Origin of the sequence: Halorubrum halophilum (assembly GCF_000739595.1) — an archaeon.
Taxonomy (GTDB): domain Archaea; phylum Halobacteriota; class Halobacteria; order Halobacteriales; family Haloferacaceae; genus Halorubrum; species Halorubrum halophilum.
In genome coordinates, this window is record NZ_BBJP01000081.1 from 53,399 (window position 1) to 110,430 (window position 57,032).

The following is a 57,032-nucleotide window of genomic DNA, read 5'->3' on the forward strand; positions in this document are numbered from 1 at the left end:
GGGAAACACCGGGACGGCCGCGAGATCCCCCTGTCGATCTCCTTCGGGGAGTTCGAGGAGGACGGAGAGCGGCGGTTCGTCGGTATTCTCCGGGACGTGACGGAGCGGGAGCGTCACCGGGCGTTCGTGGAGCAGTCCAGCGACATCGTCACCGCGCTCGACGCGAACGGGACGTTTCAGTACGCGAGCCCCTCGGTCGAGCGGATCCTCGGCCACGACCCGACGGAGATGGTCGGCGAGGACGCGTTCTCGTACGTCCACCCGGAGGACCGCGAACGGGTCGTCGAAGTGTTCGCGCGGTCCGTCACCGGCGACGATCCGAATCCGGCGGTCGAGTACCGACTCCAGGACGCGGACGGGGGATACCTGTGGGTGGAGTCGGTCGGGAGCAACCGGCTCGACGACCACGGGGTCGGCGGGTTCGTGATCAACACTCGCGACATCTCGGACCGCAAGCGGCGCGAGGAGAAGCTGTCACGTCTGCGCGAGTGGACGCGGGACCTCAACTACACGCGGACCGTCGAGGAGACGACGCAGCTGGCGGTCGACGCCGCGGACGAGATCGTCGGTGCGGGACTGAGCGGTATCCACCTCGTGAACGAGGCGGGCGACGCGCTCGAACCCGCCGCTCTCGCGGAGTCGGTACCCGCGTTCTTCGACGAACAGCCCTCATACGACCGGGACGAGCCGCCCGGAACGCGTGCGGCCCTCGCGTGGGAGGCGTACCGCGGCGACGAGCCGCTCGACGTCGGCGATCTGTCGGCGTTCGACCGGCTCGACGAGGAGACGCCCGCCGAGAGCATCATCCTCCACCCGATCGGCGACCACGGGCTGTTCGTCATCTCCTCGTCGAAGCCGAACGCGTTCACCGAGACCGACGTGCTCATCGCGGAGATCCTCGCGAACCATCTCGAGACCGCCTTGGACCGCGTCGCCCGCGAGACCAGCTTGGAGCGCCTCCACGACGCGACCCGGGGCCTGATTCAGGCCGACTCCCCCGAGGGGATCGCCGAGCGCGTCGTCGAGGCGGCCGAGGAGGTGCTCGGGTTCTCCGTGGTCACCGTCCGGCTGTACGACGAGGACGCCGGGGGGCTCGTCCCCGTCGCGGTCTCGGCGGCGGTCAAGGAGGTGCTCCCGCCTCGCGGAGTGTTCACGTCCGACGGCGGGAGCCTCAACTGGGACGCGTTCGAGGCGGGCCAGCCCCGCGTGTACGACGACATCGAGACGGCCGGCGCGGTCGACACCGGAACCGGCCTCCGGAGCCTGATGATCCTCCCCGTCGGCGAGCACGGGACCATCTCCGTCGGCGAGACCGAGCCCGGCGTCTTCGACGGGACGGACGAGCACCTCGCGCGGATCCTCGCGACGGCGGCCGAGACGGCGCTCAACGCGGCGGCGCGGACCGGCCGCCTCCACGAGCGGAGCGAGGAGTTGGAGCGGCAGAACGACCGGCTCGAGGAGTTCGCCAGCGTCGTCTCCCACGACCTTCGGAACCCCCTGAACGTGGCGCAGGGACGGGTGCGACTGGCCCGCGACGAGTGCGACAGCGAGCACCTCGACGCGGCCGCGCGCGCTCACGAGCGGATGGACACGCTGATCGCCGACCTGCTCACGCTCGCCCGCGAGGGCGGGCGAGTGAGCGAGACGGAGCCGGTCCGGCTCTCCGTCGTCGTCGAGTCCTGCTGGGAGACCGTCGAGACCGCGGACGCGACGCTGACCGTCGAGGAAGACCTGTGGCTCCGGGCCGACGAGAGCCGGCTCAGGCAGCTCGTCGAGAACCTGGTGCGGAACAGCGTGGAACACGGCGGGGACGACGTGGCGATCACCGTGGGGGCGCTCGGCGGCGGGGGAGAGGACGCGGGCGACGACGAAGCAGGCGACGACGGAACGGGAGGCGAGGCGAGCGACGAGGTCGGGTTCTTCGTCGAGGACGACGGGCCGGGGATTCCGGAGGCGGAACGCGATCAGGTGTTCGACGCCGGCTACTCGACCTTGCAGGAGGGGACCGGATTCGGCCTGCGGATCGTCGAGCAGGTCGCGACGGCCCACGGCTGGTCGGTCCGAGTCACAGAGGGGCGCGAGGGAGGAGCCCGGTTCGAGGTGACCGGTGTGGAGCCGGCGGGCGAGTGACGAGATAAGCGATTGTCACGAACCGGCCCCTGATCGATAGCGGGAGTGAGTGTTGTAGATCTGAGTAGGTATTGTTTATAAGTGATCGAGTGGTGTTGCTGACGGCTGTTTATAAGGATACGGCGACACTGCGGTGAATACGTCCAAAGCCCCAGTCGCTGAGGACGACGCACGCTCGCTGCGGTCCTCGGTCACTCGCTTCGCTCGTTCCCTGTGGTCCTTACGTCGCCTGCGTCGTCCTCAGCGACTGCCCCTTTGAGTCCCACCCCGACCACACCGCACGGCCTCACGCCTCCCCAGCCTCGTCGCTGGCGCCGTCGGCGCCAGCGACTCCCTCGCGCGTGCTGACTCGCGGCCTGTCGGCCGCTCGCAGGCACGCGCCACCGCACCGTTTTTATAAACGATCGTCGCCATCCCCACGGCTATTTAAATACGGTCTTACCGCCAACGATCTTCACACTCACTCCTGCCATCGATCGCCGCGCTGTCTGTACTGACTGCGCCTTACGCTGGTCGCTTAACGAATACAGGTCACAGCAGTGCCAAAAATCCGAAACCGGAGAAGCGACCCGACTTACTCCCGAGTGATCAGTTCGACCTCGTGGCCGTCCTGGTCCTTCGTGAACGCGTAGTTGTGGTCGCAGGACTCGGGGTCGCGGTAGTCGGGCGCCTCCCGGGTCATCAGCTGCTCCCACGCGTCGTCGAGGTCGTCGACGCGGACCGCGACGTGGCCCCAGCCGTCGCCCATCGTGTACTCGCGGCCGTCGTAGTTGTAGGTGAGCTCCAGTCGCATCGCCTCCTTCGGGGCGTCCTCGGGGGCCATGAAGTAGTTCGAGAAGCTGTCGGCCTCCCAGCGGCCGGACGGCTGCTCCGCGTACTCGAACTTACGGGTCCAGTAGCCGAGCGCCTCGTCGGCGTCCTCGACGCGGATCATCGTGTGGTCGATGCTCCACTTGGCGCCGTAGTCGCGCTTGACGATCTCGATCTCGTGGCCGTCCGGGTCCTTCACGAACGCGTAGCGGTTTCCGCAGGACTCGGGGTCGCGGTAGTCCTCGACGCCTTCCTCCATCAGCTGGTCGTACGACTCCTGAAGCGCGTCTTCGGGAACGCGCACGGCGATGTGGCCCCACGCGTCGCCGATCTCGTAGGTGTGATCACCGTGGTTGTAGGTGAGCTCCAGGGTCGCGCCGTCCTCGTGCATCCCTTCAGGGCCGAGGAAGACGTTAGTGAAGGTGTCGGCCTCCCAGCGTCCCTTCTCCTCGTAGTTCAGGTGCGTCTGGTACCAGTCGAGACTCTCCTCTAAGTCCTCGACGCGGATCATCACGTGATCGAAGGTTCCGTCCATACGCGGTCCGTCGGGCGCTCGCCCCAAAAGCGTACTGAAGGGGTGCGAGGCTGGCCGCGATCCGACGGCGCGGACCGGGCGTCACGACAAACGGCGTCCGCGTTTTCTGCAGTTAGTATGGGATTAATAGATAGTCACGGGCTCTGACACATAATCGGCGGGGGCGCCGCGGACGGCGCGCTTGCCGATCGATGCAAGACACACGAGACCCGCCGTCGACCACGATCGACGGTATCGACGAGTCGTATCGCGCTGAACCAACTCTCGAGGCGGAGTCGACGCCCGGCCCGGGGAGCACCGATCCCGAAGCGGCGGTCGGAGCCAGAGCTCCGACCGGAGGGGCGGTCCGGACCGAGCCGACGCGGTCCACCGAACCGATCGCGACCGGAGCGACCGAACCGACCGATCCCACCGCGACGGAACCAACTGGACCGGCCGCGATCGGAGCGACCGAACCGGCCTCCGGGCTACTGCAGTCGCTCGTTGGGCTCGCCTCCGGCTCCCCGTTCGTGGCGGCGATCGCCGCGATCGAGACGGTCATCGCGACCGTCCTGCTCGGCGTGCCGCTCTCGCCCGCGCCGGCCGTGGTCGGGCTCGTCGCGTTCGCGGTGTACACCGTCGACCACGTCGCCGACGCGGCGGCGGACGCTCGGTCCACGCCCGAACGCGCGCGGATCGCGCGTCGGTACGGCGATCAGCTGATGGCCGCCGCCGCCGTCGCCTACGGGCTCGCCGCGGCGCTCGCGACCCTCGGCGGCCCGCTCGCGCTCGGCGTCGCGTTGCTCCCGGGAGCGTTCTGGATCGCGTACGCCTCCGACTGGCTCCCGAACGCCGGGCGGGCCGTCCGCTCGATCGCCCCGGACGGCGACCTCGGGACGGGGGTGCGCCTCCCGCGACTGAAGGAGGTGCCCGTGCTCAGTTCCGCCGTCGTCGCCGCGGGGTGGGGGATCGCGGTCACGCTCCTGCCGCTGGCGTTCGCCGACGCGGTGTCGCCCACCCCAGCCGTCGTGATCGCGTTCGAGTACTTCCTGCTGCGGTCGTTCGTCGACGCCGAGCTCCCGAACGTCCGGGACGTGGAGGCCGACGCCGCGGCGGGAGTCTCGACGCTCCCCATCGTGCTCGGCGTCGCCCGAACTCGCCGCGTGCTGTACGGAGTGGACCTCGTCACGGCGACGACGCTGGCCGCGGCGACGGCGACCGGGGTTCTCGCGCCGGGTATCGCTGCGGCGCTCGGCGTCGGGCTCGCGGCGTCGCTCGCGGTCACCGCGCTCGCCGGCCGGGTCGACGACGACGCGGTGTTGGGCGTCGCCCCCGACTGCAGCTACCTCGTCGTCGCGGCCGCGCTCGTCGTCGTCGCGGCGTGACGGACCGGCCGGACAGACAGATCTGACGCGCTGCGAGGTGATTGGGGGACGACCGGAGGTGACCCGGTCTCGCCGTCCCCGCTTCGCCTGCCGCGTTTCGTCCGCCGCTTTTTGCCTGCCGCGTTTTATCTCCCGCACTTCGCCTGTCGCGTTTCGCCCGCCGCGGACGGTCTTTCGCGTGGACGAGTAATGTCTGACCGCTGGAGCAAAATGATTTATATCTCGGTTGTCTGTAAATAACTGTGATCGGGCTGAGCCCGCTTTCGGTCGCGCTGCTATCCGCCGTCGTTACCGGTACGTCCGCGGCGATTCTCGCGTGGCGCGAGCGGCCGGAGGCGGGCGCGACGTGGCTGACGGTGCTGCTCGTCGGGCAGGTCTGGTGGACGACGTTCCTCGTCTTCGAGCTGGAGGCGCCCACGCTCGCGGCGAAGTCGCTCTGGTACGACGTGCAGTGGCTCGGGGTCGTGATCATTCCGGTGGGGTGGCTGCTGTTCGCGCTGGAGTACACGGGGCGAGAGCGGTACGTGACGCCGGGGGTTGTGGCGGCGCTTTCCGTCGCGCCCGTCGTTACGCTGATCGTCGTCGCAGCCGGCGACCCGTGGGGGCTCATCGTCGTCGACCGGGAGGTCGCGTCGACCGCGGTCGGCTCGTTCCTCCGCGTCGACACGGGGCCGTGGTACTACGTCATCGCCGGGTACACCTACCTGCTCGGGCTGTTCGGGTCGATCCCGATCCTCCAACTCGTCCGCGACGACGCGCGGCCCTTCCGGGGACAGAGCGCCGCGCTGATCGTGGGGACGGCGGCGCCGTGGGCCAGCAGCGTCTTCCACCTCACCGGATCGGTCCCGATCTCGGGACTGGATCCGACCCCGCTCGCGTTCGCGGTGTCGGGCGTGGCGTACCTCCTCGCGCTCACCCGGTTCCGGCTGCTCACGCTCGCACCGGCGCCGCGTCGTCGCGCGCGACAGCTGGTGTTCGAGCACCTCCACGACCCGGCGTTCGTGATCGGGACTGAGGGGTACGTGGTCGACTTGAACCAGAGCGCCGCGGACACGTTCGGAATCGACCGACGGGTCGCGATCGGAGAACCGGCGAGTGCGGTCGTCCCGCGGTACGACGACGTCTCGGTCGAGGAGTCGGACCGGTCCCCGCTCTCGATCGTGGGTTCGAGCGGCCGCCACCCGTACGAGGTCACCGTCAGGTGCATCGCCGACGGCCACGGCCGACCGACCGGCGAGGTGGTGGTGTTCCACGACGTGGGCGAGTACCTCGGCCAACAGCAGCGGCTGGACGTGCTCAACCGGGTGTTCAGACACGACGTGCGGACGGAGACGAACCTGATAACCGGGTACGCCGACCGGCTGCGCGCGGACCCGACCGACGAGCATGCGCTGAACGTGGTCAAGCGGAGCGCCTCGCGCATCCTCGATCTCAGCGAGCGCACCCGGACCGCGAGCGAGCTGTTCGATCCGATGGCGAAATCGTCGCCGCCGGTCGCGCTCGACGCGCTCGTCGAGGAGGTGGCCTCGGGGCTCCGGCACGAGTTCCCGGACGCGAACGTCTCCGTCGAGAGCGACGTGCCGCCGGTCCGGGTCCCGGCGGTGTTGCGTGTCGTCGCGGAGAGCCTGTGTTCGAACGCGGTCCGGCACAACGACAGCGAGCCCCCCTCCGTGTGGCTCAGCGCCGCGGCGGACGACGGCTGGGTCGACCTCTCCGTGGCCGACGACGGCCCCGGCATCGACGACGCGGAGCGCGAGGTGCTGAAACGCGGCACCGAGACGCCGCTGGAACACGGCAGCGGACTGGGACTGTGGATCGTGAAATGGGGGACCGATCAGGTCGGGGGGAGCGTCTCGTTCGAGGACCGGGAGCCGCGCGGGACGATCGTCACCGTTTCGGTGCCGATCAGGGACGACGCGGACGTGGACCCAGAAGGTGACGAGACCGCAGGCCGGTAGGCACTTGTCCGACGCCGGACAACCCTCCGTATGGACACGTATCTCCCGTACGCCCTGCTCGCGATGGGCGCGTACGCGTTGGTCTCACCGCTGATGCGCGTCGCGACGACCGGTCCCGACGCGATCCCGAGCGACGTGGCTGTCGTCGTCTCGAACTCGCTTCTCATCGTTATGGCCGTCGGTGTACTCGCGTACACCGGACAGGGGTTCACCGAACACCTCGCCTCGCCGAAGATCCTCCACGTGCTCGCGGCCGGGGTGTTCCTCGGCATCGGCATCCTGGCGCTGTACCGGTCGCTCGCGCTCGGTCCGGTGAGCGTCGTGACGCCCATCTTCGCGATGTTTCTCGTGTTCTCCTCCGTGATCGGGTTCCTCCTCTTGGGCGAGTCGTTCACCGCGCGGAAGGCGCTCGGGATCGTCTTCGCCGCCGCGTCGGTGTACCTCGTGTCGGGCGCCTGAAATTACGAGGCGTCCTCGCCCTGACATCGCGGCGTAATCACCCGATCCGGAAACGCCCGCCGCGTGACGAAATCCCTTTATCACCCACGGAGAAAGTGGCGTATCCGCAGTGGCCAGCCTTCCGAACCCCTTCCGCGCGCTAATCCTCTACATCGGCTTCGGCCTCGCGAGGGCGGGACTGATCGATCGTCACCGGGTGGTCCGGACCACGGACCTCGCGTGGCCGCGGATCGTTACGGGGATCGCCCGGATGTCGAAGAACGCGGTCGACGTGGCGATGGTCGGCGTCGCCGTGGGCACCAGCGCGGTCGCCGGCGTCGGCTTCGCCGGTCCCTACTGGGGGCTCGCGTTCGCGCTCGGCGGCGGCGTCGCCGGCGGCACCATCGCTCTCGTCTCCCAGCGCTTCGGCGCCGAGGCGTACGGGGAGTTGGGCGACGCCGTCCGCGCGAGCGTCCTCCTCGCGATCCTCATCACCATTCCCGTCTCGGCCGCCTTCTGGACGTTCTCGACGCGCTTTATCGACGTGCTCAGCAGCAACGAGGCCGCGATCGCGTTCGGCGCCGACTACCTCCGTATCGTGGGGCTCGGCGTCCCCTTCGCCGCGCTCAACCTCGTCGGCAGCCGGGTGCTCGTCGGCTGCGACGACGCCTACACCGCGATGCAGGTCCGGGCGGGCGGCGCGGTCGCAAACATCGTCCTGAGCGCCGCGTTCATCTTCGGGCTGGGGTGGGGCGTCGAGGGCGCCGCGCTCGGCACCGTCCTCTCGAACGTGCTCGCCGTCGCCGCGTTCACGATCGGGCTCGTGCGCGGCCGGGTCCCCGGAATCGGCGAGTTCCCGATCTCGATCAGCCCGTTCGGCTCCTACGTGAACCCGGACATGCTTCGCGACCTCGTCGAGATCGGGCTCCCGGTGGGTGCGCGCAACCTCGTGTGGACCGTCGCGGAGTTCCCGATGCTCGCCATCCTCGACGTGTTCGGCGAGAACACCGTCGCCGCGTTCGTCATCGCTCGCCGCATCTGGGGGATCATGAACGCCCCCGGCTGGGGCTTCGGGCTCGCCTCCTCCAGTCTGGTCGGGCAGGAGCTCGGCGGCGAGGACCCCGCGGAGGCGGAGGCGTACGCCCGCGACATCATCCGCTTCTCCGTGGCGACGTACGTGGTCTTCGCGGCGTTAACGGCGGTCTTCGCGACCGACATCGTCACCCTGTTCGCCGAGACGCCGGAGAGCCCCGAGATCCCGATCGCCGTGAACTTCGTGTACGCGGCGTGCATCGCCGTCGTCTTCCAGGGGATCTCCGGAGGTGCGGCGGGGCCGCTCGACGCGGCCGGCGACACGAAGATCCCCTTCGCGAGCCAGTTCCTCGGGATGTTCTGCGTCTCGATCCCGCTGGCGTACGTCGGGGCACGCGAGGCGACGCCGGCGATCGACGTGCCCGGGCTCGCCGTGACGATCCCGGAGATCGCGCTCCCCGCGATCGGGCTGTGGGGGGTGTACCTCGCGTTCCTCGCCGAGACGACGATCCCCGCCGCGATCAACTACTGGCGGTTCCGCTCCGGGAAGTGGAAGGCGATAAGCGAGGCGTATCGGCCGGACACGCCCGCCGACGATTAAAAAGAGATCGGCGAGAGATCGGGAGTAAACAGCGTCAAATATCTAGCCGCTCGCTTATAAATAGTTGAATTCGGATCGATAGTGGCAGCTTCCAAAGTTCCAGCCGCTTGTTTATAAGTGGCTGATTTCGGATCGGCGGCGAACACTTCCAAAGCCACAGTCGCTTATTTATAAATGGTTGACCGCGAATCGACGGTGAAGACCCCCAAAGCCCCAGCCGTGCTCGGCGAACCCCAGCGACGCAAGCACCGCAAGGAGCGAGTGAAACGAGCGACTGAGGAGCGCAGCGAGCTGTGGGAGCCGAGCACGGCTGCCCCTTTGAGTCCCACCCGACCGCACAGCACCGCCGGAAGACGGTCGCCTCGCTGCGCTCGGCGCTGCGACTTCCGTGCTCCCGCTCGCTCCCTTCGGTCGCTCACGGGACCGCAGCCTCACGCCTCCCCAGCCTCGTCGCGCGACGCTCCTCGCGGTCGCCGACGGCGACCGCTCGGAGGCGCGCGCCTCCGCACTAATCAGTGTGTGATCGATCGCTGCGCTCGCTCGGTGTCTTTTAAAAGGTCACCTCACCACGCCTCGCGCAACACGCCCTCGATCGCTTCAGGCGTCGCGTCGAGGTCGGCGGGGGCCTGTTCCATCGACCAGTCATCGGCGATGTACTCGGCGATCGCGGGGAAGTCGTCCTCCTCGACCGGGTCCAGTTCGCGGAGCCGCGAGGGGACCGAGAGGGAGTCGCGGACCGCGGCGACCTCGCCCACCACGTCCTCAGCGATGGCGGTGTCGTCGCGGCCCGCGGTCGCGACGCCGAGCCCGTTCGCGAGCGCTCGCCGGCTCGCGTCCACCTCGTCGAAGAGGTACGCGAGGACGTGCGGCGCGACCACCGCGTGGACGTTCCCCTGCTGCACGTCGTACCGGCGGGCGAAGCCGTGGCCGAACGCGTGAATCACCGATATCTTCCGGTCGAGCTGGACGAGCAGCGCGCCGACCACGGCGCGGTCGGTCGCCGCCGGATCGTCGGGACGGTCGCCGGCGACGTGCGGGAGCGCGTCCCGCAGGAGCCGGGTCCCGTGGACCGCGGTCGCGTCGCTCACGGGCGAGGCGTCGGCGGCGTACGGCGTCTCGATCCCCTTGTTGAACCCGTTCATCGCCGATCCCGCCAGCACCGACCGCGGGGTGGTCTCGAACAGCGCCGGGTCCGCGAGGTCGATCGCGGGCATCGCGCCGCCGCCGCTGACGGTCATCGGCTGGCCGGTGGGCGAGGCGTCGGCGGCGATCACCTCCAGCGAGCCGCCCGTGGAGACATCCGCGCCGGCGAACGTCGTCGGGATCACGACGAAGGGGATCGCGGGGTCGCTCCCGGGCGCGAGGTCGCCGAGCGCGTCCGTGCCGTCCTCCGCGTCAGCGCGGAGGTCGGCGATGTCCCGGCCGTCCACGTCGAGCAGGGTCGCCTGTCGGGCCACGTCGAGGCTGCTCCCGCCGCCGACCGCGACGAGGCAGTCCGCACCGACCTCGGCCCGCTTGTCGAGTAAGTCGAACGCCTCCTCGACGCGCTTGTCCGGGGTCGTCCCGTCGAAGACGCCGGCGAACCGGTCGCCGAGTCCCTCGCGTATCGGGTCCATCAGGTCGTCGTTGGCGCCGACGTTCGAGCCGCAGACGACGAGCGCGTCACCGAGGCCTCGCTCGTCGAGGGCGTCGCCGAGTTCGGCGACGCGCCCGCGGCCGTATCGGATCTGACAGCCCTGATAGTCGTGTTCGAAGGAGTCCGCGATCGGTAGCATCGAACGCCGATACGCCGGGCGGCGGCTTGTAGCTGTGGGAACGGGCGGCACACGCGGGCGGTATTCGGAACGCGCGTCCCCGCGGGCGAACACGAGCGACTCCCAAGAGCCAACCCGCTCCGGGACGCACCCTTCGACGACTCACCATCGTCCACTCATGCGCTCGTTCCCACCCCTCCCCAACGTTCGCGGCTCGCGGGCCTCCGACGATCTCCTCGCGGGCCACCTCTGGCTCCTCGAACTGATCGACGGGACGGGGCTCCGCTTCGGGATGGACGCATCCGGCCTCATCCGCTTCGGCGACCCCGAAACGACGTACGCGGACCCGGAGGCGGTCCCGGTCGCGCTCCGACCCGCCGTCAGGCGCGTCCGCGAGCGGTTCGACCGCGAGGCCCTCCGGGACGCGGTCGCCGACCCCGAGAGCGTGGTCTTCTTCGGCGTCGCGACCCACCACCGAGGAACCGACTACGACTGGGACCGGCTCCCGTCGTTCCTCGGGACCGACGTGTGGATCGGGAGGGCGACGGGACAAGAGGCGGAGTCGGGCGCGGAGTCGCGAGAGGGATCGTTCCGGCCCCCCGACGCCGCCGCGGCCATCTTCGAGGGAGTCGGTCTCGACCCGGTCAACGCGGTCGAGCGCGAGGTGAACGCTCGCGACTTCGACCCGGAGGGGTACGCGATTCCGGGGTCGGCGTGGCGCGACGGGCCAGCCGCCGGCGTCGTCGTGCGCAACAAGCGGGGTGGGCGGGGGAGAATTCTCGCGGACGAGAGGGCGACGGGCACGAGCGAGGACGCCCCGGACTTCGACGATCCCGAAGCGATCGCCGAGACGTACGCCACCGAAGACCGGTTCGAGCGCGTCGTCGCGGATCTCGATCGGCGGGGTGCGGCCGCGACCGTCGACGCGGTCGCCGACCGGGTCGTCGAGTCGATCGCGAGGGAAACGCCCGTTCGGTTCGGCGCCGGCGGCGGGAGCGCGGATCCGGGCCGGGTTCGCGCCGCGGTCACCGAGCGGGCGCGAGTCGCGCTCGCCGACCGATAGATTGCCGGGTTCGTCACTTACGATATGATTGCCGCTCACACGCCCGCGCGCGTGCGCCGGCTTTATAACCCGGCACGAACTAGCTCAGTTAAGTTCTATGTCAGAGCAGAGCGACTACGGAGCCGGCCAGATTCAGGTCCTCGAGGGCCTGCAGGCCGTCCGTAAACGTCCGGCGATGTATATCGGGTCCACGGACGGTCGAGGGCTCCACCATCTCGTCTACGAGGTCGTCGACAACTCCATCGACGAGGCGCTCGCGGGGTACTGCGACGAGGTCACGGTCACGATCCACGACGACGACTCCGTCAGCGTCAGCGACGACGGCCGCGGGATTCCGGTCGACACCCACGAGAAGTACGACCGACCGGCGCTCGAAGTGATCATGACCGTCCTCCACGCCGGCGGGAAGTTCGACTCCAAGTCCTATCAGGTCTCGGGGGGGCTCCACGGCGTCGGGGTCAGCGTCGTCAACGCCCTCTCCGAGCGGCTGGAGGTCGAGGTGAAACGCGACGGTGGCGTCTACCGCCACGAGTTCGCCCGCGGCGAGCCTGCAGAGGACGGGTTCGGGCGCGTCCGGGACATGGACGACGGCGAGGACACCGGGACGTACATCCGATTCTGGCCTGACGAGGAGATCTTCGAGACGACCGCCTTCGAGTTCTCGACGCTCGCCAATCGGCTGCGTGAGTTGGCGTTCCTCAACTCCGGCGTCGCCGTCTCGCTCGTCGACGAGCGAGACGAAGAGTCCGCCGCCGACGCGGGTGACGAGGAAACGTTCCGCTACGAGGGCGGCATTCGGGAGTTCGTCGGCTACCTCAACGAGACGCGGACGCCGATCCACGAGGACGTCATCTACTTCGAGGACGAGGCCGAGGACATCCACGTCGAGGTCGCGATGCAGGCGACCGAGGAGCTGCAGGGCTCCGTCCACGCGTTCGCGAACAACATCAACACCCGCGAGGGCGGCACGCACCTCACCGGCTTCAAGACCGCGCTGACGCGCACCGTCAACGACTACGCCAACGAGCACGGGCTCGTCGACGACCTCGACGCCAACCTCAAGGGCGAGGACGTCCGCGAGGGGCTCACCGCGGTCATCTCGGTGAAACACCCGGACCCGCAGTTCGAGGGGCAGACGAAGACGAAGCTCGGCAACAGCGAGGTCCGCGGTATCGTCGAGTCCGCGACCCACGAGAAGCTCGGGACCTTCTTCGAGGAGAACCCCGACACCGCCCGGAAGGTCGTCCACAAGGCCGCCGAGGCCGCCAGAGCGCGCAAGGCGGCGAAGAAGGCCGAGGAGCTGACCCGCCGGAAGTCCGCGCTGGAGTCGACGGCGCTGCCCGGCAAACTCGCCGACTGCCAGACCCGCGACCCCACCGAGGCGGAGCTGTTCGTCGTCGAGGGCGACTCGGCCGGCGGCTCGGCCAAGCAGGGCCGGAATCGGGAGAATCAGGCGATCCTCCCTCTTAAAGGCAAGATCCTCAACGTCGAGAAACACCGGCTCGACCGGATTCTGGAGAACGACGAGATCCGCGCGCTGATCACCGCGATCGGCGCGGGGATCGGCGAGGAGTTCGACATCGACGACGTGCGGTACAACAAGATCATCATCATGACGGACGCCGACGTCGACGGCGCCCACATCCGGACCCTCCTCCTCACGCTCCTCTACCGCCACATGAAGCCGCTCTTGGAGGCAGGTTACGTCTACGCGGCCCAGCCGCCCCTCTACCGCGTCCGCTACCGCGGCGAGACGTACGACGCGATGACGGAGGCGGAGCGCGACCGGATCGTCGCCGAGGAGTGCGACGGGGACCCGGATCAGGTCCAGCGGTTCAAGGGGCTCGGCGAGATGAACCCCGACCAGCTGTGGGACACGACGATGGACCCCGAGAACCGGCGGCTCAAGCGAATCAACGTCGACGACGCGGCCGCCGCCGACCGCATGTTCAACGTGCTGATGGGTGACGCGGTCGAGCCGCGCAAGCAGTTCATCAAGGAGCACGCGACCGAGGCGGAGTGGGTGGACATATGAGCTCCGACGTGCCCGACGTCGACCCCGACGACGTCCAAGCCGCGCAGGTGACGAACGCCCGCATCGAAGACGAGATGGAGCAGTCGTACATCGACTACGCGATGTCGGTGATCGCGGGCCGCGCGCTCCCCGACGTGCGCGACGGACTCAAACCCGTTCACCGGCGCATCCTCTTCGCGATGCACGAGGCGGGCGTCACCAGCAACTCCTCGCACCGCAAGTCCTCCTCCGTCGTCGGCGAGACGATGGGCGACTACCACCCGCACGGCGACAGCGCCATCTACGACACGCTCGCGCGGATGGCGCAGGACTTCTCGATGCGGTACCCGCTCGTCGACGGCCAGGGGAACTTCGGCTCCGTCGACGGCGACCCGCCGGCCGCGATGCGGTACACGGAGGCCCGGATGGCCCCCATCGCCGAGGAGCTGCTGGCCGACATCGAGCGCGACACGGTCGACTTCTCCTCGAACTACGACGACCGGCTCGAGGAGCCCGAGGTGTTGCCGTCGGCGTTCCCGAACCTGCTCGTCAACGGCTCCTCGGGGATCGCGGTCGGGATGTCGACGAACATCCCGCCGCACAACCTCGGTGAGGTGATCGACGCCACCGTCGAGCTGATCGAGCGGCCCGACTGCACCGTCGAGGACCTGATGGAGCACGTCAAGGGGCCGGACTTCCCGACCGGCGCGAACATCGTCGGGCGGAACGCGGTCCACAAGGCGTACAAGACCGGCCGGGGGCGGCTCCGCGTCCGCGCCGAGTTCGAGGTCGACGAGGAGGAGGGCCGGATCGTCATCTCGGAGCTCCCCTTCCAGCAGAACAAGTCCCGGCTCGTCGAGCGCATCGCCGAGGACGTCAACGAGGGCGCGATCGAGGGGATCCGTGACCTCCGGGACGAGTCCGACCGCGACGGGATCCGCGTCGTCGTGGATCTGAAGCGCGACGCGATGGCCGAAGTGGTGAAAAACCAGCTGTTGGAGAGCCACCTCGAACGCACCTTCGGCGTCATCAACCTCGCGTTGGTCGACGGCTCGCCGCAGGTGCTGGACCTGAAGGAGACGCTCGAACACTACGTCGAGCACCGCCGCGACGTGGTCCGGCGGCGCTCCGAACACGAGCTCGAAGAGCGCGAGGACCGCGCGCACATCCTCGAAGGGCGCCTGAAGGCGCTCGAACAGGTCGACGACGTGGTCGAGACGATCCAGGACTCCGACGACCGCGACGCCGCGAAGGCGGCGCTGGAGGCCGAGTACGAGTTCTCGGAGGCGCAGGCGGCCCACATCGTCCGGATGCAGCTCGGGTCGCTCACCTCGATGGAGACCCAGGAGATCGAGTCCGAGTACGAGGACGTGACCGCTCGGATCGAGCGGCTGGAGACGATCCTCGCCGACCCGGACGAGCTCGATCAGGTGATCATCACGGAGCTCCGCGAGATCAAAGAGGAGTACGACGACGAGCGCCGCACGAGCTTCATCGAGGACGTGGGCGACGTGACCCACGAGGACCTCATCCCGGAGGAGGAGTGCGTCGTCGTGATGAGCGAGGACGACTACATCAAGCGGATGTCGCTCGACACGTTCCGCGCGCAGAACCGCGGCGGGAAGGGGATCATCGGCACCGACCTGAAGGAGGGCGACCGGGTCTCCTCCGTGTTCGCCGCCAACTCCCACGACTACCTGCTCGTCTTCACCAACCGCGGACAGATCTACGAGCTGAAGACCTACGAGATCCCGGAGATGTCCCGGACCGCCCGCGGGAAGTCCGCGGTCAACCTCATCGATCTCGACGACGGCGAGGAGATCGAGGCGGTCGTCAACACCGAGGACTTAGACGACGACGAATTCCTCACGATGGTCACCCGCGACGGGTACATCAAGCGGACCGCCGTCGACCAGTTCGGTAACATCCGCACCACGGGGATCCGCGCGATCCGGCTGGAGGACGGCGATGAGCTCGTCGACGTGGAGGTGACCGACGGCGAGACGGACATCGTCATCGGGAGCCGGAACGGGATGGCGATCCGGTTCGACGAGTCGGAGGCCCGCGCGATGGGCCGTACGGCCCGCGGCGTGATCGGCATCGACCTGCGCGAGGGCGACGCCGTCGCCGGCGTCGCCGCCATCGACGAGGCGTACCACAACTGGGTTCTCACCGTGACCGAGAACGGCTACGGGAAACGCTCCGACCTCGACGAGTACCGCCTGCAGTCCCGCAACGGGAAGGGGCTGATCGACATCAAGACCGGCGACCGCAACGGCGAGGCGGTCGCCATCGAGGCGGTCACCCACGGCGACCACCTGCTCGCGATGAGCGACGACGGCCAGATCATGCGGACCCGCGTCGAGGAAATCTCGACGGTGAGCCGCAACACGAAGGGCGTCATCGTGATGAATCTCGATCCGGACGACACGGTCGCCTCCGTCGATATCGTTCCCGAATCGTCGTACGCCGACGAAGGGGTCGATGAGGAGGACAGCGAAGACGGAGAAACGGCCGACGGCGACGCCGAGTAAGCGCACCGATCGAGTCGTTCAGAATCGACATCCCCACGGCCCGTTCGCTTTTACCGCGATCCGGCTTCAGTGAGTCCTCTGTAAGCGATTCAGTCTTCTCGGGTGCAACCGATACAGAGACAGCGGCGATGGATAGCGGGAGTATGTGTCTCAATTCGGTTGATCGGTCGTTTATACGTAATCGAGTGGTGTTGCTGTCGACTGTTTATAAGTAGTAGACGGCTCTGCGGTGAACACCTCCAAAGCCCCAGCCGGCGAGGCGGGCGCACGCTCGCTGCGCTCCTCAGTCGTTCGCTCACTTCGTTCGCTCCCTCGTTGCGGTGCTTACGTCGTCATCAGAACGCAGAGCGTTCTGATTGGCTCACGAGAGCTCCGCTCTCGTGAACGCCTGCGCCCGCCTCGCCGGCTACCCCTTTGAGTCCCGCCCCGCACCGCAACCGCACCTCACACCTCCCCAGCCTCGTCGCTGGCGCCGACGGCGCCAGCGACTCCCTCGCGGGCTCCTCGCGGGCCGATAGCCCGCTCGGAGGCGCGCCACCGCCACGTTCATTTATAAGCGATCGCCGTCGCCGTCGCTCATTTCCATTTAAATACTGTATCGCCACTACCGATCTACAACACTCACTCCCGCTATCGATCAAGGGGCGATCGTCGGCGATCAACGGTTTCGACCGAGAAGTCCCTCATGGATGGAACACCGACGGCGTCCACGCTCCGCGTGGCGTTCGCAACGGCTTCGTGTGCGGGGTTGAAGTCCGAGAGCGACGAGTCACCGGCATGGACCGACGCGAACTTCTCACGGCGACGACCGCGACGGTGACAGCGGCGGCGACCGCCGGCTGTCTCGAACTGGGAGAGAACGACTCCGGGCGGCTCGATCTGACGGTCCGAAACGAGCGACGAACCGATAGACGTCGACGTGGTCGTACGCGGCGACGACGGGACGCTGTACTTGGAGGAGACCGACCGCGTCGACGTCGGTGTTGCCCGCGCGTTCGAGACGACGGTCGGCGAGACCGGCCGCCACGAGGTCGTCGTGACCGGCGGCGACTGGGAGGGACGACTCGCGTGGGACGCTGGGGTCTGCGCCCTGTACGACGGGCAGATCACGGTCGACGCCGAGACCGTTTCGGTCGCCGGCGAGTGCGTCGATCCGCGGTAGCCGAACGTTCAGGAAAATTACTTACGGTCACCGCGAAAACGGCCGGACGAGATGGACGAGTACGAGGGGATAGACGAGATCGTACACGAGCCGAGCGCGGCGTTCGCCGAGTCGACGAACGTCGCCGCGTTCATGCGCGAGTACGGGATCGACGACTACGAGGAGCTGATCGAACGCACCACCTCGGAGGTCGCCGGCGAGCCCGAATCCGGCGTCAACTGGTTCTGGGACGAGATCGTCGACTACCTCGACATCGACTTTTACACCGAGTACGAGACCGTTCGTGACGACACCGACGGCCCGCAGTTCACCGACTGGTACTCCGGCGGCGAGATCAACGTCGCGCATAACGTCGTCGACCGCCACGCCGCCCTCGACTCGCCGAACCGGAACCGCGTCGCGCTGATCTGGGAGGGCGAACCGGGTGACGTCCGGGAGGTCACCTTCCACGAACTCAAACGCGAGAGCGACCGCGTCGCCAACTATCTCGAATCCGTTGGGATCGAGACCGGCGACACGGTCGGGCTGTACATGCCGATGGTACCTGAGGTCGTCTCGATCCTCTACGGCTGCCTGAAGGTCGGCGCGATCGCGGTGCCGATCTTCTCCGGATTCGGCACCGAGGCGACGGCGACGCGGATCGCGGACGCGGAGCCGTCGGTCCTGTTCACGGGAGACGGGTTCTACCGCCGCGGGAGCGAGGTGCGACTGAAAGCGACCGCCGACGCGGCGATCGAAGCGGCCGGTCACGTCGAGCACACCGTGGTGTACGACCGGCTCGGCGCGACGCCCGGGAGTGGCGAAGACGCCGAGCGCGCCGCCGGCGACTCCGAAGACCCGGTCCCGTGGACTCCCGACCGCGACGCCACGTGGACCGAGGCGGTCGGGTCGCAGCCGGTCGGCTACGAGACGAAGCGGCTCCCCAGCGATCAGGAGTCCATGCTGCTGTACTCGTCAGGAACCACCGGCGAGCCGAAAGGGATCGTCCACACCCACGCGGGCGTCCTCACGCAGTGCGCGAAGGAGATCCACTTCGGCTTCGACCAGAAGCCCGCGGACCGGTTCTTCTGGGTCTCCGATATCGGCTGGATGATGGGCCCGTGGACGCTGATCGGTAACCACGCGTTCGGCGGGACGGTGGTGATGTATGAAGGGGCGCCCGATCACCCCGAGCCGGACCGGTTCTGGGAGCTGATCGACCGGCACGCGATCACGCAGTTCGGTATCTCGCCGACCGCGATCCGCGCGCTCCGCAAGCACGGCGATCAGTGGGTCGAAGGCCACGACCTCTCCTCGCTCCGCATCTTGGGCTCGACGGGCGAGCCGTGGGACCCCGAGTCATGGCGCTGGTTCTACGACGCGGTCGGCGGCGGCGAGTGCCCCATCGTCAACATCTCCGGCGGCACGGAGATCTGCGGCTGCTTCCTGATGCCGATGCCGAACCAGCCGCTGAAGCCCTGCACGCTCGGCGGACCGGGGCTCGGGATGGACATCGACATCGTCGACGAGACGGGGGAGTCCGTCAAAGAGTCGGGCGAGCGCGGGTTCCTCGTCGCGCGCGACTCCTGCCCCTCGATGACCAAGTCGCTGTGGTCGGGCGACGAGCGGTACATCGAGGAGTACTGGTCGACGTGGGACGACCTCTGGGACCACGGGGACTTCGCGCAGAAGGACGCGGACGGGTTCTGGTTCCTCCACGGCCGCGCCGACGACGCCCTGAACGTCGCCGGCCGGAAGGTCGGCCCGGCCGAGATCGAGGGCGTGCTCATCGACCACGACGCCGTCAATCAGGCGGCCGCGGTCGGCGTCCCCGACGACACCACCGGGACGGCGGTGGTCGCGTACGTCGTGCTCGAACCCGGCGTCGAACCGAGCGACGAGCTTCGGGAGGAGCTCCGGGCGCTCGTGGGTGAGGAGCACGGCAAGCCGTTCCGGCCGCGCGAGCTGCTGTTCGTCGACGCGTTCCCGAAGACGCAGTCCGGGAAGATCATCCGGCGCGCGATCGAGTCGGTGTATAACGGCGAGGACCCCGGCGACCTCTCGTCGATGGAGAACCCGGAGGCGCTGGAGGGACTTCGGGACCCGGTCTGACGGCCGGGAACCGGCAGTCGACGGAACACGCAGACGACAGCGAACGCGTTTTTAAGCGCGCGCCTCGTCGACCGCCGCTTCGAGGGCGTCGTAGTCGGGCTCCTGTCCGGAGTCGTCCGCGAGCCACCGGTACGTCACGACGCCGTCGCCGTCGATCACGAACACAGCGCGCTGTGCGACCGTGTCGACGCCGTAGTGCTCGAACGACTCGATCGCGTCGTACGCCTCGATTGCGCGGTGGGCGGGGTCGGCGACGAGCGCGAACGGGAGGTCGTACTGCGCCCGGTAGGCGGCCAGCGCGTGCGGGAGGTCGGTGCTCACGCCGAACAGCGTGCAGTCGTCGCGGTCGAACCCGTCGCGGAGCGCCTCCATCTCGTCCGTACAGGTGTTCGAGAAGGCGGCCGGGAAGAAGGCGAGCACGGCGGGCTCCCCGCCGAGATGGTCGGACAGGTCGAACGGCTCGATCTCGTCGGTCACGAGCGAGGCGGTGAACGTCGGGGCGTCGTCGCCGACATCAGTCATACCGGATCGGTCGTCGCGGTGCGGTATCACCGTTTCGCCGTCGGCAGCGATTCGGGCCGGTTCCGAGACGGATGGCATCGAACACGAGACAGCCGGGAACGGTAATTTCGTGAGGCCTCAGACGGTATCTACACCTCGTTCATCGAGGCAAAAAGACTATAGTCGCCAGAGATTTACGGTCGTATAGAGATGGCAAGTGCGATTCCACTGATCGGCGGCATCCCGGCGGGCCCGGAGCTCCTCATCATCCTGCTCGTGTTGGTCCTACTGTTCGGGGCGAACAAGATTCCGAAGCTCGCTCGGTCGACCGGCCAAGCGATGGGCGAGTTCAAGAAGGGGCGCGAACAGGTCGAGGACGAACTACAGCAGATGCAGGGCGACGACGAGGACACGGCGGTCGAGACGGACTCGACGGTTAACACCGGCTCCACGGTCAACTCCGACTCCACGATCGACGACGAGGACGACGAGTTCGAGACGGAGACCGAGAAAGAGACCCGCACGTAATCGGCTCCGCGACGCCGACCGATCCCCGCAGCGACGTTTTCTCCACTCTTTACTCGCCTCGGGCGCGTGGCCTAGCGGACAGGGCGAGAGGTTCCTAACCTCTCGATCGCGGGTTCGAATCCCGTCGCGCCCGCTCCTCACTTCGTTCGTCACGGGCGCGACTGGCTCCACGCTCGCTCACTCCGTTCGCTCGCGTGGATCCCGCCACGCCCGCTCTTACGTCAATTTTTAAACACTCCCGTTACTCACCCTCGCCCAGCCGACAGAACGATCGGTTCGCGAGCCACACCGCCCCGACGCCGATCGCGAGCGTCGCGCCCGCCAGCAGGGGACCGGGCTCGTACAGAAGCGGCGGGTGGTAGCCGACGCCGTAGTCGAGGGCGACGTTGACAACGACGAGCGTGAACGCGAGCGCCAGCGCGCCGCGAGTGGTCCGGCCGAACGCCGGAAACAGCAGGGCGAGGCCGACGAAACAGAGGTGCGTCCCGAGCACGCCCCAGTAGTAGATCCACGCGTCGGGGGCCGCGACGTACTCGCCGAACGCGAGGTTCAGGGAGACGATCGGCCAGAGCCCGAACTGGACCAGCCAGACGAACGCGGCGGTCTGGAGGTACGCGAGCCCGAGTGAGGTCGGGGCGTCGGTCACGCTGTTGCCGCGGCGAACCGTGGGGACGAGGCTCAACAGGGCGATCCCGCCGAGCGCGACCGCGACCGCCGAGTCCGCGTAGAGCGGCCACAGCGGGACCGGGACCTCGCCGGCGGTCGGCGCGTAGTACCCGATTCCGACTGCTAGCATGAACGCGGTGAACCCGAGCACGACGGCGAGGCTCCGCGGCGTGCCGAGCAGTTCCTCGGCGATCGCGTCCCGGACGCGTCGACGGACCGGCGCGTGGCGGAGTCGACCGAGCGACCGGAGCCCCCCGGAGGCGTCGGAGCGTGTCACACCGCCCGTTTCGACCGTGCCGACCTAAAAAGACGCCCTCTGCGCTCGATCGGCTCACTCCCGTTTCGGGTCCAAGTTCTTCGCGGTCGGGAGGTTCCAGCCGTACGCGACCGCGGCCAGCCGGCTCCCCGCCGTCACGACCGCGCACGCCGCGGCGGCGGTTCCGGAAGATGCTCCCAGCGCTCCCACCGCCCAGTACGCGCTCCCTCCGAGGACCGCACAGCTCGCGTAGAAGTCCTCGAAGAGGATGAACGGGGCCCGGTCGAGGAGGATGTCCGCGAACGCGCCGCCGCCGACGGCGTTGATCGTCGCGATCGCCACGACGCCGAACGCCGATACGCCGGCCTCGGTCGCGACGATCGCACCGGCCGTCGCGAAGGCCGCCAGTCCGACGGCGTCCGAGACGAGCGTGACTGGATGCGTCTCCGGGGCGGACAGCACGACGTTCAACCCGATCGCCAGGGCGACGCCGAGGAGCCCCAGCCAGATCTCGATCGGGGACTGCAGCGCGAGCGGCACGCGGGCCACGAGGAGGTCCCGGGTCGCGCCGCCGGCGAACGCCATCGCTAACCCGACGATGACGATCCCGAGCAGGTCGAACTCCTCGCGGATGGCCTTCGACGCCCCGACGAGCGCGAACGCGACCAAGCCGATCGTGTTCATCGCGGCGAACGGGTCGCCGAACAGCACCGCAACGAGGCTCTGAGTCACTGTCGCCGGCTACGAGCGCGAGGATCTTGAGCGTGCCGCAGTCACCGCGGAGCGCATCGAAAGCCGTGTCGGACGCAGTCGCCGAACCCCGCGCGATGTCGCGGCTCGTCCCGTTCGTCGCCGGCCTGTCCGAGATCGCGTGGCCGTCAGGCCCAAGTACTCCCCCTCGTCTCCGACGGCCACTGAGACCCCGCGATCATCCGCCGGCGGGCCACGCGAACCCTGCTCCGCTCCGACCCCGACCTATATATAAACGGCTGACATTTAGTAAGCGCCAAAACCGTCGTAAATACGCATCACAGGCTCCGATATCGGGATTATCAGTTGTGGTGTTTTGCGAGGCACCTTTTTCAACGGGCGAACCGTGGACGCACGTATGACAACCGAGGACGCCGAGCGTTCGCCCCTCTCGCCCGACGAGACGGCGGGATCGCCGGCGTCCGATCGCCCGGCTTCAGACCGCCCCGACCGCCCAGATCGCCCGGTTTCGGTGGGTCGCTGCTCGTGGCGATCGTTCCTCCGTGACCGCGGCCGCGGCGGCGACGCGACCGATCTGTACGCCGACATCGGCGAGGAGCCGATCCTCCCGGCGACCGCCGTCGACGCCCACTTCGAGGAGGGCGTCGACCGGGTGGTCCGCGCCGCCGGCGTCGACGAGCCGTACGAGGCCGACGGCGACACGGCCGTTCCGGGACACGGGACGCCCGAGGCGGGCACCCTCGTGATCGGTCCCGACCACGTCGTTCTCAGCGGTGCGGCCGTCGTGCCGGCCGGGAATTCAACTGCGGCGGCGACTCTCGAACCCGAGGCGGAGTCGGGTGACGGATCGGAAGCCGACGACGAGCGAGACGGCAGTGAGGAAGGCGTCGGCGAGGGCGATGACGAGTCGTCCGGCGAATCTCCCAGCGAACCGACCGACGAACCGGCTGGCGAACCGACAGCGAGCGAGCCTGCGGAACCGGACGAGCCGGAAGCTCGTCCCGGCATCGCGGTTGACAGCCCGGGCGTCTCCGGTGTCGTGGTCGCCGCGAGCGCCGACGTGGAGTCGGTGCCGCGCCGCGCGCCGACCGACGAGGAGTGGGACCGGATCGGCGTCGATCCGAGCGAGTTCCTCGGCTTCGACCCCTTGGAGACCGAGTACCGCGTCGGGGCGGCCGCGGCGGTCGGAGACGTTCTCTGGGACCTGTGTGCGGCCCGGTACGACCCCTACTCGGTCCCGGTGCTCAAGGGGTACTACACGTGGGACGACTACCGGGACGAGTACTTCCTCGACGAGGAGGGGAACCCGCCGACCGAGGAGAACGAGGAGGGGGAAGCGGCGCCGCTGGAGTTCACCCACGAAGACAAGACGGAGGCGCTGGGATTCGACCCCGACCAAACCGAGGGCCTGCTGGGGGCGGGCGGGAGCGCCGCGGCCGACCTCGCGGAGCTGGTCGACGAGCGCACGGTCGACGTGAACCCGGAGGTCGACGAGGACGCCTTCTTCTCGACGGACGAGGGCGACACCACGCTCGCGAACCGGTACGACCTAGAGAAGGCGGTGCCGATGCCGAAGAAGCAGCACTTCCGCGAGATCGAGCGCTACTGGGTGAACAAGCCGTACGCGTTCGTGATCGTGTTCCGGTCGAGGAAGGAGAACGAGGTGAAGTACTACGCGGTTCAGCCGCACCGGACGGAGATCGAGACCGACCTGGTCGAGTTCCTCACCGGGAAACTCCGGACCTCGATCAAGTACGCCGACGAGTCGATCGCGGGCGGCGACGAGGCGTTCCGCGAGGGCGTGATCGTCGACGAGACGCTGACGCTGCTCGACCGGTACGACCTCTACGAGCGCGAGGACGACGACCGGGGGCCCATCGACGATCTCGTGGACGACCTCGTCGACCGGTTCGGCTTCGATCTCACCGAGGGCATCGCGCACCGGATCACCGAGTCGCTCGGATACGAGCCGCCGACCGGGTCGGACTCGGAGTCAGTGCCGGCGAAGGTACTCGCCCGTCCCGAGCCCGCGGTGATCGCGGAGGACCCGGAGACGCTCTCGGAGCATCAGGTCGAGAAGCTGCTGTACTACCTCAAGCGAGACTTCATCGGCTACGAGCGCATCGACCCGATCAAGTACGACATCAACGTCGAGGACATCTCCTGTGACGGGTACAACTCTCCCGTCTTCGTCTACCACTCCGACTACGAGCAGATCATCACCAACGTCTACCACGGGACCGACGAGCTCGACGACTTCGTCGTGAAGCTCGCGCAGCGCTCGGGAAAGGGGATCTCGAAGCGCCGCCCGCAGGTGGACGCCACCCTCCCGGACGGCTCCCGCGCCCAGCTCACGCTCGGCCGCGAGGTGTCCGACCACGGGACCAACTACACGATCCGGCAGTTCAACGACGTGCCGTTCACGCCGATCGACCTGATCAACTGGAAGACGTTCTCGCTCGACGAGATGGCCTTCCTCTGGCTCTCGATCGAGAACCACAAGAGCCTGATCTTCGCGGGCGGCACCGCCTCCGGGAAGACGACGAGCCTGAACGCGGTCTCCCTTTTTATTCCCTCGAACGCGAAGATCGTCTCCATCGAGGACACCCGCGAGGTGGAGCTTCCCCAACGCAACTGGATCGCCTCCGTCACGCGCCCCTCCTTCTCCGACGACGACAAGGGCGACATCGACGAGTTCGACTTACTGGAGGCCGCGCTCCGCCAGCGCCCGGACTACATCGTGATGGGCGAGATCCGCGGCGAGGAGGGACGGACGGCCTTCCAGGTGATGTCCACGGGTCACACCACCTACACCACGTTCCACGCCGACTCGGTCGGCGAGGTGCTCAAGCGGTTCACCACCGACCCGATCAACGTCTCGAAGACGATGTTCACCGCCCTCGACCTGGTCTCCGTCCAGACCTCCACGCGGGTGCAGGGCAAGAAGGTGCGCCGGAACAAGTCGCTGACAGAGATCAACCACTACGACGCCGAGAACGACGAGATCAACGTCCAAGACGTGTTCCAGTGGCAGGCGGAGACCGACGAGTTCCTCCAGATGGGCGACTCGAACACCTTGGAGGACATCATGTTCGACCGCGGGTGGAGCCGCGAGACGCTGAACGACGAGCTCCAGAAGCGCCGCGTCGTGTTGGCGTACCTCATCGACCGCGGACTCAACAGCTACGCGCAGGTGGCGGCGACGTTCCAGGCGTTTATCAACGACCCGGAGACGGTGCTCGCGCTGATGGCGAACGAGGAGTTAGAGCGGTCGCTGGAGGACCTCCGCGAGATGGAGTCGGTCCTGATCAACGTCGACCGCGACAAAGAGAAGATGGTGCCGCGACCGGACCCCGACGAGGACGGCCGCGAGGAGGTCGAGGAGATCCTGGCCGAGGCCGAGGACCTGTTCGCGGAGTACCGCGGCCGGATGCCCGACTCGGTCGCCGACGCCCTCCTCGACGTCGCGCCCGCTCGCGACGTGGAGGCGGAGCCCGGGGCCGACCGCGAGGCGCTCGCGCAGACGGCGGACGAGGCCGCGGCCCTCGACGCGGAAGTCCCGACCGAGTCGGAGTCGGGCGAGACTGACAGTGCCGCCGAGATCGACGGGATCGGCGGCGTCGACGATCCCGACGAGGTGGGGGTCGTCGCGGACGCGACACCGACCAACGGGGAGTTCGGAGCCGGTCCGGCGACGGCGGACGGGTTCTCCGACGGGGGCGACGCGGACGACGCCGGTGACGCGGGAGGCGTTGTGACTCCGGACGAGAGCGACACGGCGGCCGCGGACGAGAGAGGCGACACGGCCGACACGAACAACGCGGGCGGCGGTATCGACTTCGACGAGCCGTTCGACGAGGGGATCGACGTGCTCGACTCGGACCCGACTCCGGATTCGGAACCGGCAACGAGCTCGCGACGCGCCGATTCCGGCGCCAGGGCAGACGTCGACGGCGGAGAGATCGGAACCGAGGCCGGAGCGGAGGACGCGGCCGAGGGCGACGAGGCCGGTGACGGCTCTGCCGAGAGCGAGGCCGAAGACGCCGACGAAAGCGATACCGACGACACCGACGGCTGGGGCTTCGACTCCGTCGAATCCCGGGAGGACCGGTGATGGTCCGAACGAGGTGGGTCGCGTGAGCCTCGACACGGGCGTCGGCGACGGCTCCGTCGACGGGAACCTCCTCGCGGAGCTGTTCTACCCGGTCTTCGAGCTGCTCTTCGACGCCGACGGCGACTTCGTCGGCGACGTGGAACGCAAGCTCGCGGAGGCGCGCATGCCGGACCAGGTGGAGATGTACGTCTCCCGAGCGCTCGGGGTCGGCCTGCTCGTGGGCGGGACCCTCTGGGCGCTCGGAACCCTGACCGGCTACGGCGTGTTCTCGCTCGGGCTGATCGATCCCGACGCGCTCTCGCTCGGGATGCCCGCGCCCACGCCGGCAGTCCGGGAGTTCCTGCGGTCGCTCGTCGTGCCCGCCGCGGTCCTCGTCAGCGGGCTCGTGTTCGGCTCGCTCGGGTTCGCGATCGGCTTCGGGGGCGTGGTCGCGATCCCTTATTCGCGGGCGTCGGCGCGGGAACGCGAGATCAACCTCCTCCTCGCGGACTCGGTGTCGTTCATGTACGCGCTGTCGGTCGGCGGGCTCAACCAGCTTGAGATCCTGCGCTCGATGGCGACGGCGGAAGACACCTACGGCGAGGTGTCCCGCGAGTTCCAGAGCATCGTCAACGAGACGGAGTACTTCGGTACCGACTACCGGAACGCGATCCGCCAGCAGTCGATGGAGACCCCCTCCGACGAGCTCTCGCAGTTCCTCGCGGACATGCTCTCCATCGTCAACTCCGGCGGCGACATGGAGAGCTTCCTGAAGGACAAAAAGGAGAAACATCTCCGCACGTCGAAACAGGAGCGCGAGATGACGTTGGAGACGCTGGAGCTGTTCGGCGAGATGTACATGACGCTGTCGCTGTTCCCGCTCCTCCTCATCATCATCCTCGTCATCATGGGGATGATGGGCGAGTCCGACGAGCGTCTGCTGTACGCGACCGTCTACGCCCTCATCCCGCTGACCGGCGTCGGCTTCCTCGTGCTCGTCTCCACCGTCAAGCAGGACGAGCCCGGAGACGGCTACCTCCGTCCCGACGGCGGCAGCGATCGGCTCCGGCAGACGAGCAAAGAGGGGCTGCTTCACTTCGGGCTGATCGAGGCGTTCGTAGGTCGGTTCGGCGTCTTCGACCGGATCCGCGACCGCGAGGGGACGTACAAGACCAAGCAGATCGTCTCCGCGCCGCACCTGTTTCTCCGGGACAACCCGCTGTACACGCTCGCGTTGACCGTTCCGGCCGCGCTCGTCATCGTCGGCGTCGCGGTCGGCTCGGGGAACGCGCCGACGACCTTCGACGGGTGGGTTGACCGTCCGGTGTGGTCGACGTTCATCTGGGTGTACCTCCCCGCATACCTCGTGTTGACGCCGCTCGCGGTGTTCCACGAGTGGAGCCAGCGGTCCAAGCGGGCGATCACGGGAAAGCTCTCGGAGAGCCTGCGGAAGCTCTCCTCAGCGAACGACACCGGACAGACCCTGCTCGAATCGGTGGAGACGGTCTCGGAGACGTCGAGCGGGAAGCTCGCCGAGGAGTTCGAGGTGGTCCACGAGAAGGTGAACTATGGGATGAGCCTGCGGGACGCTTTGGTGGAGTTCAACAACAAGTACGCGGTCCCTCGGCTCGCTCGGACGGTGAAACTCATCTCGGAGGCGCAGGAGGCCTCCTCGCAGATCACGGACGTGTTGACAACGGCGGCGCAGGCCTCCGAGAACCAGGACGACATCGAGCGCAATCGGATCTCTCAGACCCGGATGCAGGTGGCGATCATCGTGATGACGTACGTCACCCTGCTCGGCGTGATGGCGATCCTTCAGACCCAGTTCATCGACGTGATGGGCGGGCTCTCCTCGCAGGCCGACGGCGGCGGTGCAGGGGGCGGCGCCGGCTTCGGGGGCGGCGGCGGCGTCGATCCAGAGGTGCTCTCGCTGCTGTTCTTCCACGCCGTGACGCTGCAGGCGGTCCTCTCCGGGTTCATCAGCGGGTACATCCGGAACGCCGACATCATCTCCGGCGTCAAGTTCGCCGTGGTCCTGATGACGCTCGCGCTGGGGGTGTGGATCTATGTGGGATGAGGAGTCCCGGGCGCAGACTCCGATCGACTTCGCGGTCGGCGCGGGCGTGTTCCTGTTGACGCTCGCGTTCGTGATCGCCTTCGTTCCGACGCTCTTCGACCCGTTCTCCGTGGCTGAGACGGCCTCGCCGCTGGTGAGCGACCGCGTCGCGGCCGGCGTCGCCGGCGATCTGCTCGCGGCGTCGCCCGCGGAACCGGGCGTGTTGTCGCCGGCCTGTACGGTCGCCTTCTTCGAATCGGACGCGGCGCTCGGGAGCGACGCCGACTGTCATCCCGCCGTCGCCGAGAGCCCGGCGACCCACTTCGGGATCGACGGCGACGTGCAGGTGGTGATCCACGCCCCCGACGAGCGAAACCCGAGCACGAGTGCGTCGAATCTCTCGATCACGACGCGTCACGGACAGTTCGACGTGGAGCCCAACCGAACTACCGCCGATCCCGCCGACGCGGCCGCCGAAGACGTCACCGTCTCACAGCGACTCGTCTCGATCGACGGGACGCAGTACCGGCTCACGGTGCGGGTGTGGTGACCATGAACTCGATCAACGACGGAAACGACCGCGCGCAGGCGCACACCCTTGAGGCGTTCGCGGCCGCGATCCTGCTCGTCGCGGGGCTCACGTTCGCTCTCCAGGCGACGGCCGTAACGCCGCTTTCGGCCAGCACGTCGAATCAGCACATCGAGAACCAACAGCGCGCGCTCGCGGGCGATCTGCTCGCGACGAGCGCCGAGAACGGCGACCTCGAGGCGGCGCTGCTCTACTGGGACCCCGACGGCGGAGACGGCAACGGGACGTTCGTCGGAACCGGAGCGTCCGGGGCATACACCGGGGGAGGACCACCGAACACCTTCGGTGAGACGTTGAACCAAACGTTTCTCGATCGGACGATCGCGTTCAACGTGGTGATCTATCACGGCGAGCGCAACGAGAACCGGACACGGATGGTCAACATGGGGTCGCCGAGCGACAACGCCGTGACAGCCACACGGTCGGTCGGGCTCCCAGACGGCGCGAACCTGACTGCCCCCGGCCATCGGGACACGACGCTCCGTCGGCTGGCGGACGACACCGATCCCGGCGCGTTCTACGTCGAAGACGACGTCGTCGCGGACACCGCGATGTACGACTACGTGGAGGTGAGGATCGTCGTATGGCGGATGTGAGTCCACCACCCCGTGACGGCGACGAGACGGGGACGACTGCGGAGCGCCCCCGCGACGAGCGCCGCCGTGATGCGGACCGCTTCCGCGACGCGGATCGGGGTCAGCTCCTGTTGGTCGCCGGGCTGGTCATGGCCGTCTCGCTGGTGACGCTCGTGGTCCTGTTGAACGCGAGCATCTACAGCGAGAACCTCGCGACGCGCGGCGTTGAGGCCGCCGACGGTGAGCCTCTTGAGTTCAGGGCGTCCGCTGTCGATGGAACCGGCGCCTTGATCGACGCGACGAACCGGCGACGGTTCGGTGACTACGACACGACATCGAACGAGGTCGAACGCGGTGTCGACGACCTCGATCGACGGCTCGGACGGTCGTCGGCGAGACGCGGCGGCGTCTCTCACCTCGACCTGACCGGAGATAAACTCCGAGAGGGCAGATACGTCACGGGGACGGTGAACGACTCGGCCGCGATCCATGACGTGGAGCGGATGCGAGCGTTCGATATCGCGATCGACGAGTCGTCGCTCTCGAATGCGAACGCGTCAACCGCTTCGGAGACGGCCGCCACTGTCGTCTTCAACCGAACCGGAGCGAACACGACCCACGAGGTGTACGTGTACGCACCGATTGACGGGTCCGCCGCCGCGATCGCGACCGCAACCAACGGAACGAACGCGACGGAGCGATGTCGACTGGACGCGGTCGACGGCGACCGCCTGCCGATCGGTCTCACTGCCGGAACGATAGGCGACAAGCCGTGTCCCGGGATCTGGCCGTCGGACCTACGCGGGGAGACAGACGCGTACGACATCGAGTTCGAGAACACCGACGGTACCGACACCGAGATGACCGCGACCGCGCTCACGACGATGGATCCGGTTGGTCCGCTGGCCGACGGGTCGACGCCGGCCGTGTACGACGCCACGCTTCGCCTTCGATACCGGACCGCAGATATCCGGTTCGACACGACCGTTCGGGTCGCGCCGGGTGAGCCGAATGAGTGACGCGGACGCCGCGGTCGACGACCGCCCCGTTTCGGACGGATCGTCGGAGGCCGGCGGTCGAGTACCGCTCGTCGCCGACGAGCGTGGCGTGAGCGTCACCGTCGGCTACGTGTTGACGCTCGCGATCGGCGCGCTGTTGCTCTCCGGAGTCGTCATCGCCGTCGGCGGCGTGATCGACGGACAGACGCAACGGACCGTCGAGAGCGAGCTGTCCGTTGCCGGCCAGATCGCCGTCGCGAACGTGGAAAGCGCCGATCGGTTCGCGCGCGCGGCAGAGGCCGACCGGCCGGAAAGCGAGGGAACGGTGAACGTCGTCGTCGAGGCTGACCTCCCGAGTCGGGTCGCGGGGAGGGGGTACCGAATCGAGATCGACTCTGAGACTGTCCTGGTCCGGACAGATCGTCCAGACGTACGGGTCGAGATTCCGCACGCCGCGACCAGGAACGTGACGGAGACGACCGTTCGCGGCGGGCCGATCCGGATCAGCTACACCCTCGCCGACGGGAATTCCGGACCGGGGACGATAGAGGTGACAGAGCGGTGAGCGACCGAGACAATCGAGACGACCGGTGCCCGACGATCGCGATCGCCGACGGTGACCTCGGTTCGATCGCTGCCGATGACCGCGGTGTGAGCAACGTCGTGGGGTACGTTCTCGTGTTCTCGCTCATCATCGTGACGATCGGAACGGTGTTTACGGTCGGACTCGCGGGGGTGGAGGACAGACAGGAGGCGGCGCGCGTCACGAACGTCGAGAGGGCGTTTGACGTGTTCGACGACAACATCCGCGACATCCAGCGGTACGGCGATCCCAGTCGATCGACGGAAGTCAGGCTGAACGGCGGGAGGCTCGTTGTCGCTGACCCGACGACAGTGCGGGTGGAAAACAGTAGCGGGGGAACGGTAACGGAGCCGATCACCACCAGCCCGCTCGAGTACACGAACGGGGACACGACAATCGCCTACGAGGCGGGCGCACTGTTCCGGAGCGACTCGGGGAGGTCGACGATGCTGTCTACACCCCGCTTCGTCGCCGCGGACGGCAGGACGGTGCTCCCGTTGGTTCGGCTGTTCCGGGACACTGAGGCCGCGTCTGCTGGCGGCACAAGCACCGTCCAGATTGAGGCGCAAACGCCGAACGACGGCAGCTTGGGCCGATTCAACGCCACGGACGATCCGCACAGGGTTTCGGTCGAGTCCCCCCGAGCGGCGGCATGGGGGAGATACTTCGAGCGCACCGACGGGTTCGACGAGGTCACCGCCAACGAGACCGTCGCGAGCGCGACGCTCACCGAGAATGAGACGGTATACGTCCGCCGGATCGCGATCGATATCACGTTGCGAGAGTGAGTTCCGGATCGGGCGTGCGTTCGCACGCGATCCCGCCGTTTATATACGATCCGCGGTTGGTTCAGCCATGAAGTTCTGCGACGAGTGCGGATCGATGATGAAGTCCGGCGAGGGCGAGGACCACTGGGTATGCGGCTCCTGCGGCTACGAGATCGGCCGCGAGGAGGAGGACGATCAGTGGACCACCGAGTCGCAGGTGGAGTCGGAGATCGTCGACGTGAGCGACGCGGAGGACAAGGGGCTCCCGAAGACGACGGCCCACTGTCCGGAGTGCGGGAACGACCGCGCGTACTGGTACATGCAGCAGATCCGCTCGGCCGACGAGTCGGAGACCCGCTTTTTCGTCTGCACCGAATGCGAGCACAAGTGGCGCGAAGACGACCACTGAGCGCACCGAGAGGCGCCACAGCCCGCTGATCGCCGTTTCCTTTTAATTGCCTCGACGGAGAAACGCCCTCCATGGACCCTCCCGTGGTCCCCTCCGAGCGCCTCGCCGGCTGGCGACGCGTCGACGAGACGACGGAGCGAGCGTTCGCCGCCGGCCCCGTCTCGGTCGACGCGAGCACGGTCCGGTACGAGCGCGACGCGGCGGCCCCTCCCCGCCCGTTCTGCTTCGCGAGTCGCCTGCGGATTCGCCCGACGACCGCGCCGAACCCGGCTCTCACCGCGCTCGTCGAGCGTCGGGCGCGCTCGGGGTTCGGCGACCGCCTCGCCGAGCGAGACATCGAAGAGATCGAACACTGCGGCGACCGGCAGATCGCGGTCGACGATTCGAACGCGTCTCGGGCGACCCTCTCGACGTTTCGCGGCGTCGCACGCGTCGACGCCGAGAAGCGGCGCGTGCCTGTCGAGGCGCTGCTCGCGGTCTGGGCGGCTGGAGAGTATCTGCTCGGTGGGGGGGCCTATCCCCTCGGCGAGGAGGCGTATCCTCCGGGAGAGAGCCCGGCGGACGCGCGCCGAGAGCTTCTCGGAATCGTGAGGGGGATCGAGTCGCCGGGCGACCGCGACGAGTCGAATTAGCAGGGCACCGTGCCCGCACTCGATTCGATCGGCGACCCGTCGTCCCGGTACTCCGAGTCGTCGATCGCCCCGTCGAACATCGGGAGCCGAAGCTCGTAGGCGTACAACACGTCGAACGCCGCGAACGGGTCCACGCCGTTCGCGATCGCCTCGCGCGCGGTCAGCCTGACGCCGGCGCCGAGCGTCACGATGGGGTCACCGGCGAGCGTCCCCGCCGCCTCCATCCCGAACTCGTTGCCGGCGGCCGGATCGGTCAACACGGAGAGGTGGACGAGCGCCTCGATCGCCGCTCCCTCGTCGCCGATGGAGATCGGGTACCCCTCGCCGGCGAAGCACTGCGTCGGGGGAGCGACGCGGTCGGCAGGGGCCTCGACGCCACCGTCGTTCGAGCCGCCCGTGGCACCATCGTCGCCCGTAACCGCGTCACTGCCGCCCGGTGCCGCCGCCGCGGCGCCGACGAACCCCCCGCTCGCGACGGTCGCCACGACGAGAAGCAGCGCGACCGTGATCGTGGCGCGGCCGGTTTCTCCCGAGCGAGAGCGGCGTGTCATCGAGTCGGACTACGCCTGGCCGGGTAAAAACGGCGCGCCCCCGGTTATCCGGTCTGATACTCGACGCGAGGACCCGTCGGGCTCACTCGCACGCGCCGAGCGCCGTCGCTCCCGGGATCACGCCTCCTCGAGGAGTCCCTCGACGAGCAGTTCCGCGGAGGCGACGTTCGTCGCGAGGGGAACGTCCTTCACGTCGCAGACGCGGAGGAGCGCGGAGATGTCGGGTTCGTGGGCCTGCGCGGTGAGGGGGTCCCGGAGGAAGACGACGCCGTCGATCGCCCCGTCAGCGATCTTCGCGCCGATCTGGAGGTCGCCGCCGAGCGGTCCGGAGGCCTGCCGATTCACCGCTAACCCGGTCTCGTCGGCGATGCGTTTCCCCGTCGTTCCGGTGGTGACGAGCTCGCAGTCGCCGAGGGCGTCGGCGTGGGCGGTGACGAACTCGACCATCTCGTCCTTCAGCTCGTCGTGGGCGATGAGTGCGATTCGCATACGGGACGTACTCGTCGGTGGTTCTTAAAAGGTCACGCGGACCCGGACGATCGGTCGGCGGGAAGCGACACCGTCACCACGGTCCCGTCCTCGGTCTCGGTGAACTCGAGAGAGCCGTCCACCTCGCGGATGATCCACGTCGCCAGCCAGAGGCCGACGCCGCTCGTGTGTTCGAGGGGCGTTTCGGTTCCCCGATCGATCGGTTTGATCTCGTGATCGGGGATCCCCGGACCGTTGTCGCGTATCCGGAGCCGCACGGTGTCGCTCTCGCTGGGCTCGTCGGTCATTATCGAGACCTGTACCTGCGGCCGCTCGGCGTCGTTGTGTTTGATCGAGTTGGTGAGGAGTTCGTCGAGCGCCGAGACGACGATCCCGCCGGTATCGACCCACGCGGGCGTGGTGCAGTCGAACGAGATTGTGACCTCCGGATGCCGGCGGCACTTCGTCGCGACCAGCTCTTCGAGCTCCGCCGTGAGGTTGATCGACTCGCGGTCGGACCCGCCCAGACGACCCGTCAGATGCGAGAACCGCTCGTTGCGCTCGATCATCGTCTCGACGGTCCGCTCGATCGTTTCGAGGCGTCGCAGCACGGCGGGGTCCGTGATGTCGTCTCGGAGGAGCGACGCGTTCCCCCGGATGGCGGTCGCGTCGTTTCGGAAGTTGTGACGCAACAACCGGTTCAGTACCTCCAGCTGCTGTTCTCTCTGTCGCTGATCGGTGACGTCTCGGAGGCTGATCAACCGCCCGGTCAGCGTTCCGAAGCCGCGCTGCAGGGGCGAGACGCGCACGTCGTAGTAGCGCACCGCGCTCTCTTCTCTCCGTTCGATCTCCGTCCGGAACGCTCCAGTACCGTCCGCGTCTCCCGCCTCGCTCCCGTCCACGTCTCCGTCACCTGTCTCGCTCCCGTTCGCGTTCTCGTCGATCGCGTCGGCGAGATCGGGGAACGCCTCCGCGAGCGGTCGTCCGATCACGTCGGTCATCTCTCGGTCTAACAGCCTCTCAGCCGCCGGGTTACCGTCGACGAGTCGGTTTCGGCGGTCCACGATGAGGACGGCGTCGGTCATGCTCTCGATCACCTTATCCCGGGCTACTTCACTGACCACCGGAACGATGTCGAGCAGCCGATGTCGGACGGTGATCACGGTCAGCACGACGCCCGTGATCGAGAAGCCGATGATCGTCGTGTCGAGCGCCGGCGGCGTGGCGCCGAGGAGGAACAGTCCGTTACCGATCCACGGGGAGCACACCGCGAGCAGCAGCCCGATCGCCTGGCTGCGGTACAGGTGATCGGAGCGAACCAGCAGCCGGATGATCAGGACCGCGCCGACGAACAGGAGGAGGTACGAGTACGCCGTGTGGACCCAGAACGCCGGCCCGGGGGTCGATATCAACCCCGTCAGCGACCCGTACGACAAGAGGTCCGTCGAGGTCCGGAACAGCCCGTGGCTTTCGTTCGTCCAGATCACGAACAGCGCGAGCAGCGGCTCGACGGCCAACAAGAGCGTGATGCGTCTGGTCTGCCACCTGTATTGGCCAGTGTACGTAAGCACGAAGAGCAGCCACATGGCGATGACGACGACGATCCCGGCGTACTGGGCGTTCGCCCAGAACAGGGTCGCCGGGAGTCCCGGGCTCGCGAGCTCAGCGATCTTTCCGACCGCCCAAAAGGTGACCGCCGAAAGCAGGACCCCCAGGGACAGCGCGCCAGCGATATCCCGGTTCCGGAGCGCGACGACGGAGAGAGACGCAGACAGCACCGCAGAGGCGCCGATCAAGAAGACGTATATGAGGTGAGTTGACATATATATCTCGAGTTTCGCGTGATCGTCGACGAGCGTCCTCCGGCGCCGGCGAGCACGGCGGCGACGCTGACCGACGGACCGTGCGTCGGTCTCGCTGACGCCTTCCGTCTGAGGACCGCCGCGGGGAGACCGATCGCATCCGGACGCGACGGGATCATGTAGTTACGCTCTCAAGATGGAAGAAAAAGGTCCGCGTTAAAATATCTCGGATGATATTTGGGTTGGATAACCTCCGGGGGTGGGCCGCTCGAGTTCAGAGACGATCTTGGGACATAGAACGACGGCCACCACCCGTCACACACCGGTTCGGCACTGTCGCGCTAGCAATAGCTCACGGTCGGATCGAAGCCGTCGTCGACTCTCTCAACTCACGTCACACTTAACGCGACCGCATTTGGAGGACCTGAGAACGATCCTGAAGCGCCGCGCGCAGATCGCTGAGCGACTGGTCGGTGCGGCCGGGCTCGTTCGATCGGTACCGCTCCGTTCTGTGGGGCCTTACTTGAACCGGAAGGTCTCCAAGTTCTTCGGCGCGAACGTCCGCATGTTGTAGTCGTGGTACAGCGCCGACGAGAGATCCTGTACGGAGCGCTCGTCGCCGTGGACGCACAGCACCTTCTCGGGGCGCGGATTCATCGTCTTCACGAAGTTCTCTAACCCCTGCCGGTCGGCGTGGCCGGAGAAGCCGTCGACGACCTCCGTTCCCATTTCCAGGGTGAGCGTGTCGCCGCGGCTCCCGCCGCCCCAGCCGTCGACCGGGATCTCGTCCCAGCCGTTCTGGATCCGGCGGCCGAGCGTCCCCTGCGCCTGATACCCGACGAAGACGAGGTTGGAGTCCGGATCCGGGCCGATGTGGCGGAGCCACGACATGATCGGCCCGCCCTCGATCATCCCGGAGGTGGAGATGACGATACACTCGTCGCCGTCGGCGACGTCCTGCCGCTCGTCCTCGCCCGCGTCGATGTGGTTGAACTGGTCGGCGAGGAACGGATTCTCGTCGTCGTGGAAGATCCGGTCGCGGAGGTCGTCCCGGAGGTACTCGGGGTAGGTGGTGTGGATCGCGGTCGCCTCCCAGATCATCCCGTCGAGGTGGACGGGCATCTCCGGGATCTCCCCCTCGCGCATCGCCTCCTCCAAGACGAGCATGATCTCCTGGGACCGCCCCACGGCGAACGCCGGGATGACGACCTTTCCGCCCTGCTCGTACGTCTCGTTGATGACCTCCTTGAGCGCCTCCTCGGAGTCGGCCTGATCGGTCTGGTAGTCGTCGCGACCGCCGTAGGTGGACTCCAGAACGAGCGTCTCGACGCGCGGGAAGTCGTTGACTGCGCCGTTGAACAGCCGCGTGTCCTCGTAGTGGATGTCGCCGGAGAAGGCGACGTTGTAGAGGCCGTCGCCGATATGGAAGTGGGTGACGGCGCTGCCGAGGATGTGGCCTGCGTTGTGGAAGGTGAGCTTCACGTCCGGCGCAATGTCGGTCACGTCGCCGTACTCCAGCGGGATCGTGTGTTTGATCGCCTCGCGGACCTGCGACGACTCGTACGGGGGCGTTCGCCCGTCCTTGGCGGCGACGTCGAGGTAGTCGAGGGTGAGCAGGCCCATGAGGTCGCGGGTCGGTTCCGTCGTGTAGATCGGGCCGTCGTAGCCGTATTTAAAGAGCAGCGGGACCAGCGCCGAGTGGTCGAGGTGGGCGTGCGTCAGGATGACGGCGTCGAGGGTCGCGGCGCCCGCCCCGAGCGCCTCGGGCACTTGGAGGTACGGCACCTCGCCCTCCGCGCCGGGCTTGTCGCCGCAGTCGATGAGGATCCGCGTCTCGGGCGTCGAGAGGATGAAGGCGGCGCGACCGACCTCGCGACAGCAGCCGAGCGTCGTGATTCGGACCCACTCGTCGTCCGACATCTCCTCGCGGTGGATCTGCCGACCGACGCGTTCGAGGATGTCGCGGCGCTCCTCGCGTTCGTTCTTCAGGAAGCCGCGCACGTTCGAGACGGTGGAGGACTCAATCGGGGGCGTCCGAACGACCTCGGGGGTCCAGCCGACCTCCTGGGTGATCTCTCGGAGCGTCGAGCCGCGGCGGCCGATCACCATCCCGGGCTTTTCAGCCTCGATGACGACCTCGCCGGTATCCTCGTGGAAGTCGAGATCGGTCACGCCGGCCTCTTCCGGAATCACCGACTGGACCTCCTCCTCGGCGCGTGCCGGGGGGGCGAGGGCGCTCGGGTCCGGGCGGACCGTGATCCGCTTCCGGAGCTTGGAGGCGAGCCGCCGGATCAGATCGCCGTCGCCGGCGAACTCCTTGGGGTCGCGCGTGTACACGACCAGCTCCGGTCCCTCGTATTTCACGTCGGTGACCGTGATGTCGTTCGGAATCTCCTGTTCGATCTCTGATTTCAGGGTATCGAGTTGCTTATCGACTTGACTCATATCTCACCGCGGGTCGTCGCGATCGCCGTCGCCGTCGAGTCGTCTCGCGTGTCTGCACGCGACTCGGCGCCGAAGGTCGACCGTGACGGGGTAGGCATAGTGGTAGTACTGTCCGTAGGTGGTTCCGTGCGGGAACAGCCAGCGAAAACCCGCTTAGCTGATGATTAGCCCGGTCGTTATAAAACCCTTCGCAAATGGCAAACCCCTCGGCCGCGAACGACGGCGCATGCGTATCACCCCCGAGACGGTCAGCGACGAGCACGCATGGATCCGCGAGCGCGCTCCGGTCGTCGTCCCCCTGATCAACGAGACCCGCGAGCGGCTGGGCCGGCTCTTCGAGACCGAGGTCGACCCCGTCACCGCCGAGACGTACCGGCACGAGGTCGACGCGGTGTTCGCGGACGGCGAGGTCGCGGTCAACGTCGCCGGCTGCGTCGCTCTGCTTCGCGACCTCGACGTGGCGGGCGACTACCCGGGATTCGTCGTCGACGAAGTGCTTGGCCGCGAACTGGCCGCGACGATCGCTGGCGGGCGTCCCCTCTCGCTGCTCGCGCAGGCGACGTTCCACCTCGTCGACGTACGGGTCACGGAAGACGCGACCGCCGACGGAGCGGGCGCGGCTGGCGCCGACGACCTCGACGCCGCGCTCGCCGCCGGCTTCCAGACGCGGCTCCCCGGCTGGGAGTGGCGGGAAGGGGAGAGTCCGTTCGCGGTGACGCGGACCGACGACTGAGGTCAGCTTGTGAACTTCCGGACGAACTCGTACCCCCGATCGAGCACCGCGTCGGGGAGGAACCGCGCGAGCACGCCGATCCGGGCGGCGGTGCCGGGCTGGACCCGCGCCGGCGGCTGCGTCGCGCTCGCGGCGTTGACGATCGCGGCGGCGACGACCTCGGGCTCTATCGCGCCGGGCCCGTCGCCCCCGATCAGCTGCGTGTCCTCGAACAGCTCGTAGAACTCCTCGTAGGCGCCGGACCGGTCGAGTCCGCCGTCGTCGGTCCCGGAGCCGTCGGTCTCTCCGGCGTCCGCCTCGCCGTCCGCGTTCCCGGCGCCCGCCTCCCGCTCCGCGCGCTTCGAGAAGTTCGTCTTGACGGGGCCCGGTTCGACGACGACCACGTCGATCCCGTACTCCGCAACCTCGTTGCGGAGGGCGTCCGACAGCGCCTCGATCGCGAACTTCGAGCCGCTGTACACCCCGCCGCCGGGGAACGACAGCCGCCCGGCGACGGAGGAGACGTTGACGATCGTCCCGTCGCGCTCGCGGCGCATCCCGGGGAGGACGGCCTTGATGAGCCGGTGCGGACCGTACACGTTCACGTCAAACTGCTCGTGGACCTTCGCCGTCGGCACGTCCTCGACCGGTCCGAACTGACCGTAGCCGGCGTTGTTGATCAGCGCGTCGATCGCCCCCTCCTCGTCGAGGATGCGGTCGACGACGCGGTCGATATCGGACTGGTCCGTGACGTCGAGCGTCGCCAGCTCGCAGCCCGCCTCGCCCAGCGTCTCGATGTCCGCGGGGTTCCGCGCGGTCGCGTACACGGTCCACCCCTCGTCGAGGAACGCGCGCGCCGAGGCCCGCCCGATACCCGAGGAACAGCCGGTGATGAGTACCGTCTTCTGCACGCGTCGTCGGTCGTCCCCCGGCGGCATAACTCTCCCGACCGGCGGCGGGACGGCGGAACGGAGAGGGGTCCGTTGAGATCCGCGGCAAGAGATATACTTTGGCCCAGCTGCGTTCAATACAGGGGACTCACAGACCAGAGTCAGTCTACATCTCTCCCACTTCTGTTAGGAACGCCTTGCGAGATACACAGGATGCAGTCAGCACGGAAACTACATTATTTCTCCATCTGAATCCGGAACCAACCGATAGAACGTGCCTGCGTGATGATTATCCGGGTTACTATGGGGTTTGATGCCGTTTCACATATATTGGATTTGTGAGTGAGCGTGGCTCACGTCGGCATCTCACTCATCATTAACAGTGGCACACAGCTATCGCACACACATACGTCGATCATGATTCAGTGACGTTGGCAGGGCGCACGTTACGTGTCTGGAATGGAAGTCGAGGCGCTCATACTCGGGGGAGTTGAGATCATGCGCAAGAAAGAACTCATTTCGATTCACGCCCTGCTTTTGGAAGTCGCACAGTATCTGATCGAGAATGAAAACATGCCAGCTCGGCGGATGTCCACGTATCACGCACTTGGTGTGACTCCATTGGGCATTCATAAGTCGAAACAGGACCATTACGAAGCAATTACTGTTCTCATCAAGACAATCGAAGAAGAGTTCGAACAGACACCAATGCCACCTATTTCCCCATAATTACACGAGATAGCCGCGAAGTTACGCGGAACAGAATCCCTGCTTCTGCATACTTAGCGATGCGATTCGATTTTGATCATTGGGTTTCCGCTCGTATCGGCAGTGATGGTAGCTGTCGTGGTATCTGCCTCAAACTGGAGCGTCATCTTGAGATTCCGTTCCTGAAAGAGTCCATCAAGTGCGTCCGTGTTAATGTCGTCACTGATGACCCACTTTTGAGCGATTACATCCTCGTCGTGAGCCTTCGCAATCGCCGTTACGACTGCTGTACTTAGCTGTTCGCCCTCATCTGGCTCGTAGTAAAATTCACGTGTGTTTCCCACCCATACAGATTAGATGTTAACAGAATAATACTTCCTATTATAAATCGTGACTTTAATCGTATTGAATAGTATGTTGCTTATTACCATGTGAGGAGATCTCGATTGTAGTTACATGAGAACGTCTTCAGAGGAACCCCTTGTGAGTATCACTGAGGCTGTTTCCGACGCGTTGAACACGCCAATGGAAAAGTTACCTCCACTCTCTCAGTCAATTGACCTTGATGGATTAGTGGAAATTGTTACGGAGAATCGATCCCATGATGTGACGGTAACATTTTCTTACGCTGGTCACAGAGTTCTCGTTCACTCAGACGACACCGTCTATGTTCGCCCGATTCAGAACGACAACATAGGCCGATTGAACACGGTGTATTTTGACAAGGAGCAACCACGCAAAGGACACAACTAATTACTTGTCACCACTGACCGACCACTCCCTCCCGTAGACTGTCCTCGGTTTGTGTCCATTCGCGCTCTGTATCTTGCACGGCTATCGCAACTTTTCTCTGAGCTGGTAACATTCTCGGTAGTCAATACGCACTCCTCAGCGATCAGCTGTTTCAGATGAGAACGTATCTGAAGAATATGAGTTCAACAAAGCCTCTGTGTTGATTTTTGACTGAGAGGAGACTGAGCACCCGTTTTCAGCTGAACACTCCGTCTATCTTTTCCGTGGAAAACTCGGGGTACGGCTCGCCGTTCGGCCCCCATAGGTTGATCTCCTCCCGTAGGTCGTCGAACCGCTCCGTCAGCGCGGTGTATTCCGAACTGGCTTCCATTTCCGGGAGGGTCATCATCGATTCGAGTGTCGCCATTTTCGAGACGGTGGCGACGATCTCTCGCATCGTCTCGTCGTATGACGCGCGGACGAGCATCCGAGAGACGGCGTCTCGAATGTCTTCGCGGGAGACCGGTTTGACGAGGTAATCGTCGAACGGGAGGTCAAGGATGTCCGTTCCGGGAGAGATCGCCGTCACCATAACGACCCGACAGTCGATCTCGCGTTCCCGGATCGTCGCTAACACGTCGTCACCGGACATCCCCGGCATGCGCCGATCGAGCAAGACGACGGCGACGTCCGAACTCAGCGTCTCCAGTGCTTCCGCTCCGGAGTACGCCGTCAAAACCGTGTAGTCTTCGGCTAAAAATTCCGAATACAGATCCACTTCGTCGGGCTGATCGTCGACGATTAGGACAGTCTGGCGTTCATGAGTATCTATCGATTCACCCATATTAGTACACTATCTCCGAGAGCGGATAAGTATTCCTAGAATATCCAATTAAATTTATTGTCTCGTTCTTTCAGTCGTTTCCGTACGCCTCACGACCCTCCTGACTGACAACGAGAAACCCACTGGACGACCGGTCCGTGGTCTCCTGGACCGACCGATCGTAGCCAAAGAACCGAAAAGCGACGGTCGGAGCGTGTCTCCGTCGACCGCCAGCCGTCGCGTTACTCCTCGCCGTCGGTCTCGTCGGCGTCCGCGTCGCCGGACTCGGCGTCGGCGCCCGCCTCGTCCTCCTCGTTCGGGAGCAGATCGCGGTCGGCGAGGATCGCCTCGATCTCGTCGGCCGATCGCTCCGTGTACTCCTCGTCGTCGACCGTGATTGTGGCGACGCCGACGCCGTCGGGCGTCAGCTCGCCGTCGTTCGACTGCGCGAGGGTGTCGAGCGCGAGCCCGACCGCCTCGTCGACCGAGAGGCCCTCCTCGTACTCCTCTTCGAGGTAGTCGCGGAGGTCGCTCCGGTCGGAGCCGATCGACAGCGCCTGCCACTCGTAGGGGGTGCCGGACGGGTCGGTCTCGAACAGGCGCGGCTCGCCGTCCTCGATGCCGCCGACGATCAGCGCGACGCCGAAGGGGCGCGCGCCGCCAACCTGCGTGTACTGCTGGATGTGGTCGGTGATGTTCTTGGTGAGCGTCTCGATGCCGATCGCCTCTCCGTAGCGCAGGCGGTTCACCTGCGCCTGTCGGCGCGCGAAGTCGATGAGCTGGCGGGCGTCGGCGACGTGGCCCGCGCTCGCGACGCCGACGTGGTCGTCGGCCTTGTGCAGCTTCTCGATGCTCTCCGGCTCCATCAGCGAGGACCGGGCGCGCTTGTCCGCCGCGAGGACGACGCCGTCCTCGGCGCGGACGCCGACGCTTGCGGTCCCGCGTTTCACCGCCTCCCGGGCGTACTCGACCTGGTAGAGCCTGCCGTCGGGAGAGAAGATAGTGATTCCTCGGTCGTACGCCTGCTGTTGGGATTGGCCCTGCATGATATCACTCGGTGTCGAACGCCGCCGCGCCGACGTACCCCGACTCGGTCCGCACGTCGCACGCGTCATCGCGCACGACTGCGGACCGCTCGGCGTCTTCGAACGCGACGTCTCGCTGTGTCGAAGTACCGCCCGCGCGACCCATATATCTTTCCTCACAGGCACGTACCGTCCCCGAAATCCCGCGAATGCGGATTCCGACGGGGTCGTCGTCGACCTCGCTCACACACCCGATCACCGCGCGCGCGTCGTCGACGTGGCCGTGGCGGGCGCGGACGATCGCTTCGCCCTCGCCGTCGTCGTGCGAAAAGGATAGCAGCGTGAGGTCGGCGTCGGCGCTGCCGGCGTCGCCGAGGAGGTTGCCCGCGGCGTACCACAGCGCGCGCTGGAACGCGCGCCGCCGGATCTCGGCGTCGGGCCACGTCTCGATCCCGACCGCGAGGTACCGCCAGCGCGGCCGGAGGTGTTTGGGGAGGTGTTTCATCGGACTGGATTATTCCTCGTCCGAATCGTCGTCGAGTCGCTCCGCGACGATCACCGCCACCTGATCGTGGACGCGCTCGACCGCGGTCACCGCGAACCCCTCGGCCGTGAACGCCTCGACGAGGGTGCCGACGGTCGCCGGATCGTCGACCTCGGGACCGTAGAAGGGAGCGTCGGGGTCCGGGTCCTCGAAGAAGGCCACGTCGCCGAGGACGATCCGGCGCGCGCCCGTGTCAGCCATCACCCGGATCGCCTCGCGCTTCTCGTCGTCCGAGAGATGGTGGAGCGCGAAGTTCGAGGTGACGACGTCGACCCGCTGATCGGGGGCGACCTCGGGGTCGCGGAACTCGCCATACGCGAACTCGACGTTGTCGAGCCCGCGCTCCTCGGCCTTGCGGCGTCCCTCGTCCATCATCCCCTCGCTGATGTCGCGGGCGAGCACGCGCTCGGCGTCAGGTGCGAGCGCCAGAGCGATGGCGCCGGTGCCGGCGCCCAGATCGAGGACAACGTCGTCGGCGTCCGGGACGGCGTAGTCGATCACGAGGCTCGCGCAGGCGTGGTACTCGTCGCTCTTCGAGTCGTCGTACTCGGCGGCCTTCTCGGAGAAGCGCGCGGCGTGCTCCTCAACCGTCTTCTTCATACCTGCCCAGTCGAACCCCCGGCTCTATGAAGGCCTCGGAGCGACGCTCGCGGTTGCGGGCCGCGATCTCGCCCCACGCGCGGAGCCCCTCTTCGACCCACTCGGCGTCGAACCCGACCGCCTCGGCGGCGGCGACGATCTCGCGCGGCGCGCGGAGTTCGAGGTGCGACCGCGGGTTCGCGCTGACGACGTGGGGCGCGTCGTAGTAGGTCACGATCTCCCGGAGCTTCCGGAGGTCCGCCAGCGCGCGGACCCGCTTCCCGCCGGTCGCGCGGAACAGCGGGCCGAGGTCGAACTCGACGTGGACCCCGTTGTCGCGGGCGGCCTTCGCGAGGACGTGGTTGAAGTCGCCCGACCCGGCCATGGGGCGGACCAGCACGTCGACGCGGGGCTCCTCAACCGCGAACCGGTTGAGGCCGTCGTCGCCGCCGGCGACGCAGACCACGGTGCGGTCGGACCGGTAGTTGCCCACCGCGCCAGACGCGCTGGTGGCGCCGTCGGCGTCGATCTCGACCGCGTCGACGACGTCGATCCCGTACTCGTCGCGGAGCGCGGCGGCCTCCGGGGACCGGTCGTCGACCGCGTCCGCGCCGACCGGATCGAGCGCCTCCCGCGTCCGGACGACGACCCCCTCGTAGCCGTACCGCGCCGCGGTGGCGGCGTGGCGGGCAGCGGTCGCGTCGCCGTCGGGGTGGGCGTGGACGGCCTCGTACATGGCCGCCCGTTTCGACTCCGGGGATATCGAGGTTGCGCTTCGCCGACGGCTTTTTGACCCGCACCCCGGAACGGCTCGCATGGCCGCGGATCTGGAGGAGAAGACGGACCGCTACGAGCGGATGCTCGCCGACGCGCTCGCGGTCGCGGAGCCGCGCCCGCCGGCCGACACCCCGCTCGGCGAGGGCGCCGCCGACGTGCTGGAGATGGCCGAATCGTACCTTGAGGACGGGCGGCACTTCCGCGACGACGGCGACCCCGTCAATGCGCTGGCGTCGTACTCGTACGGCTACGGCTGGCTCGACGCCGGCGTCCGGATGGGGCTGTTCGCCGTCCCCGACGACACCGAACTCTTCACGACCTGAGCGGGGCGGGGTCGCCGCGCGACCGCGGCGCGGCGGCCCGTCGCGATCGACTCCTTATAAACCCCGCGACGCCCCCCGTCGCTTCCGGGCGCGGGCGCCTTTTACGTCGAGCGCACCAACGTGGAGCCACGCATGACCGAAGCGCTATTCGTCGTAAGCGAGGAAGGGTACTGGGCCGAGGAGTGCATCGAGCCGCTGACCACGCTCGAATCGGAGGGCGTCGACGTGACGGTCGCGACCCCCTCGGGGTCGCCGCCGGTCGTCGACGAGCGATCGCTCGATCCCGAGGCTGCGGGCGGCGAGGAGCGAGTCGCGGAGCTCCGCGAGGTCGACGAGGAGCACCCGAAGCTCAACGATCCCGAACCGATCGCGACGGTCGACGCCGACGGCTACGACGCGGTCGTCTTCCCCGGCGGGCACGGCACCGTCTGGGACGTGAACCAGGACCGCCATGCGCGCCAGCTCCTCCTCGACGCGGTCGCGGGCGAGGAGGGCGTCGCCCTGGTCGTCTGCCACGCGGTCGGCATCCTCGCGTTCACCCGCGAGGCCGACGGGACGCCCCTCGTCGAGGGGCGCTCGGTCACCGGGTTCCCGAACGCGTGGGAGGAGGACATCGTCGACGACGACGACGTGATGCCGGACGGCCGGAAGCTCCCGTACTGGGTGGAAGACGAGGTCGTCCTCGCGGGCGCCGACTGGGACGCCGAGCTCGACGCCGACACGAGCGTCACGGTCGACGGCGACCTGATCACCGCACGCGGCCCGGGATCGTCGGCCGACGCGGCGGCGACGCTGCTTGCGGAGCTGTAGGCGGATCCTGAGCGGATTTATAAGCAGACGCGGAATCGGCTCGTCGACTTTTCCGGCTCTGTTGGATCATGCAGGAGTGGGTGTTGCAGAGCGACGGTAACGATTCAGTATGTAACCGATCGCGAGCATCAGCGACGATCGCTTATTTAAAAGAACGATGCGGTCGGCGCGCCGCCCTCACGGCCGGGGCTTTGGAGGTGTTCGCCGTCGAGTTCTCAGCAGCAATTTTTGAATGAGCGACTGGAGCTTCGAAGGCAATCTTCGTCGATCCAAAGTCGACCACTTATAAGCGATCGACAACTACGACCCTCCCGAACGCAACCCCGTCTGACACCACGTATCGGCCGAAGCTATTCGGGCGTCGCTCCCGAACACCGACCCGATGAAGATGGGGCTCATCTCGGATATCCACGCGAACCTGCCCGCGCTCGAAGCCGTCCTCGACGACATGCCCGCGGTCGACCGGATCGTCTGTGCCGGCGACGTGATCGGGTACAACCCGTGGCCGGCCGAGTGCGTCGAGCGCGTGCGCGATGTCGCCGCGAAAACGGTCAGAGGCAACCACGACCGCACCGTCGGCACGCCCGAGCGCTACCGGGCCAACCGCATGGCCGAGGCCGGGCTCGAACACGCGAAGGCGTCGCTCTCGGCCGACCAGCGCGCGTGGCTCGACGGGCTCCCCCGCGCCGAGATGTTCGCGGGCGACCGGTACCTGCTCGTCCACTCGCACCCCGCGGCGGAGCGCGAGGACGCCTACGTCTACCCGGAGGAGTTCCCCAACCTCGACCGGCACATGGGCGATCACGACGGGATCGTGCTCGGGCACACCCACGTCCAAGGGAAACGCTCGGTCGCGGGCGGAACCGTGGTCAATCCGGGGAGCGTCGGCCAGCCGCGCGACGGCGATCCGGACGCGGGGTACGCCGTGCTCGACACGCAGACGGGAGAGATCGATCTGCGACGCGTCGCGTACGACATCGACCGCGTGAGCGAGGCAGTCGCCGACGCCGGGCTCCCGGAGCGAACCGCCGCGCGTCTTTATAAAGGCGAGTGACGGGAGCGCGACGATCGGCGCCGGCACTGAACGACCGACCGAATCACGGCCAGACGCCCGCCACGAAGAGGACGTTCCGCACCGCGGTGGCGATCGAGAGGACGCCGACGCCGGCGCACATCAGCGTCGCGACGAGCCGACGGGTCCCGCCCGCGACCGCGACGGGGATCCCGATGAGGACCATTCCGGTGGCCTTGGTGAGCAGCATGCCGGGGAGGAGCCCGAACGTCCCGATGAACGCGGCGCCGACCGGCGACCCCTCGACGTACTGCCCGCCCGAGATGGCGACGTAGGTCGAAGCGATGTCGGCGACTGCCCCGACGAGGAGGAGGACGACGGCGGCGGCGAGTCGGGATGGCACTGCCACAGCGCACGCGATGGCGCGTAATAAGCTTCCGGGGACGCGCGGAACCGAGGGACCCGGACCGGGTACGCCGCGCCTAACGGGCTGGCCGCGACCCGCGCACAGCACGACTTCATTTAAACCGCCGCGCCGCGTACGCTCCGGTAATGAGTTCGTCCGACGACGAGTACGAGATCGCGGTTGTCGGCGGCGGGCCGGCCGGCCTGACGACCGCCCTGTACGGAGCCCGACTGGGCCACGAGACGGTGCTGATCGACCGCGGCGGCGGGCGCGCGGCGATGATGGCCGACACGCACAACGTGATCGGCGTTCCCGAGGAGACCTCCGGCAACGAGTTCCTCGCCACCGGCCGCGAGCAGGTGCAGTCGTACGGCGGCGCCTTCGAGCGCGGCTTCGTCACCGACGCGGAGCGCACCGACGACGACCGGTTCCGGCTGACGACGAATGACGCCGAGATCCGGGCCGACCGCGTCGTCCTCGCGACCGGCTTCTCCGACGAGCGCCCGGACCCGCCGCTCCCGCGGACGGGGCGGGGGCTCCACTACTGTCTCCACTGCGACGCCTACATGTTCGTCGACGAGCCGGTGTACGTGATGGGCCACGGCGAGGCCGCCGCCCACGTCGCGATGATCATGCTCAACGTGACCGACGACGTGGACCTGCTGACCCGCGGCGAGGAGCCGACGTGGAGCGACGAGACCGCGGCGCAGCTGGAGGCACACCCCGTGGAAGTCGTCCGCGAGGACGTGGCGGGCGTCGAGAACGACCCCGACTCCGGGTGGCTCGAGGCGCTGGAGTTCGAAGACGGCACCCGCCGCGAGTACCGCGGCGGCTTTCCGATGTACGGCTCCGACTACAACACCGCGCTCGCCGAGGGACTCGGCTGCGACCTCACCGACGGCGGCGAGATCGACGTCGACGACCACGGCCGCACCAGCGAGGACGGCGTGTTCGCGGTCGGCGACATCACGCCCGGCCACAACCAGGTACCCGTCGCGATGGGGCAGGGCGCGAAGGCCGGCCTCGCGATCCACAAGGAGATCCGCGAGTTCCCGCGCTCGACGGAGACGATCGAGGCGGACGGCCCGGTCGATCCCGACGAGGTGCCCGCCATCTCGCCGGAGCTCATGGCGACCGCAGTCGCCCACGAGGGGCACGCCGGCGGACCGCGTGAGGAGGGCGTTGAGGCCACGGAGGAGACGCCCGCGGCCGACGACGACTGAGCAGGGAGTTCGCCCACGTACTGGGCCGGCAGCTCCGCGAAACGACGCGAGAGCCGGCTTGAGGGGCCGTGAGACCGACCCTTTTTGATCCGCTGTCCCCGATCCTCCGTATGGGTAGCATCAACGCGGACTTTGCCGGCGAGACGGTCGTGGTCACGGGGGGATCGAGCGGGATCGGCCGCGCGGTCGCGACGGGATTCGGTGACGCGGGCGCGACCGTGATCAACGCCGACGTCCGGGCGGCGCCGAAAGACGTCGACGCGGAGACCCCCACCCACGAGGCCATCGAGGAGGACGGCGGAACCGCCGCGTTCGTCGAGACCGACGTCTCCGAGCCGAGTCAGATCGAGTCGGTGATCGAGGCGGCCCGCGAGTTCGGCGGGGTCGACGTGATGGTGAACAACGCGGGGGTCCACCGCAGCCGCGAGTTCCTCGACGTCACCCCGGAGGACTTCGATTTCGTCCACGGCGTCAACCTCAGAGGCGCCTTCTTCGGCACGCAACTGGCTGCCAAGGACATGATCGATCGCGGCGTCGAGGGAGCGATCGTGAACACGTCCTCGACCACGGCCGAACGCGCGGAGTGGGACCACTCCCACTACGCGGCGACCAAGGGCGGGATCCAGATGCTCACGCGGAGCGCGGCGCTCGAACTCGACGGGCACGGGATCCGGGTGAACGCGGTCGCTCCGGGACCGATCGCCACCGAGATCCGGGAGGGGTGGGCCGACGAGGCGAGAGACGCGATCGAGGAGTCCGACGGCCTCCCGTCCCGAGCCGGTATCCCCGCGGACCTGCGCGACGCGTACCTCTACCTCGCCTCCGAGGGCGCGAGCTACGTGACGGGCGAGACGGTGTGGGTCGACGGCGGGGGGAGTCTGTAAGGTGGCGACTGCAAGATGATCGAAGCGGTACGGCTGATGAGATCCAACTCCTTCTCAGCATTTTCCGAGTGAATCGAGGAAAATCGCCGGCCGGGACCCTCGCGAGCGAACAGCGTGAGCGAGCGAGGGTACGGCCGGCGCACGACCGTAGGGAGTGCGCCGGCCGGGATTTGAACCGGAATCAGACGTGCTCGCTCACGCTGTTCGCTGCGCGCGACTGATAGGGTTCAAACCCTCGGCGCATCTTCCCGCACGACTCACTCGTCGCTGTCGCTCCTCGTTCGTAGTGTGCGGGAAGATGCGCCGGCCGGGATTTGAACCCGGGCCATGAGCTTGGAAGGCTCAGGTCCTACCACTAGACCACCGGCGCGCAGTGCGTCCGTCGCTGAACGCGTCTACACGTAGGCCGAACAGTTCTGATAAACGTTCCGTGTTCTCGACGACTGCGGCGCATCCTCTCCGCCGACGATCGTCCACACCACTACTTAAAAAGCCACAATATGTCGGGCCGTTCCCGCGAACGTAGAACCGTTTTCAGAGGGTTAGAAGCGTTCTGGGTACATATGTCGGTAGCCATCCAACGTACACCCGTAAGGTGACGACAATGTCATACCAATCGAGCAATCCACTGGTCGACGAGGTCGAGTTCGCGCTGGACGGCCCATGGGCGGCGTACTGGATCGCCTTCCTGCGTGTCGTCACCGGATGGTGGTTCTTCCACGCCGGGATCACGAAGGTTATCGAGGACGGGTTCTCGTACACCTACGGGTCGGCGTACATGTCGGAGATGAGCGGGACCGCGCTCGGCGGCATCCCGGTCTGGATGGGGAACAACCTCGCGTGGCTCATCGAGCCGGGCGTCCCCCTGTTCGAGACGCTGATCGGGCTGGCGCTCATCGCGGGCGCGTTCACCCGGTTCGCCGCCTTCGGCGGGATCATCTTCATGGTCCTGTTCTGGATCGGCAACGCCGGGTTCGGCAACGGGCTCGTCAACGGCGACTTCATGGGCCTGCTGTTGTTCATGACCATGATCGTGCTCGCGGCCGGCCGGTACTACGGCCTCGACGCGGTCATCGAGAAGATGGACGTGGTCGAACAGCACCCGAAGCTCCGCTACCTGCTCGGTTAAGAGGTGACATCTAATGACAGACATCATCGACAAGGCGGCGATGGCGCTGAGCGCAGGACTGATGCTGCTCGGGATCGTCGGCATGGGGCTCTTAGAGCTCCTCGTCGGCCAACCGTACAGCCCGGTCCCGATGACGAACGAGGCGGGCGACGTGATCGCGACCCCGCTGTTCTCGCCGCAGCTCCGGACGGGGGTCGTGCTGGCCGGCATCGCGGTGCTCGGCCTGTACGCGGCCTACAAGGTCGTGACGCCGCTGGCCGAGGACGCACAGACCGGCCACGAGACGGTCGCCGACTGAGGCGGCTCGTGACTCGACCGCCGCGGTAGACGGCGCGGCTACTCTTCTGCGTTCCCGTCGGATGACCCGTCGAGCCTCGGGTCCGTCTCGTCCGTCTCGTCCGTCTCGTCCGTCTCGCGAGCGACGCCGCCGTCGGCGCTCACCGACGAGTCGGGGCCGTCCGTCTCTTCCGCGCCGAACGTGAACGAGGTATCCTCCGACTCCCGGTCGGCCTCGGGCTCGGACGCTCCGTCGTCGCCCTCCGAACTGTCGTCGCTTTCCGAACTGTCGTCGCCCTCCGAACTGTCGTCGCCCTCCGAATCGCTGTCGACCGTCACGCTTTCTGCGTCGTCGCTCCCCGCTGTTTCAGTCTCGGCGTCGCCGCTCGCTTCTGTTTCGGCCTCGACGTCGACTCCGCGTTCCGCTCCCGCATTGCCCACGTCGAACGCGTCGGTCATGCGGCGCAGGTCCCGTGCGCGCTCCGTCAGGTCGTGCGCCTGCTCGGAGACCTCCCGCAGCGTCACGGCCTGCTCCTCGGCGGTCGACGCGACGGTCGTCGCTTCCGCGGTCGTCTGCTGGCTCACGCCGGCGAGGTCGTCGACGGCGCCGGTGACCTCGCTGACGGACGACGCCTGCGCGTCCATCGCGCCGGAGATCTCCTGGACCCCGTCGTCGGCCTCGGTCACGCGCTCGGCGACCGCCTCCAGCGCGTCTTCGGCCTCTTCGACGGTGTCGACGCCGTCGCCGACGCCCTCGCGGATCGCGGCCATCTCGGCGACGCTCTCGTCGGTGCGCTCACGGAGACCGGAGATTAGCGTCTCGACCTCGGCGGCCGACTCCTGAGTCTCCTCCGCGAGCGACTTCACCTCCTCGGCGACGACCGCGAAGCCGGAGCCGGCCTCGCCCGCGCGGGCGGCCTCGATGGAGGCGTTCAACGCGAGCAGGTTCGTCTGGTCGGCGATCTCCGAGATCGTCTCGACGATCTCGTCGACCTCTTCCATCTCGGCCTCCAGCCGCTCGACGGTCTCCGCGGCCGACTCCGACCGGTCCTCGATCGCGTGAAGCTCGTCGACCGCGTCGCCGGTCGCCTCGCGCCCCCGGTCGGTGAGGTCGCTCGCCTGCTGTGACGTGGTCGCCACCTGCTCGGCGGAGGCGGCCACCTCCTCGACGGTCGCGGACATGTCCTCCATCTCGCCCGCGACGTCGGCGAGTTGGCGGCTCTGTCGCTCGGCGCCCGCCGAGATTTCGTCGACTGCGTCGCTCGTCTCGCGGCCCGCCTCGGCGACCTCGTCGGTCCCGTCCGTCACCGCCTCGCTCTTCTCCGCCACTTCGCCCGCGAACGCGTCCACTTCGGCGATCGTCGTCTCCAGCTCGTCCATCGCGTCGTTGAACCCGTCTGCGATCTCGTGAAGCGCCTCGGGATCGTCGGGCCGGGCGTCGAGCCGGGCGGTGAGGTCGCCGTCGGCGCATGCCTCCATCGTCGCCCCGAACGCCGCGGCGCGCTCCTCCAACGTCTGCGCGAACGCCTCGCTCTCGGCTTTCGCCGCCTCCGCGCGCTCCTTCTGGATCTCCGCGGACTCGATCTCCTCGCGCAGCGAGTCGCGCATCGTCGAGAACGAACCGTAGAGGTCGCCGAACTCGTCTCGCCGGCTCGTTTCCAAGTCCACGTCGAGGGTACCGGTCTCAAGTTCGCGCGCCCGGTCGCCGAGGCGGTTCAGCTCGACGACGGTCCCGCGGCCGAGCGTCGCGCCGAGCAGGCCCAGGCCGACGATCGCGACCCCGATGATCAGGAGGAGGTTCCGGCCGATCATCCCGGAGAGCGCGTACGCCTCGGAAAGGGGGACGTGGACCGCGATCGACCAATCCTCTGTCGGTACCGGTGCGTACGCGACGAAGTACTCGGTCCCCTCGGCGAAGCCGAACGTCGCGGACGCGACGTGTCCGATCGGGTTCTCCCCGTCGAAGAGGGCGGTCCGGACCCCGCCGTCGTACCGCTCACCGGCGACGCCCTCGCGGTCGCCGGCGACGATCGTCCCATCCGACTGCACGATCGTCGTGAACGCGCCGTCGGTCGGCTGCCGGAGGTCCGCGACGATCGGCGCGAGATTGACCTCCATGACGAGGTAGTCGCGCATCGGCGTCAGGGCGACGTACGCGACCCGCTGTTCGCCCTCGACCTCGTACGTCGGCGTGGTGAAGACCTGATCGCCGTACAACAGGTTGTCGTCGAACCACTCCTGCCCGGTGACGGCGGCGCCGGCGTCGGCGTCGTCTTGGCTCGATGCAAGCACGGTGCCCTGTTTGCGGTCGACGTGGTGGAGAGCGACCACCTCCTCGGCGGTCCGTGAGTGGTGCGAACTGAGATACCGGCTCGTCACGTCCGGATCGTTGGAGAACGCCTCGTTGTCCGCGATGTCGCTCGCCGTCGAACGGCGGGCGCTCGTCCAGCCGTCGAGCTCGATACCGCTCAGCTCTGCGACGGCGGTGTAGTCCTCCTGTGCGCTGGCTTCGAGCTGCTCGGTCGTCTCCGCGTAGGTGACCGCACCCACCGCGCCGATGGCGGCGACGACGACCAGCACGGCGACCGCGAACTTCGCGAGGTAGCTCCGAGTGACCGCGTCGGGGGTGATCCGACGCAGAAGCCGATCCAGCGGTGTAGAACTCATTACAACGACGCGGTCGTCACTGTCCCTTTAATCCACGCCCGTCGATATCGAACGCGATAATCAGCCGTCTAAAACGGTGACCGCCGCGTAGCAATTCCCGCTCGACACGCCCGCTTCGACCGTTTCGAGAGCGCTCTCCGCGAGATCGGTCTCGAACTCTTCGGGCGAGTAGATGTGATAGTACCGCGGCACCGTCTCGCCGCCCGGCAGCGTCCAGTCGACCGTCGTGTCGAACCCCGCTTCCCGGTCGAACCGGTCGTGGGCCGTGCTCCACGCGCTCACCAGCGCGGTCCCGCCCGGCGCGAGCACTCGCGCGAGCTCGTCGAGGCTCCGCACCCGCGCCTCGCGCGACGGGAGGTGGTGGAGGGCGGCGACGTAGACGGCGAGCCCGACCGCGTCGGTCGCGAGCGGCAGGGTTGCTGCATCGCCGTGGACGAACGACGCCGTCTGGTCGTACCCCCGCTTGCGGGCCCGAGTGACTGCCTCGCGGAGGAGCTCGCGGCTGAGATCGACACCGACGACCGCGTCCGCACGATCGGCGAGGAGCTCCGCGTGGCGCCCGTTGCCGCAGCCGAGGTCGAGCGCGCGCGTCGCGGTGCGGCCGTCGAGGAACGACTCTACCTCCGGCCACGCGTACTCTCGCGTCTTCGAGAAGTGCACCGCGATACGGTCGTACGTCGACTGGGGATCGACGGCGGAGTGGGGGTCCATACCTGGTAGTCGTTTCGCGCCGATTTAGGTCCGGTGACCGCGGCTTTCGGCGGCAGCGACGCCGGCTCCGAGGTCACCCGAGGGAGACTCACAACGTGTCGATGACGAGGAAGGTGGCGAGCGTCAACAGCAACAGGACGACGACGTGTTTCACGCCGTCTTTGACCGATCCCTCCCCGAGCTGCCCGGCGACGAGCCCGGAGCAGACCGCCTGTATCGCGGCGGCGTGGAAGAACAGCTGCTCGTAGGCGCCCGCTTCGATGTCGCCGAGCCCCTCCGTGATCCCCGAGGAGCCGCCCGGCGCACCGGGGAGGTCGCTGGCACCGGTTCCGGTACCCGAACTGGGGATCGCCGCCTCCTCGATCGCGGGGATGAACGACACCGACAGCGAGGCGATGATCCCCAAGAAGACGAGGAAGGAGATATAGATCACGATGAGGTACGTCAACATTACCTGCCGGCGCTCCCGGCGGAGCGACCACGTCGCGCGCGCCTCGTCGGCCGCGATCCGGAGCACGGGGCCGATGTCGCCGCTGGCGCGCATCGCGTTCGTGATGAGCGCGACCGCCCGCGAGGTCATCGGCGACCGGACGCGCCGCTCCAGTCGCCGGAGCGCGGTGCTCACGTCGGCCCCCCAGTCGATGTCGCGCCGAGTGCGCCGCAGGTCGTCCGTGAGCGCCTCCAAGTTCGAGTCCGCGACCCGCCGGACGCTCCCGACCACGGAGGTGCCCGCCTCGTTGACGCTGGCGAGCCGGTCGAGGAAGTCCGGGACCGCCGACTCGATCCGTCGAACCCGGCGCTTGCGCGCCTCGTAGACGACGGCGTAGCTCGCGAGGACGAGCGCGGTCGCGGCGACGACCGGCCGCTCGACCTGCGCGACCATCTCGGTCGGCGGGCCGAGGGTGATCGGGAAGGCGGTCACGAGCAGGCCGAGGACCGCGAGCGGCACGGACAAGAGGAACACAGTGCGTGGCGCGTCGAGCACGCTCTCGACGGGTGAGGTGACCCACCGCCGCAGCGATCGGATCCCGTCGTACGCCCGGAGGCGCTCGCGGCTCGTCGCCCAGCGGTCACGCTCGCGGTCGCGGTCGTCCACCGCCGCGCCGCCGTGAGCCTGCGTCCCGCCACCGTGAGCCTGCGCCCCGCCGTCAGCGGCGACCGCCCCGTCGGCGCCGGCAGCGCCGCCCGCCTCGGCCCCGTCTTCGATCGCCTCCGAGAGGTCGACGGTCTCGGTGCCGCCGACCCCCTGCGTGACGCTGTCGACGTAGACCACGAACCCGAAGGTCGCCAGCGGCACGCCGAGGTAGACCACGACGCGCAACAGGGGAAGCGTGTCCTCCAACACGAGCCCGATCACGACGAGGATGGTGATAAAGAAGAGCGGCCCGGCCACCAGCGCGGTGACGTACGCCTCCGCGAACGTGGAGAGCAGTTCCAGGTACTGCTGCTGTTTCGCCTCGGCCTCCTCCTGATACAGCTCGTACTGGTCGCTGAGGAACGCCGAGATGGGCTGTCCGGTGCCGAGCACGGACGCGAGGTTCTCCGCGAAGTCTGCCAGGTCGTCGCTCGGGGTGCGCCGGGAGGTGCGCTGGAGCGCGGTGAGCGCGTCGGTGCCGAAGGCGTTCATGTCGCGGACGGCGACCGACAGCTCCGTCGCCGCCTCGCCGTACACCGCCTCGTTCTCCGCGAGGGTGTCCATCACGCGGGGGAACGGCATCCCCGATCGCGAGAGCGCGTACATGAACGCGACGGTGCGCGGGAGGGTGGCGTCGATCTCCGCCCCCCGGGCGTGAGCGCGCTGGTCGAGCAGCTCCCACCGGCCGTAGTACATCCCGATCGCGAGCGCGGAGCCGAGCGTCGCCGACGCCAGCGTCAACAGCAGGAACAGCTGTGGGAGTCCGAGTTCCGTGAGCCGGGTCACCCCCGCGACGAATCCGAGCGACGCGGGGAGCGTCTCCCGCAGGGTCGCCTCGCTCACGTCGAGCGCCGAGAGGAGGCCGGCCGCGACGTACACGCCGACGACGCTGCCGGCGACGCCGAGCACGCCCGCGTACAGGAGCGTCTTGGCGGCGTACGTCCGGTGGGTCCCGGCGATGTGCGCGGCGCGCATCAGGTCGCGCTGTCGCCGTCTCCGGGGGCCGTCCTCGGCGACGTAGTCGCCGAAGATCAACAGCGCGATCCGAGTGACGACCAGGTCGGCCCCGTCGTCGACCGCGGGCAGGAGCAGCGCCAGACAGCACCCGACCGCGGCGAGCAGGGGGAGGTACGCGATCATCGGTCGCCGGCGTCCATCTCGGTGCGAGTGCCCGGCTCGCTCGGTTCGGCCTCACCCCCGCTCTGTTCGTCGTCCGCGCCGTCGCTCCGCGCTTCGAGCCGATCCATCACGCGCTCGGGATCGGCGTAGTACTCGTTGACGAGGCCGGTGAACGCCCGGTAGTCGGTGACGCCGAGCCCGCGGAGCAGTTCGAGGAAGCGCTCGCGGCGCCGGACCTCGCGGAGCAGCTCCGACCGCGACCAGCCGCGCTCGTCCGCGATCTCCTCCATGAGCGACGAGTCGTTCCGGGTGAACTCGTCGGTCTCGGCGTCCCACTCGAACGCGGAGGAGTAGTCGAGCTCTCCGGTCCGCTGGTCGATCCCGCCGATCTCGCCGATCGTCTTCGCGCGCCGGACGCGCTGGTCGCC

Annotated in this window: 51 protein-coding genes and 2 tRNA genes (2 of these 53 running past the window's edge); 31 read left to right on the forward strand and 22 right to left on the reverse strand. The window is 67.6% G+C overall.

Annotation, left to right across the window (positions count from 1 at the left end; genetic code table 11):
- On the forward strand, positions 1-2,130 hold the 3' portion of the coding sequence (locus tag ACP96_RS16240) for a hybrid sensor histidine kinase/response regulator (protein ID WP_050034110.1). Its footprint begins 663 nt before the window's first position; 2,130 of the gene's 2,793 nt are visible here — the last part of the coding sequence; its start codon lies beyond the left edge, outside the window; its stop codon occupies positions 2,128-2,130.
- Between the two features lie 574 nt (positions 2,131-2,704).
- Here the strand turns inward: ACP96_RS16240 and ACP96_RS16245 are convergent.
- Positions 2,705-3,475, reverse strand: coding sequence for a VOC family protein (locus tag ACP96_RS16245; protein ID WP_050023176.1), 771 nt, complete (start codon positions 3,473-3,475; stop codon positions 2,705-2,707).
- Between the two features lie 191 nt (positions 3,476-3,666).
- On the opposite strand from ACP96_RS16245, the gene ACP96_RS16250 reads away from it, so the two are divergent.
- The 4 genes from ACP96_RS16250 to ACP96_RS16265 all read left to right on the forward strand — a co-directional run bounded on the left by ACP96_RS16250 (position 3,667) and on the right by ACP96_RS16265 (position 8,868).
- A complete protein-coding gene (locus ACP96_RS16250; protein ID WP_202593980.1) occupies positions 3,667-4,839 on the forward strand; it encodes a UbiA family prenyltransferase in 1,173 nt (390 codons plus the stop codon).
- Positions 4,840-5,081: 242 nt separating this feature from the next.
- On the forward strand, positions 5,082-6,797 hold the full coding sequence (locus ACP96_RS16255; protein ID WP_050034111.1) for a histidine kinase N-terminal 7TM domain-containing protein: 1,716 nt from the start codon (positions 5,082-5,084) through the stop codon (positions 6,795-6,797).
- 30 nt (positions 6,798-6,827) lie between these two features.
- The gene (locus tag ACP96_RS16260) at positions 6,828-7,256 is read left to right on the forward strand and encodes an EamA family transporter (RefSeq protein WP_050023179.1); all 429 of its coding nucleotides are present in this window, start codon (positions 6,828-6,830) and stop codon (positions 7,254-7,256) included.
- Positions 7,257-7,365: 109 nt separating this feature from the next.
- Positions 7,366-8,868: an MATE family efflux transporter gene (locus ACP96_RS16265; RefSeq protein ID WP_202593981.1), complete on the forward strand. Its 1,503-nt coding sequence runs from the start codon at positions 7,366-7,368 to the stop codon at positions 8,866-8,868.
- 563 nt (positions 8,869-9,431) lie between these two features.
- Here the strand turns inward: ACP96_RS16265 and ACP96_RS16270 are convergent.
- Positions 9,432-10,643, reverse strand: coding sequence for an iron-containing alcohol dehydrogenase family protein (locus tag ACP96_RS16270; protein WP_050034113.1), 1,212 nt, complete (start codon positions 10,641-10,643; stop codon positions 9,432-9,434).
- A gap of 157 nt (positions 10,644-10,800) precedes the next feature.
- Between ACP96_RS16270 and ACP96_RS16275 the strand changes: the two genes are divergently transcribed.
- From ACP96_RS16275 to ACP96_RS16295, 5 genes are all read left to right on the forward strand, one after another.
- Entirely contained in the window at positions 10,801-11,685 is an 885-nt protein-coding gene (locus tag ACP96_RS16275; protein WP_050034114.1) for a hypothetical protein, read from the forward strand.
- A gap of 97 nt (positions 11,686-11,782) precedes the next feature.
- Positions 11,783-13,720 carry a DNA topoisomerase (ATP-hydrolyzing) subunit B gene (gene gyrB, locus ACP96_RS16280; protein WP_050023184.1) on the forward strand — a complete coding sequence of 646 codons (1,938 nt, stop codon included), beginning with the start codon at positions 11,783-11,785 and terminating at the stop codon, positions 13,718-13,720.
- Positions 13,717-16,233: a DNA gyrase subunit A gene (gene gyrA / locus ACP96_RS16285; protein ID WP_050034115.1), complete on the forward strand. Its 2,517-nt coding sequence runs from the start codon at positions 13,717-13,719 to the stop codon at positions 16,231-16,233. Before gyrB ends, gyrA begins: the two co-directional genes overlap by 4 nt.
- Before the next feature lie 919 nt (positions 16,234-17,152).
- Positions 17,153-17,395: a hypothetical protein gene (locus ACP96_RS19975; RefSeq protein WP_394296554.1), complete on the forward strand. Its 243-nt coding sequence runs from the start codon at positions 17,153-17,155 to the stop codon at positions 17,393-17,395.
- A 51-nt stretch (positions 17,396-17,446) separates the two neighbouring features.
- A complete protein-coding gene (locus ACP96_RS16295) occupies positions 17,447-19,486 on the forward strand; it encodes an AMP-binding protein (RefSeq protein ID WP_050034116.1) in 2,040 nt (679 codons plus the stop codon).
- A 51-nt stretch (positions 19,487-19,537) separates the two neighbouring features.
- Here ACP96_RS16295 and ACP96_RS16300 read toward each other — a convergent pair whose 3' ends face one another.
- Complete coding sequence (locus ACP96_RS16300) at positions 19,538-20,008, reverse strand: redoxin domain-containing protein (RefSeq protein ID WP_050034194.1); 471 nt, start codon at positions 20,006-20,008, stop codon at positions 19,538-19,540.
- Between the two features lie 189 nt (positions 20,009-20,197).
- Between ACP96_RS16300 and ACP96_RS16305 the strand changes: the two genes are divergently transcribed.
- Both ACP96_RS16305 and ACP96_RS16310 read left to right on the forward strand, forming a co-directional pair.
- Positions 20,198-20,515: a Sec-independent protein translocase subunit TatA/TatB gene (locus tag ACP96_RS16305; protein WP_050023194.1), complete on the forward strand. Its 318-nt coding sequence runs from the start codon at positions 20,198-20,200 to the stop codon at positions 20,513-20,515.
- A 60-nt stretch (positions 20,516-20,575) separates the two neighbouring features.
- Positions 20,576-20,648 (forward strand) — tRNA-Arg (locus tag ACP96_RS16310).
- A gap of 108 nt (positions 20,649-20,756) precedes the next feature.
- Here the strand turns inward: ACP96_RS16310 and ACP96_RS16315 are convergent.
- Both ACP96_RS16315 and ACP96_RS16320 read right to left on the reverse strand, forming a co-directional pair.
- Entirely contained in the window at positions 20,757-21,458 is a 702-nt protein-coding gene (locus ACP96_RS16315; RefSeq protein ID WP_050034117.1) for a DUF1405 domain-containing protein, read from the reverse strand.
- Positions 21,459-21,512: 54 nt separating this feature from the next.
- Positions 21,513-22,121: a trimeric intracellular cation channel family protein gene (locus ACP96_RS16320; RefSeq protein ID WP_394296555.1), complete on the reverse strand. Its 609-nt coding sequence runs from the start codon at positions 22,119-22,121 to the stop codon at positions 21,513-21,515.
- Between the two features lie 424 nt (positions 22,122-22,545).
- Between ACP96_RS16320 and ACP96_RS16325 the strand changes: the two genes are divergently transcribed.
- The 9 genes from ACP96_RS16325 (at position 22,546) to ACP96_RS16365 (ending at position 32,853) form a co-directional block, all read left to right on the forward strand.
- Positions 22,546-26,262, forward strand: coding sequence for an ATPase, T2SS/T4P/T4SS family (locus ACP96_RS16325; RefSeq protein ID WP_050034120.1), 3,717 nt, complete (start codon positions 22,546-22,548; stop codon positions 26,260-26,262).
- Between the two features lie 22 nt (positions 26,263-26,284).
- Positions 26,285-28,321: a type II secretion system F family protein gene (locus ACP96_RS16330; protein ID WP_050023227.1), complete on the forward strand. Its 2,037-nt coding sequence runs from the start codon at positions 26,285-26,287 to the stop codon at positions 28,319-28,321.
- Complete coding sequence (locus tag ACP96_RS16335; protein ID WP_050034121.1) at positions 28,311-28,850, forward strand: DUF7287 family protein; 540 nt, start codon at positions 28,311-28,313, stop codon at positions 28,848-28,850. Before ACP96_RS16330 ends, ACP96_RS16335 begins: the two co-directional genes overlap by 11 nt.
- Before the next feature lie 2 nt (positions 28,851-28,852).
- Positions 28,853-29,485, forward strand: a complete 633-nt coding sequence (locus ACP96_RS16340; protein ID WP_050034122.1) for a DUF7288 family protein — start codon at positions 28,853-28,855, stop codon at positions 29,483-29,485.
- Positions 29,473-30,483 carry a DUF7261 family protein gene (locus ACP96_RS16345; protein ID WP_050034123.1) on the forward strand — a complete coding sequence of 337 codons (1,011 nt, stop codon included), beginning with the start codon at positions 29,473-29,475 and terminating at the stop codon, positions 30,481-30,483. Before ACP96_RS16340 ends, ACP96_RS16345 begins: the two co-directional genes overlap by 13 nt.
- Positions 30,476-31,027, forward strand: coding sequence for a DUF7266 family protein (locus tag ACP96_RS16350; RefSeq protein ID WP_237561702.1), 552 nt, complete (start codon positions 30,476-30,478; stop codon positions 31,025-31,027). Before ACP96_RS16345 ends, ACP96_RS16350 begins: the two co-directional genes overlap by 8 nt.
- Positions 31,024-31,833: a DUF7289 family protein gene (locus ACP96_RS16355; RefSeq protein ID WP_050034124.1), complete on the forward strand. Its 810-nt coding sequence runs from the start codon at positions 31,024-31,026 to the stop codon at positions 31,831-31,833. The genes ACP96_RS16350 and ACP96_RS16355 overlap by 4 nt, the downstream gene beginning before the upstream one ends.
- 67 nt (positions 31,834-31,900) lie before the next feature.
- Entirely contained in the window at positions 31,901-32,221 is a 321-nt protein-coding gene (locus tag ACP96_RS16360; protein WP_050023206.1) for a transcription factor S, read from the forward strand.
- Positions 32,222-32,292: 71 nt separating this feature from the next.
- Complete coding sequence (locus ACP96_RS16365) at positions 32,293-32,853, forward strand: hypothetical protein (protein ID WP_050034125.1); 561 nt, start codon at positions 32,293-32,295, stop codon at positions 32,851-32,853.
- Here the strand turns inward: ACP96_RS16365 and ACP96_RS16370 are convergent.
- The 4 genes from ACP96_RS16370 to ACP96_RS16385 form a co-directional block, all read right to left on the reverse strand.
- A complete protein-coding gene (locus tag ACP96_RS16370) occupies positions 32,850-33,404 on the reverse strand; it encodes a DUF7332 family protein (protein ID WP_050034126.1) in 555 nt (184 codons plus the stop codon). The genes ACP96_RS16365 and ACP96_RS16370 overlap by 4 nt on opposite strands.
- A 117-nt stretch (positions 33,405-33,521) precedes the next feature.
- A complete protein-coding gene (locus ACP96_RS16375) occupies positions 33,522-33,893 on the reverse strand; it encodes a methylglyoxal synthase (protein WP_050034127.1) in 372 nt (123 codons plus the stop codon).
- Between the two features lie 32 nt (positions 33,894-33,925).
- Entirely contained in the window at positions 33,926-35,695 is a 1,770-nt protein-coding gene (locus tag ACP96_RS16380) for a histidine kinase N-terminal 7TM domain-containing protein (protein ID WP_082222606.1), read from the reverse strand.
- Between the two features lie 498 nt (positions 35,696-36,193).
- Positions 36,194-38,119 (reverse strand): beta-CASP ribonuclease aCPSF1, encoded by a 1,926-nt coding sequence (locus ACP96_RS16385; RefSeq protein ID WP_050034129.1) that lies wholly within the window; start codon positions 38,117-38,119, stop codon positions 36,194-36,196.
- Between the two features lie 226 nt (positions 38,120-38,345).
- Between ACP96_RS16385 and ACP96_RS16390 the strand changes: the two genes are divergently transcribed.
- The gene (locus ACP96_RS16390; RefSeq protein ID WP_050034130.1) at positions 38,346-38,852 is read left to right on the forward strand and encodes a hypothetical protein; all 507 of its coding nucleotides are present in this window, start codon (positions 38,346-38,348) and stop codon (positions 38,850-38,852) included.
- Positions 38,853-38,854: 2 nt separating this feature from the next.
- Here the strand turns inward: ACP96_RS16390 and ACP96_RS16395 are convergent, their stop codons facing one another.
- Complete coding sequence (locus tag ACP96_RS16395; protein ID WP_050034131.1) at positions 38,855-39,769, reverse strand: SDR family oxidoreductase; 915 nt, start codon at positions 39,767-39,769, stop codon at positions 38,855-38,857.
- A 411-nt stretch (positions 39,770-40,180) separates the two neighbouring features.
- Between ACP96_RS16395 and ACP96_RS16400 the strand changes: the two genes are divergently transcribed.
- Positions 40,181-40,450 carry a UPF0058 family protein gene (locus tag ACP96_RS16400; RefSeq protein ID WP_080509883.1) on the forward strand — a complete coding sequence of 90 codons (270 nt, stop codon included), beginning with the start codon at positions 40,181-40,183 and terminating at the stop codon, positions 40,448-40,450.
- Between the two features lie 53 nt (positions 40,451-40,503).
- On the opposite strand, the gene ACP96_RS16405 is transcribed toward ACP96_RS16400, so the two are convergent.
- Complete coding sequence (locus ACP96_RS16405; RefSeq protein ID WP_050034132.1) at positions 40,504-40,773, reverse strand: HalOD1 output domain-containing protein; 270 nt, start codon at positions 40,771-40,773, stop codon at positions 40,504-40,506.
- Positions 40,774-40,885: 112 nt separating this feature from the next.
- Between ACP96_RS16405 and ACP96_RS19055 the strand changes: the two genes are divergently transcribed.
- Entirely contained in the window at positions 40,886-41,182 is a 297-nt protein-coding gene (locus ACP96_RS19055) for a HalOD1 output domain-containing protein (RefSeq protein ID WP_160298111.1), read from the forward strand.
- Between the two features lie 235 nt (positions 41,183-41,417).
- Here the strand turns inward: ACP96_RS19055 and ACP96_RS16410 are convergent, their stop codons facing one another.
- The 5 genes from ACP96_RS16410 to ACP96_RS16430 all read right to left on the reverse strand — a co-directional run bounded on the left by ACP96_RS16410 (position 41,418) and on the right by ACP96_RS16430 (position 44,868).
- Positions 41,418-42,005, reverse strand: coding sequence for a response regulator (locus ACP96_RS16410; protein ID WP_082222607.1), 588 nt, complete (start codon positions 42,003-42,005; stop codon positions 41,418-41,420).
- A gap of 221 nt (positions 42,006-42,226) precedes the next feature.
- Positions 42,227-43,030 (reverse strand): archaeal proteasome endopeptidase complex subunit alpha, encoded by an 804-nt coding sequence (gene psmA, locus ACP96_RS16415; protein ID WP_050034133.1) that lies wholly within the window; start codon positions 43,028-43,030, stop codon positions 42,227-42,229.
- Positions 43,031-43,034: 4 nt separating this feature from the next.
- The gene (locus ACP96_RS16420; protein WP_050034134.1) at positions 43,035-43,514 is read right to left on the reverse strand and encodes an Rpp14/Pop5 family protein; all 480 of its coding nucleotides are present in this window, start codon (positions 43,512-43,514) and stop codon (positions 43,035-43,037) included.
- 9 nt (positions 43,515-43,523) lie between these two features.
- Entirely contained in the window at positions 43,524-44,153 is a 630-nt protein-coding gene (locus ACP96_RS16425; protein WP_050034135.1) for a class I SAM-dependent methyltransferase, read from the reverse strand.
- On the reverse strand, positions 44,137-44,868 hold the full coding sequence (locus ACP96_RS16430) for an RNase P subunit p30 family protein (protein ID WP_050034136.1): 732 nt from the start codon (positions 44,866-44,868) through the stop codon (positions 44,137-44,139). Before ACP96_RS16430 ends, ACP96_RS16425 begins: the two co-directional genes overlap by 17 nt.
- 79 nt (positions 44,869-44,947) lie before the next feature.
- Here ACP96_RS16430 and ACP96_RS16435 point away from each other — a divergent pair, with 79 nt between their 5' ends.
- The 3 genes from ACP96_RS16435 (at position 44,948) to ACP96_RS16445 (ending at position 47,096) form a co-directional block, all read left to right on the forward strand.
- Positions 44,948-45,232: a DUF357 domain-containing protein gene (locus tag ACP96_RS16435; protein ID WP_050026325.1), complete on the forward strand. Its 285-nt coding sequence runs from the start codon at positions 44,948-44,950 to the stop codon at positions 45,230-45,232.
- A 132-nt stretch (positions 45,233-45,364) separates the two neighbouring features.
- Positions 45,365-46,042 (forward strand): type 1 glutamine amidotransferase domain-containing protein, encoded by a 678-nt coding sequence (locus ACP96_RS16440; RefSeq protein ID WP_050034137.1) that lies wholly within the window; start codon positions 45,365-45,367, stop codon positions 46,040-46,042.
- Positions 46,043-46,424: 382 nt separating this feature from the next.
- Positions 46,425-47,096, forward strand: coding sequence for a metallophosphoesterase family protein (locus tag ACP96_RS16445; RefSeq protein ID WP_050026320.1), 672 nt, complete (start codon positions 46,425-46,427; stop codon positions 47,094-47,096).
- A gap of 43 nt (positions 47,097-47,139) precedes the next feature.
- Here ACP96_RS16445 and ACP96_RS16450 read toward each other — a convergent pair whose 3' ends face one another.
- Complete coding sequence (locus ACP96_RS16450; protein WP_050026319.1) at positions 47,140-47,457, reverse strand: hypothetical protein; 318 nt, start codon at positions 47,455-47,457, stop codon at positions 47,140-47,142.
- Positions 47,458-47,606: 149 nt separating this feature from the next.
- Here ACP96_RS16450 and ACP96_RS16455 point away from each other — a divergent pair, with 149 nt between their 5' ends.
- Both ACP96_RS16455 and ACP96_RS16460 read left to right on the forward strand, forming a co-directional pair.
- Complete coding sequence (locus ACP96_RS16455; RefSeq protein WP_050034138.1) at positions 47,607-48,683, forward strand: NAD(P)/FAD-dependent oxidoreductase; 1,077 nt, start codon at positions 47,607-47,609, stop codon at positions 48,681-48,683.
- 110 nt (positions 48,684-48,793) lie between these two features.
- Entirely contained in the window at positions 48,794-49,567 is a 774-nt protein-coding gene (locus ACP96_RS16460) for an SDR family NAD(P)-dependent oxidoreductase (RefSeq protein ID WP_050034139.1), read from the forward strand.
- 299 nt (positions 49,568-49,866) lie between these two features.
- Here ACP96_RS16460 and ACP96_RS16465 read toward each other — a convergent pair.
- Positions 49,867-49,937, reverse strand: a tRNA-Gly gene (locus tag ACP96_RS16465).
- 234 nt (positions 49,938-50,171) lie between these two features.
- Between ACP96_RS16465 and ACP96_RS16470 the strand changes: the two genes are divergently transcribed.
- Together ACP96_RS16470 and ACP96_RS16475 are read left to right on the forward strand one after the other, a co-directional pair.
- Entirely contained in the window at positions 50,172-50,696 is a 525-nt protein-coding gene (locus tag ACP96_RS16470) for a DoxX family protein (RefSeq protein ID WP_050026311.1), read from the forward strand.
- 13 nt (positions 50,697-50,709) lie between these two features.
- The gene (locus tag ACP96_RS16475; RefSeq protein WP_050026309.1) at positions 50,710-50,994 is read left to right on the forward strand and encodes a hypothetical protein; all 285 of its coding nucleotides are present in this window, start codon (positions 50,710-50,712) and stop codon (positions 50,992-50,994) included.
- Positions 50,995-51,032: 38 nt separating this feature from the next.
- On the opposite strand, the gene ACP96_RS16480 is transcribed toward ACP96_RS16475, so the two are convergent.
- From ACP96_RS16480 to ACP96_RS16495, 4 genes are all read right to left on the reverse strand, one after another.
- Positions 51,033-53,639, reverse strand: a complete 2,607-nt coding sequence (locus ACP96_RS16480) for a methyl-accepting chemotaxis protein (protein ID WP_050034140.1) — start codon at positions 53,637-53,639, stop codon at positions 51,033-51,035.
- A gap of 60 nt (positions 53,640-53,699) precedes the next feature.
- Positions 53,700-54,350 carry a class I SAM-dependent methyltransferase gene (locus ACP96_RS16485; RefSeq protein WP_050026307.1) on the reverse strand — a complete coding sequence of 217 codons (651 nt, stop codon included), beginning with the start codon at positions 54,348-54,350 and terminating at the stop codon, positions 53,700-53,702.
- A gap of 88 nt (positions 54,351-54,438) precedes the next feature.
- Positions 54,439-56,625 (reverse strand): type II secretion system F family protein, encoded by a 2,187-nt coding sequence (locus tag ACP96_RS16490; protein ID WP_050034141.1) that lies wholly within the window; start codon positions 56,623-56,625, stop codon positions 54,439-54,441.
- Positions 56,622-57,032: the 3' portion of a type II/IV secretion system ATPase subunit gene (locus tag ACP96_RS16495; RefSeq protein ID WP_050026025.1), read on the reverse strand. The gene runs 1,284 nt beyond the window's last position; 411 of the gene's 1,695 nt are visible here — the last part of the coding sequence; the start codon falls outside the window, past its right edge; the stop codon is at positions 56,622-56,624. Before ACP96_RS16495 ends, ACP96_RS16490 begins: the two co-directional genes overlap by 4 nt.

What these genes read in the sequence shown, in the direction of transcription:
- ACP96_RS16245 (WP_050023176.1), bottom strand. Translation starts at nt 3,475, where the DNA reads ATGGACGGAACCTTCGATCACGTGATGATCCGCGTCGAGGACTTAGAG.
- ACP96_RS16250 (WP_202593980.1), top strand. Translation starts at nt 3,667, where the DNA reads ATGCAAGACACACGAGACCCGCCGTCGACCACGATCGACGGTATCGAC.
- ACP96_RS16260 (WP_050023179.1), top strand. Translation starts at nt 6,828, where the DNA reads ATGGACACGTATCTCCCGTACGCCCTGCTCGCGATGGGCGCGTACGCG.
- ACP96_RS16270 (WP_050034113.1), bottom strand. Translation starts at nt 10,643, where the DNA reads ATGCTACCGATCGCGGACTCCTTCGAACACGACTATCAGGGCTGTCAG.
- ACP96_RS16275 (WP_050034114.1), top strand. Translation starts at nt 10,801, where the DNA reads ATGCGCTCGTTCCCACCCCTCCCCAACGTTCGCGGCTCGCGGGCCTCC.
- gyrB (WP_050023184.1), top strand. Translation starts at nt 11,783, where the DNA reads ATGTCAGAGCAGAGCGACTACGGAGCCGGCCAGATTCAGGTCCTCGAG.
- gyrA (WP_050034115.1), top strand. Translation starts at nt 13,717, where the DNA reads ATGAGCTCCGACGTGCCCGACGTCGACCCCGACGACGTCCAAGCCGCG.
- ACP96_RS16295 (WP_050034116.1), top strand. Translation starts at nt 17,447, where the DNA reads ATGGACGAGTACGAGGGGATAGACGAGATCGTACACGAGCCGAGCGCG.
- ACP96_RS16300 (WP_050034194.1), bottom strand. Translation starts at nt 20,008, where the DNA reads ATGACTGATGTCGGCGACGACGCCCCGACGTTCACCGCCTCGCTCGTG.
- ACP96_RS16305 (WP_050023194.1), top strand. Translation starts at nt 20,198, where the DNA reads ATGGCAAGTGCGATTCCACTGATCGGCGGCATCCCGGCGGGCCCGGAG.
- ACP96_RS16320 (WP_394296555.1), bottom strand. Translation starts at nt 22,121, where the DNA reads ATGAACACGATCGGCTTGGTCGCGTTCGCGCTCGTCGGGGCGTCGAAG.
- ACP96_RS16325 (WP_050034120.1), top strand. Translation starts at nt 22,546, where the DNA reads ATGACAACCGAGGACGCCGAGCGTTCGCCCCTCTCGCCCGACGAGACG.
- ACP96_RS16335 (WP_050034121.1), top strand. Translation starts at nt 28,311, where the DNA reads ATGTGGGATGAGGAGTCCCGGGCGCAGACTCCGATCGACTTCGCGGTC.
- ACP96_RS16340 (WP_050034122.1), top strand. Translation starts at nt 28,853, where the DNA reads ATGAACTCGATCAACGACGGAAACGACCGCGCGCAGGCGCACACCCTT.
- ACP96_RS16345 (WP_050034123.1), top strand. Translation starts at nt 29,473, where the DNA reads ATGGCGGATGTGAGTCCACCACCCCGTGACGGCGACGAGACGGGGACG.
- ACP96_RS16350 (WP_237561702.1), top strand. Translation starts at nt 30,476, where the DNA reads ATGAGTGACGCGGACGCCGCGGTCGACGACCGCCCCGTTTCGGACGGA.
- ACP96_RS16360 (WP_050023206.1), top strand. Translation starts at nt 31,901, where the DNA reads ATGAAGTTCTGCGACGAGTGCGGATCGATGATGAAGTCCGGCGAGGGC.
- ACP96_RS16365 (WP_050034125.1), top strand. Translation starts at nt 32,293, where the DNA reads ATGGACCCTCCCGTGGTCCCCTCCGAGCGCCTCGCCGGCTGGCGACGC.
- ACP96_RS16370 (WP_050034126.1), bottom strand. Translation starts at nt 33,404, where the DNA reads ATGACACGCCGCTCTCGCTCGGGAGAAACCGGCCGCGCCACGATCACG.
- ACP96_RS16375 (WP_050034127.1), bottom strand. Translation starts at nt 33,893, where the DNA reads ATGCGAATCGCACTCATCGCCCACGACGAGCTGAAGGACGAGATGGTC.
- ACP96_RS16380 (WP_082222606.1), bottom strand. Translation starts at nt 35,695, where the DNA reads ATGTCAACTCACCTCATATACGTCTTCTTGATCGGCGCCTCTGCGGTG.
- ACP96_RS16385 (WP_050034129.1), bottom strand. Translation starts at nt 38,119, where the DNA reads ATGAGTCAAGTCGATAAGCAACTCGATACCCTGAAATCAGAGATCGAA.
- ACP96_RS16390 (WP_050034130.1), top strand. Translation starts at nt 38,346, where the DNA reads ATGCGTATCACCCCCGAGACGGTCAGCGACGAGCACGCATGGATCCGC.
- ACP96_RS16395 (WP_050034131.1), bottom strand. Translation starts at nt 39,769, where the DNA reads ATGCCGCCGGGGGACGACCGACGACGCGTGCAGAAGACGGTACTCATC.
- ACP96_RS16400 (WP_080509883.1), top strand. Translation starts at nt 40,181, where the DNA reads ATGGAAGTCGAGGCGCTCATACTCGGGGGAGTTGAGATCATGCGCAAG.
- ACP96_RS19055 (WP_160298111.1), top strand. Translation starts at nt 40,886, where the DNA reads ATGAGAACGTCTTCAGAGGAACCCCTTGTGAGTATCACTGAGGCTGTT.
- ACP96_RS16410 (WP_082222607.1), bottom strand. Translation starts at nt 42,005, where the DNA reads ATGGGTGAATCGATAGATACTCATGAACGCCAGACTGTCCTAATCGTC.
- psmA (WP_050034133.1), bottom strand. Translation starts at nt 43,030, where the DNA reads ATGCAGGGCCAATCCCAACAGCAGGCGTACGACCGAGGAATCACTATC.
- ACP96_RS16420 (WP_050034134.1), bottom strand. Translation starts at nt 43,514, where the DNA reads ATGAAACACCTCCCCAAACACCTCCGGCCGCGCTGGCGGTACCTCGCG.
- ACP96_RS16425 (WP_050034135.1), bottom strand. Translation starts at nt 44,153, where the DNA reads ATGAAGAAGACGGTTGAGGAGCACGCCGCGCGCTTCTCCGAGAAGGCC.
- ACP96_RS16430 (WP_050034136.1), bottom strand. Translation starts at nt 44,868, where the DNA reads ATGTACGAGGCCGTCCACGCCCACCCCGACGGCGACGCGACCGCTGCC.
- ACP96_RS16435 (WP_050026325.1), top strand. Translation starts at nt 44,948, where the DNA reads ATGGCCGCGGATCTGGAGGAGAAGACGGACCGCTACGAGCGGATGCTC.
- ACP96_RS16440 (WP_050034137.1), top strand. Translation starts at nt 45,365, where the DNA reads ATGACCGAAGCGCTATTCGTCGTAAGCGAGGAAGGGTACTGGGCCGAG.
- ACP96_RS16445 (WP_050026320.1), top strand. Translation starts at nt 46,425, where the DNA reads ATGAAGATGGGGCTCATCTCGGATATCCACGCGAACCTGCCCGCGCTC.
- ACP96_RS16455 (WP_050034138.1), top strand. Translation starts at nt 47,607, where the DNA reads ATGAGTTCGTCCGACGACGAGTACGAGATCGCGGTTGTCGGCGGCGGG.
- ACP96_RS16460 (WP_050034139.1), top strand. Translation starts at nt 48,794, where the DNA reads ATGGGTAGCATCAACGCGGACTTTGCCGGCGAGACGGTCGTGGTCACG.
- ACP96_RS16470 (WP_050026311.1), top strand. Translation starts at nt 50,172, where the DNA reads ATGTCATACCAATCGAGCAATCCACTGGTCGACGAGGTCGAGTTCGCG.
- ACP96_RS16475 (WP_050026309.1), top strand. Translation starts at nt 50,710, where the DNA reads ATGACAGACATCATCGACAAGGCGGCGATGGCGCTGAGCGCAGGACTG.
- ACP96_RS16480 (WP_050034140.1), bottom strand. Translation starts at nt 53,639, where the DNA reads ATGAGTTCTACACCGCTGGATCGGCTTCTGCGTCGGATCACCCCCGAC.
- ACP96_RS16485 (WP_050026307.1), bottom strand. Translation starts at nt 54,350, where the DNA reads ATGGACCCCCACTCCGCCGTCGATCCCCAGTCGACGTACGACCGTATC.
- ACP96_RS16490 (WP_050034141.1), bottom strand. Translation starts at nt 56,625, where the DNA reads ATGATCGCGTACCTCCCCCTGCTCGCCGCGGTCGGGTGCTGTCTGGCG.